Source organism: Marinovum sp. 2_MG-2023 (assembly GCF_030548265.1).
In the GTDB taxonomy this organism is placed as follows: domain Bacteria; phylum Pseudomonadota; class Alphaproteobacteria; order Rhodobacterales; family Rhodobacteraceae; genus Marinovum.
Genome location: NZ_JAUOSD010000022.1, coordinates 1 through 56497 on the forward strand (window position 1 = coordinate 1; position 56497 = coordinate 56497).

Consider the following 56497-nt stretch of genomic DNA (forward strand, 5'->3'; position numbering starts at 1 on the left):
CATTCAATCCCCCGCTGCCATAGAGAAATTGAATCAGCCATGAGCCGTCAAATCAACAAGAGTTTTTCAACAAAATAGGACCAAAGCCGACCTTGGCCCTCCTTGCGGCGAATGACGGCTTCGAATTCAAACCCCCGGATGCTTCGGAATTCACGAACTGGAGCGATGAACTGGAAACAGATACCGCAAACGTGCGTACCATAGTCGTCAGTCGTCCTTCGGTCACGCCACCCGCGGGCGCGGGCGCAAGTACCAGTACCAGACGCGGTAGCCCTCCAGCAGGCCGAGCGGGACAAAATGCACCAGCGCAGGGCCGATACCACCCCAGTCGTGCAGCGCAGCCCAGTGCAGCAGGGTTAGGACGGCGGCGGCGTAGGTCGTGCGCTGCAGCGTTTTCCACGTGCGGCCCATCTTTCGAACACAGTAGTCAGAAGAGGTCACGGTCAGCGGTACGAAGATCAGGAAAGCGATCCAGCCGGTCCAGATATAGAGTTTCGGCAGATCGGCGATCACCTTCTGCGCGTTGCCAAGGTCGATGAGATACAGCACCGTATGCGCCAGCGCGTAGACAAAGGCCGCAACGCCAAAGTAGCGGCGGTTTTTCTTCAGCCAGCGCGGGCCGCGCCAGCCCTTGAACACCAGCGCCAGCGGCGAGGCAAGCATGGCGATGATCATGAAGCGCGCGCCGAACTCGCCGGTCGGGTGCAGCGCCGCGTGGATGGCGGCCCCGGTGGCCTCGGCATCCGCAGCGCCCAGGATGCTTGCAAGGATGCCGAGGCCCGGCAGCGCCATCAGCGCCCAGAGCCAGTAGGGAGAAAATCGTGACAGCATGTCTGTTGCCTTTCTTGGATTGGTCGCGGCGGCGACCACATAGATGGGTTGGTGGTGGTACGCTGCAGCGCAGGAGTTCCGTCGCGCTCAGGCGCGGAGCGAGAGAAAATAATCTTCCCAAGATTGGTGCGGGCGACCGGTGACCTTTGCAAAGTCACCCGGCCGGTCGTAGGCCCCTTGGCGGATGCCCTCGTAGATGCCGCCGATGATCGGGCCGATGAAATCGCCCAGCTCGGTGCTGCGGTCGGCGACGAAATCTTCGGAGGTCATCTCGCGGTAGGTCAGGTCGGTGCCGAAAGTGCGGTTCAGGTAGCCTGCCAGTCTTCCTTGCGTGATCGGCGTGCCGTTCAAGTCATAGGTCCCGCCGTTCAGATCGTCGCGCGTCAGCAGAGCGGCATAGGCATGGGCAAGTTCCGACCGCGTGGTGTAGCCGCATTTGCCGGTTCCTGCGCTGTTGGCGATCTCACCGCGGGCCTTGTAACTGTCGATGTATTCGACATCGGGCTCAATATAGATGCCGTTGCGCCCAATGGCCCAGTCCAGACCACTGGTGCGAATGTCCGCCTCGGTCTGCCGATTGCTTTGCACCACCGGTGAAAAGCGCGTGCCTTCTTCGGGGCCGATGATGCTGGTATAGACCAGCTTCTGCACACCGGCCGCGCGGGCGGCGTCGATCACGTTGCGGTGCTGCTGGATGCGGTCCTCGGGTGGGGCCATGCCCGAGACGATCACCAGCGCGTTGACCCCCTCCAGCGAGGCTTTCAATTGATCCGGTTGATCGTAGTCGCCCGGGCGTACCTCGACACCAAGATCGGTGACCTTGGCGGGCGTGCGGGCCAGCCCGATGACGGGCGCGCCGCCCGGCAGGTCGATCAGTTTGCGGGCGATCTCATGGCCAAGCTGGCCCGAAACGGCAGTAACGGCATAAGTTGTCATGGTCTGTCCTCTCTCTAATGCGATGGGCAAAGCCGCCGGAACGGACGGCTTTGCCATAGTCTCACAAATCAGCCGTGATAAGCTTGGCTGACGGCAAAGCTGTCTTCGAACCAGTGCCACAGCACTACTTGGCCATCGCGGACCTTAGCCCGCAGGGCAAAGGTGAATTCGCCGATTTCCTTGCCTGAATGGGGCGTGATGCCGTTCATCTTGCCAAAGACGGCAACCGTGTCACCCGAGGCGAAGGCGTCGGTGTTTTCCCACTTGGTCGTCTGAAGGTTCTCGGAAAACACGCCGAGGAATTCAAAGATATTCTCTTTCCCTTCCGCGCCACCGATCCACGGCAGGCTTTCGTCGCCTTCGTTGTGCCACACCATGTCGTCGGCCATCAGCGCGCTCATCTTTTCCATGTCGCCCGATCCCATCGCGCCCATAAAGGCCATGACGGTGTCAAAGCTGGCTTGTGTCTGGTCGTCCATTGTCTGTGCTCCTGCGTGTTGTGCGAGAATTGTGGCGAGCGCTGCGCCAATCGAGGTTTTCAAAAGTGTTCTGCGGTTCATGTCGTGCTCCTTGAGGGGCGGGGTGATCAAAATTTGCCAGCTTCGTTGTGCGGGGCGTCCGGGCCGGGCATGGGCGCGATGACGTCCCAGTGCTCCACGATCAGCCCGTCCTCGACGCGAAAGAGGTCGTAGAAGGCGGTCGGTTCACCGCCGAGGGCGCCCTCGGACAGGGTCAGCACGAAGTTGCCTTCGCCGATCACCTGATTGACCTGGGTGTAATCCATGCTGATGCCCTGTTCGGCCATCTGCGCCATGAAGGCACCAAAGCCTTCCAGCCCGTCAGCGACCATCGGGTTGTGCTGAATGTAAGTAACCGGGCTGATGTAGTCGGTGATATTCACCTCGGCATGTTCGATCAGCGATTTGGTGATGAATTCCTCGACCAGCGCCTTGTTGGCCTCGGTCTTATCCAAGTCAGTGATTTCAGTCGCGCCGTCGATCTGGGTGCGGCCCGAGGGGTTCGGTGCGGCCTCGGGAATCAGGTTGTCCCAATGCTCGGCGATCTTGCCGTCCTCGACGCGGAAGACGTCAAAAGCGATCATCGCTGTTTCGCCAAAGCCCTCATAGCGGGCATGAACGGCCACGATGTCATCATCCGCGATTACGCGGACGTAGTCCGCCTTGAAGGTGCCGCTGCCTGCGAGAAAGCCGACGACGCCTTTTTGCGCTTCGATGCCGCTGGCGAACATCTCGTTGTGCTGGATGATGTCTTCGGAAAAATACTGGTCAACGGCTTCGACATCGCCCGCCAGCAGCGTGTTTTCCAGCGCTTCGAGAACAAAGGCCTTGTTCTCCGCACTGTCGGCTTGCGCCGCAAACGGCAGAGTGGCGACGATCGACGCTGAGGCAAGAAGTTGGGTCAGTTTCATTGTGGTCTCCTCGGGGTGTTTGGACATGCCCTCTCGGTTCGCGCTCCGGGGTGGGGCGTGTTCGGGCGTGTCCTGGAATGGAAAGAGTTTGGGCCGACGTCAGGCCCCGGTGGATTCGGCCCGGCTCCAGGTCAGGTCCGGGTTTTCGCGGAATGCGAAGCGTTCAAGGTGGTTGGTGATCACCTCAATCGTCTTGTCGAGTTCGGGCGTGTCCGCGGCGATGGCGGTCAGGCGCAGGCCATCGGTGTCGGCGCGCAGATCGCACTGTCCAAAGGGCAGTTCGATGTGGCCCGCTCCGGGCTCGAAAGAGACCGGAACCTTGTGGCCGAAATGCTTGCACAGCGTGCCCAGATAGCGTTCGGCGTTTTCCGTCTTGAAGAATGTGCTCGCGTTCATGTCGATGCTCCGTCGTGTTGCAAAGAACATCTATCCCTACCGCATTGATCCGGGTATTGCTTGTTATCGGAAGTCATAATTCGGTTCAGCGGAACAATGATCGAGCATCTGCGCCATATGGCGATCTTTGCAAGAGTCGTCGACGAGGGGTCGTTCCGTGCCGCGGCCAAGGCGATCGGCCTTGCGCCGTCCCGCATCAGTGAGACTGTGTCGGACCTGGAGGATTTCCTTGGCGTGACATTGCTGTATCGCACCACACGCAAAATCGCCCTGACCAACGAGGGGCGCATGTTCTATGCCCGCGCGGCCGAGATGCTGCGCAGCGCGGAGACCGGGTTGAACGAATTGAACGCCCTGTCGCTGGAACCGGTGGGCGCGCTGCGGGTGTCCATGCCGGCTTTCATGTCCTCGTCCACGCTGGCCACCGCCATCGCGGAATTCGTGCGCCGTCACCCGCAGGTCGCGCTGTCGGTCAGTTTCACCGATGGCCGCACCGATCTGCTGGAGGATGGGTATGACGTGAACATCCGGGCCGGATGGCTGGATGACAGTTCGATGATGTCGCGCAAGCTGGGCGAGAGCGCGCGGGCCTTGGTGGCGGGGGCGGGCTATGCCGCCACCCGACCGCGCCCGTCCCATCCGGCAGAGATGGAGGATTGGGACTGGTTGCGTTACAAGCACCGATCTGAATATACCACGCTGACCGGACCGGGGGGCGATCCGGTCAAGGTACTGGGCCAGGCCCGGCTGGAGGTCGACAGCATCGACGCGCTGTATCATTTCACCTGTCAGAACCTTGGCGCGACTGTCCTGCCGGAACATCTTGCCGCCCGGGGTGAAGCCGAGGGCCGACTGGTGCGCCTCCTGCCAGATTGGCGGTTGATGCCGCTGGGCATCTTCGCGGTCTGGCCGGACACATCAAGACGCGAGAGCCTAACACGGATATTCGTGCGCTTCGTCGTCGATTGGCAGGCAGGCGTGTCGCCCCAATCAACAGGCATTTGACTCCCAAAGCGATCAAACCCGCATCAGCATTGCGCAACCGATACAAGGAGTTTGGATGAAACGGCATCAGCGTTCACCTCGTTCCTAACCAGATCTTGCGTTTTTTGGAAGCTTTTGAACATGTCCGGACATTCACGCAAGATGCAGCGAAATTCCGCTCCCCGCCCCGACCGACATAAACTCCTCGCTATCCTATCGGGCAACCAGCTTTTGACCACCATCCTCTCGCAACATTACTTCCATGTCGTCCAAGCCATCGACGGCAGAACGCATCTGCGCCTCATCATCCAAGCCCACTGTCTCGGAATCCGCAACCTGGCTCCCAAAATCCATCTCCATCTGATGCTTTTCCTCGGCGATGACGGCTTGAACGACGGGCGCGGTTTTCTTTGCGGCGACATCGGTTTGCCCTGACGATTGGCCATCAGGAGCCTGGTGTACCCTCTCTGAATCGGCTCCCGATCCGCGGGACTCGTCCGGCGGCGGTTTCATCGTCATGGCGCGCACACTCAGCGGCAGGTTCCCCTGCGGCCCCCCTCCCCCCGGCTCCGGAAAGGGCAACTCGCCCGTCTGTGCCGCGTGGATCGCCTTGAACAGCCGATCATCAAAATACTGGATCCGCTTTGCCCGGACCGGCATCTGGGCATCGATGACCATGACGATCTCGTCGAGCGGCAGGCGGCGCGCCTCATCTTCGGGCAACAACGAGCTCTCTTCAGTCCGTGTGGATTGGCTACGGCCCTCAAAGGGATTCTTGCCGATGGACTGGGATCGCGTGATGACGGTCTTCGTGGTCTTGCCGACCGCCTTGCTCAGCTCCTCGACGGTCTTCTCATCAGAGGGCGTCAGGTAGAGCTTCACGCCCGCGTTGCCTTGCAGCGCACGGCGGGTGTTCTCACCATAGATTTCATCGAGGGCGGGGATGGTTTGGGTGACCACGGCCAAATGGCCGCGATAGGTGCGCAGGGTCTCGATGCTCTCGACCACGATGGGCATCTTGCCGAGACGGTTGAACTCGTCGAGCATGATCATCACTGGCCATGGCTCGTCTGGCCCGGGATCCTTTTCCTGCATGGCGGAGAGGAGATCGGAGAAGAAGAGGCGGATCAGCGGCGCTAGGGGTTTGACCATCAGCGGCTGGACCACGAGATAAACCGAAAAGGGTTTCTTGCGGATCGTGCGGAAATCAAAGTCCGACACGGACGTCGCCTCATCGATGGCCGGGTTCTGCCATTGATCGAGCCCCGAGGTCATCAGGAGCGAGACATAAGAGGTCAGTGTGTCGTTGTTGGTCGAGGCCAGCCGCGTGAAGATCAGCTTGGCCGCCCTGTTGTCGACCTCATGGCCCCGCGCGAAATACTCCTTCTGCTTGTTTCCACCGGAGGCCGCGATGCGGTAGATTTCTCCCAAGGTGGGGCGCTTGCGCTGGAACGCCAGCAGGCCTGCTGCCACGAAGAGATCGATCCCGCCCTTGAGCAGCCCCTGCACCCGGTCATTGTCGCTCTGCAGGAAGAGCGTCGCAAGAAGCTGCAATTCCATCTGCTGGCGCGCGGGATCTTTCAGTTGATAGATGCGCAGGAGCGGGTTGTAGCGATGCGTGCGCCTGCCCTCCCAATCGGTGGGGGCAAAGCGATAGACCTTGTCGCCTTGGGCTGCGCGGTGCCGGGCCGTCGCCTCGAAGCATTCGCCCTTCACATCGAGCGTCACGGCAGAGCCCTGCCAGGTCAGCAGGTTCGGAATGACAAAGCCCGTGGTTTTGCCACGGCCCGTGGGGGCCACGATCAGCGCATGGGGGAAGACCTTGGAGCAAATGTAATTGGCGCGGGAGCCCGGCGGCCCCAGCTTGCCGAGGATGAACCCGGTCCCGGGCGCCCCGAAAAAGCCATTGGCCTTCATCTCGCGCGCGCTCTGCCAATGGGTCTGGCCAAAGCGTGTGAGGGCGGACCCCGAGAGGGCGAGGCTCAGCATCAGGCCGGCGGCGGCGAAGCTGCCGATGATCAGGTGAATAAGTTGGGCGTCCTCCGGGCGGCGGTCCAAGATCGCCATGTAGTTCTGCGCGATATAGGCAAAGTCGATCTCGGCCCCAAAGCCGAGATCCTGGTAGGTCAGCACCGCCGAGGCGATCGTATAGCCCATGGCCCCGGTCACCAGCGTCACCATCAAGACCCCTGTTGCGATCCGCGCTTTTCCCATGGAGGCGCTCAATGGACCTGACCCCGCTCGGTCTCTCCATCCACGTCTGTCGCGCGGTGTTTTTCATATTCGGTATCGGCAAGATCATCGACCACCTGGCGCAAGGCCTCCGTATTGGCCGTCGCGGCATTGGATTGCAGATAGACCTTGGCGACATAGAGCCGGTCGAGACGGTCCTCGAGAACCTTTTCCAGCGCATCGGCATCGCCGGATGTGAGCCGCTCAAGTTGACGGTTATCAAGCACCTGCGCAATTTCATCTCGAAATGCGTCCCGCTCCGCCTCGGTCTCGAAGGGCGCGGACAACTCCCCCGCCCGCTCATGGTCCAGAACACGCGCAATCTCGTCTGCAAGGCGGTCGGCACGGTCAAACCGCGTCGTGGTTTCGTCGCGGGCCGCGAGGATGTCGTCGCGCGTGCCAACCCCAAGCCCCTCGCGCATCTCGTTTTCGCGGCGGACCTGATTGATGACCTCCGTGTCGCGTATCTCGACGACGGCCGCATAGGTCGCACCGAGCCCGCGGGCAAGGTGGGACGGCATGTCCGGATAGCGCGCGCGCAAGTCATCCGTGACTGCATCTGCAACGGGCGTGCGGACGTCGCGTCCCGCTATGATCCGGTCGACTTCGCGGGTGATCTCACTGGCGCGGGCCGCATCGGTGATGGTCTCCCTGTAGGGCTCAGACCGGTCAATCACATCGCCAGGGCGTGAGAGCAGATCCGGGTGTGCCTCGAGATATGCACGCTGCTCCGTCTCGATCCGGCGCTCCGCTCGCGATACGACCTCCCAATCCCTGTCCTCGATCTGCTGCGCGGTCAGGCCGTCTGCGCGCATCTCCTGACGGATTGTCCCTTCCATCGCCCGGACCGCGCCCTCATGATAATGGAACCGCTCGCTGTCCGGTTCCGCTTCCATGACACCATCCCGGCGCAGCACCTGTTCGCGTTCCAGCAGCGTGCCGAGCGCGACATGCACATCGTTGAGAATGTCGCGCGCCTGTTCCAGATCAGCGCGGCGTTCGAGGTTCAGATCGCGCGCCTCAGCTACTTTGGAGAGATCATTGGCGATCCATTGATGCTCGAGCGCTGCATTTGAGGCGCCCGTCTCGATCCGGGCCACCACTTCCGATGTGCTGATCCCGGTGCCCCGTAGTGCTACGTCAATGCGCGATCTCAGGTCGGGCTCGGCCAGTCGCTCGCGCTGGCTGGCGTCAATATTGGCTTCGGAATAGATCCCGCCCTCCGAGGGGGTCTCTGACAGCGAGCCTGAGCGCAGCCCCAAGGGCTGCATGTGCTGGACCTGCGTCTGGATCTCGATGAGGCGTTTTTCCAGCACGGGACGTTCCGCGTCAGACTTCTCGGCGATCATGCCCTGCACCCGCGCGAGCTTTTCCGCATAGAGGCTTCTCAGATCCTCGAAGCTTTGTTCCTCGGCCATATACACATCTCCTGTTCGGTCCATCTGTCCGCCATGCGCCAGCACCTCGCCCGCGCGGAAGAGTGCTGCGGCGATGTCTTCCCGGGCCTCCCGGGAAGCCTCCGCGGCAAGCGAATGGTAGACAGTTCTGGTGTTGGCGATCTCCGCCAGCGTCCGCGTCAAGTCGGTCCCCACACGTTCCCGCTCGCGGGGCGCGCGGCCGTCGTCCTTCGCGGCATACACCTCGCTGGTTCGGGCCGGGTAATGCACAACACCGCGATCCACCCGGCGCGTGGCCTCGAGGCGCACGCCATACTTTTCTGCCTCCTCGACCATGGCGAGGCGGAAATCGTCATAGTTGAAGCGGTGGTTGCGCCCCAGAAAGAAGAACTCGCCTTCTTGTGAGCGGCGGTTCAGCACCAGATGCGCATGCGGGTGATCGCGGTCCTCATGCACCGCGATGATGTAGTCGAAATGCCCCTCATCAGTCTGGAAGAACCGCTCGGCCACATCCGTTGCGATGTCGCGCACATCCTCGCCCCGCGTGCCGATGGGGAAGGACATGAGCATGTGGGTGGTCTGCCCAAGCTTGGGTTTGAAGCCCGCATCCCAGCGCTTCGCAAAGCGCTCGGTCAGATCCTTGATGTCACCCGCCTCGAGCTTCGTCTTGCCATCCAGGAACCCGCTACTGTCCACGATATGGGTGGACTTGGTGGTGAGGTAATCGAGCTGGTTTGCGAGCTGTGATTTGGTATGCGTACCCCCGCCCCGGATCGCCTTGAAGACCGCCGGACGGTGCCCGGCTGCCGCGCGCATGAGCTGTTTCTGCTTGGCGACATGTAGCCCCTGCATTGAGCCCCGGATCCGGCTCCAGCCGTCCCGGAAGACATCGCCTGTGACGGCATGGACGGCATCATTCAGCCGCATGCGCAAACTCCCTCAGCGCGGCCGTGGCCTGCAGCTGCATTGCGTCCCGACGGCGGCGCAGGAGCAGATCGATCTCGTCAGCAGAATCCAGAATGAACCGCGCCAGACCGCGCATCTGCGCGAGGCGCAATTCGGTGAACTCGGCACTCGTGCCACCATCAGCTCCCTGCCCCTGCCGGTTGGCCCGCGTCATCTGCTTGGCGATCTGCGCGACTCCATTGCCGACCTCATGCAGCGTCGCCCTGTAGCGTGCCATCTCGGCCGCCATCTGCGCGTCCGGAACGAACACCCCGCCCGCCGCCTGAATGAGCCGCCGCAGCCCCTCGGCCCGGCTTTCGATCCCCGCCTTCGCCAGCACCTCGTCGAGCGCCGCAAGCTCCGCAGTCGTAACCTTCACACTGACCGCTGAGACGGGGATCGCGGCATCCGTCTGGCGCTCTGCATCAGCTTTGAGCGTGTACTGAATCGCCCGCACCGACACCCCAAACCGTTCCGCCAGCACTGAAGTGGAAATGCCTTCCGCAGCTTCGCGAACGATCTCCATGCGGTCCGCAACTGTGAGACGTTTTGAGCGCGACATGCGAAGAAAGACCCCCTATTTCCTGCCACCTTCCACCAAGGCTGCCCCCACCTTACGATAATATACCAAGCAGTCAATTATATACTTACGCCGCATTCAGTCTCAGGCAGCCTTGGTGTCCGCTTCACGCCGCGCCCGGCAGGGACGCGGCTCTGCCGCCCTCACCACCAGCACAGCCTCCAGCTTCAAAGGCCCCTTCCACAGCACCGCCCGAGGGTCTGGACGAACACGCATGTGTTCGGACGGAACCGCGGGCGGGCGCAAACCCCACCGACAGGGCAGACAGGCAGGGTCAAGGAGGGCCAGATTTGGCTCGGCCCAAATCTCTGCCGCAAAAACCGGGAGGCCCTGGCCGATAGGTTTTTGTGGATGCCCCCTTGAGGCTGACTGGCCGGTCTGTCGCGGCCTGATCATTCCGGGGGGAGTGCGTCCGTTGAACGCGCAGCGGCCGGCGGCTTCGTGAAGTCGCCTCGGGCGATCTGACCGCCGGACGCGGCATCCCTGGAACAGGGATCGGGCCGCCCCAAGATCATCCTGGGGCGGCCCATCCTCGTCAGAGGATTTAGTCCTGGGGATCTTTCGCGCTCGGTGGGAACATCACCAACTCCGAGACCGCGACCGGGAAGTCGAGCTTGAGGCTGAAGAACTCCGAACCATCCCCGTTGCGGGTATTGCGGAACATGGCGCCGACGCGTTGGAAGCGGGTGCGCTCCTGGCCATCGGTGTCGGTGAACTTGACGGGGACGGTGGCGACGTAGTGGTTGGTCATTTGGGTTACTCCTTGTTGCGATGGGGATCACCCGGCACGGGGGCAAGAGGCCCGTTCGCAAGCGCAAATGCGGAGGGTCCGCGGCCCCGCCGTGGAAGCCGTATTTGTGCTTGCCGAAGCGTGAGCTGAGGGCACGGACGGGCCGACCCCGTGCGATCCACATCTTTGAGCAAAAAGGAGTGATCCGGATGATCCTTGCCATCACGCAGCCGCCATTATCCGCGTCCGCGTCCCGCCAAGCCTGGCCGGGGAGCTGACGGAACCCGCCCGCGTGGATGAGATGTTCCGAAACACGCCCCGAGGGACGTGCAGGTCTTCAGCCTCATGTGCGACGTCTCGACCCCTCGCGTCTTGCGCTGCTGACGATGTGCGTGATGGGCTCACCATCCCCATCCTGTACCGATGCGGATGGGCCGCACACTCTGACGGACTGGGTAGAGGGATAACGGTGCTGGACGCCGCAGACTGCCGATCGCGCATGACCGATCGCACGCGCCATGAGACATGACGAAAGGGCCGCCCGAAGGCGACCCCCTCTCTTCAATCCTGCGCAGTCTTCTTAGCCGGGTCAGCAACCCGCATGACCGTCAGGCCTTTCGCTTCCGCCTTCTGCCCGAGGTTCAGCGCGACCCCGTTGCCGCCGAAGAGTACAACCCCCGTCGCCGCGAACTTGTCGTCCAGCATTTCGTCGTTGCACTTGAACGGTGCCGCCCGTCCATGCGCGGACCAGCGTGGATCGAAGCGCGCCTGTGCTATCCCGCGTGCCCGGGCCCACCGAGCCGCAATCATCTCTGCCCCGTGCTTGCCACCCTTGTGGCAGAGGAAGATCTCCTGGTTGCGGTTCTGCTTGATCCGTTCGCGAACCTTGTCGAGCGTGTTGAAGATCACATCGACATCTGCCCAGTCGGTGGCTCCTGAGACGATCAGGGGCACCCCCTCGACTTTCGACTTCTCGGCGGTTTCTCGGTCGTGCTGCTCGAGGAGCTGCCGCGCCTCGAAGACCGCCCCGGTCTCTTGCGCCCGGACGCTTGCGCGCGACCCGGCTGCCGGGATGAAGGCGTGGCCCGTCTCGACCTCGTAGCATTCCGCCGCTACTTCGCTCATCACCTCGATGGCGCCGACAATCTCGCGCAACTGCACAAAGCGCGCCTGCGCCTCTTCGAGCGCGGTCTCGGCGATCTCCGATCCGTCGTGAGATTTTGCCAGCGCGCCGATCTTGTCGGCGGTGCGGTCGACCTCCTTGCCAAGCGCCACCTTGCGGCGCTGCAGGATCGTGGCGAGCCCATGGGCCAGCGGTTCGATTTCCGCTTCAAGCCCGGTCCCGCGCAACTGCCCGAGCAAAGCCTCGAAGCTCTCGCGGATGATGTGGTCGGTCAGGATGTGATCTTCCGGGATCGGCAGCTGCGCGTCCTTCTCGGTCAGCCCGAAAAGTTCGATCGTCTCGTAGGTGTTTGCGGTGTCGTAAGCCATGTCTGGTCTCCAGTGTTCGGTTCCTAGGCCACCACGTGAGTGTGGGGGCATGGCCGAATGCCTGGTTTCCGAATCTGCCCGGGTCAGGGACGGCGCAGCCGCCGGCTTGCCGGGCGCAAAAGTTTTCTGCGCGCCGCACCGGACACATGCGCGCGCTCACGCACGGGACCGCCCCAAGCCGCCGGCTCCGCCCTCGCCGAAAAGTTTTGCGATCCTTGACGCGGGCTGATTTGGGGGCCATCCGGAGGATATGCTTCCGCGCTCATGTGTGTGTGTTTTGACGGTAGGTTTGCCCGACCCGAGCAGGCAAACGGCCCGACCGGACGCGGGAGACGGATGGAGCGGCGGGATCGTTTTGCGCTCAAGCAAAACAGACCAGAGCGCAATCCGGCGGAGCGGCCGGGGAGGGACGTGCTCGCGAGGCGGGCAAACCGGGATGCCGTGTGCTGCGCCGCGGTGAGGCCGCATGGCCGAATGCGCGACGGACCGAAGGGCCGTTCTCCCCTGCGACACGCGCAGCCGAGCTGGGGAGGCCGCAAGGCTATGTCTTTAGTTTTCGTCGAGCACAATAATCGCTTCGGAACGACGCATCCAAATAGCGCTGGAAATCAGTGGGACTCAGCCGCCGAGGTCAAAAGCGGAAATTCGCTGCACCGTGCGTGAACTGGTAAGATGCGGGACTTTCCTGCCGTTCGCCTTCCCAAACCGAAGGTCGGCTTCACTCGAACTCTGACGCGATCCAATCAACGATCCGCTTGATGCGCGTCTGGCCCAAATGGTCCTTTGCCCATGAGATATAGAGCCCATCATCAGAAAGGTCGGGGTCGACCCAAATCTCCACGAGTTTCTTTGAACGGAGATCAATCTCCACCATGCAGGATGGCGCGATGGCGACGCCGTGACCGCCAATAGCTGCGTCCAGAGCCAGCGCAGAGCTACCAAAGTTGAGCAGTTTATGTGCGTCTCCACAGCCTGTTGTCTTCATCAGTTTTTCCCAACGTCGGTGCCCGTCCTGCAGCAGCGGCAGTGTCAGCAATGTTTCCAACCCCATTGGCCAATCTGGTCGTAGGAACTCAGGACTGCATACGGCGATTAAGCGGATGTCGGCGAGGCGGCGCGATCCGTGAGCCGGATTGGTGTCATGCGCTCTGCCGGGCCAGATCGCGATCTCGTTCCGGCCCAGACTGCGCGCTAAAACCTGTGTGTGCACCTGCGTGGTCAGGGATGCGGTCGGAAACTTGACCGCGAAAGCGTCCATCCGGGGCATAAGCCACTTCGTTGCGGTGGATGACCCAAGGTGCAGCGTGACGCGATCACCGCCCTCGCCGAGGCTCACCAGCGCAGTGTCGATGATCCCGAGGGCTTCTTTCATGGCCGCATGACAGCGCTCCCCCTCCGGCGTGAGAGACACGCCGCGTGCGCCACGCACGAGAAGAACCACCCCCAGATCGATTTCGATCTGCTTGATCCGCTGAGAGACTGCGCCACGCGAGAGATTCAGCTCCTGAGCCGCGCGTTGCAGGTTCCCGCGCGATGCGACGACATAGAACACTCGGAGCGCGTTCAGGTTTACATTCTTCATTCGATGCCTCAAAGGCGATAGTTTTTCTAAACGCTGATCGAAACATCCTGCTTTGTCAATTTGGTGCAGGCGGCCGATACAGGCGGGGAAGCAGCACTCAGCAATAGCTACAAGAGACCGAGCGATGACCCAGATGATTCGACCAGCGACACCCGACGACATGCCGCGCCTCGTCGAGCTACTCATGCTGGATGCGCAGGAACGCCATGCAGAGGATGCGATCCTCTGGAAGATGGCAGACGACGCGCCCACGCAGATCGAAAAGGCGCTGACGTTTGCGCTGACGGCCGAGCAACAACCCTTTCAACAGTTTTGGCATGTCGCGGACGATGGGGGTCAGATCACGGGTGTCATTCATGCGATGATATTGCCGGTCCCCCCAATCTATGCAGGCTCGTTCGGCGAGCCGGGACTGATCCTGCCCGACTCCTTCGTTGCAGCCGATGCACCAAGCGGCACTTTGGAGGGTTTGTTGGCCGCAGCCGAGGGCGCACTTCACGAAGCCGGTGCCAGGATCAAACTGGCATCCTTCGTCACAGGCGAAATCTGGAGAACCGCGTTCGAGAAAGGCGGTTATGAACCTCTCACGCTTTATCTGTCACGCAGTGACCTTGGCGATCAGGGAATGCCCGCCGGTGTTCGACAAGCGACGGAAAACGATGTTTCAGGCATCGTTGCACGCAGCGCCGAGAACCGTCAGGTTCTTTTCGACATCGATCCTTTCTGGGAAATCCATCCCGAAGCTGATCCACGCTTTTCAGCTTGGATGACGCGGAGCCTAACGCTCCGTGATCGGGACATGATGGTTCTGGGCGCGTCCGAGGACTTACAGGGCTACATCATCGCACAGCCCGCCTCACGGTTACATTTTCCTCCGGCCCACGACATCACAGGGACGGGTGTGATTGACGACTACTATCACCTCGATCTGGCCAACCCGGCGGCACTTGACCGAGGCGCTCAAGCTGCGAGCGTGCTCTTGCGCGCCGCCGAGACAGCGTTTGTCAACCGTGGCATGGGAGCCGCATTTGTCGTCTGTCCGGCTGGATGGAAGTCCAAGATCGAGTTGTTGGAATCTGCTGGCTACGAGATCGCAATGGTCTGGTCCATCAAGCGGTAGCACCAGCCATACCGCTCCAGTTTCTGCGCGCCGCTGAGGCTGTTTCACGTCGCTGAAGTGCGAACGCCTGTGTCAAATGAGAGGAAGAGTTTATGCAGTCAGAACACGTCATTGAGGCAATTAGCAACGCACTATGCGATCATTCCGCGGTTCGCGGCCTTTTCCTGAGCGGCAGCTTCGGCAACGGGCGGGCAGACGCATATAGCGATATCGACTTCGTTTTGGTGTCGGAACACGGGCCCACCGACGAGGTTGCGGGAGCGTGGAAGACCGCCGTCGAGCGCACCGGCGACATCGTGATGTGCTGGGATCGAAGTCCCCGCCCCGCGCTGATCAACGCCATCACCGCAGACTGGACGCGCACCGACGTGATCATCCTGAAGCCCGAGCAGTTCGCGGCCCACAGCCAGGCGAGCCTGAGACCTCTTTTTGATCACGATGGTCTCTATGGCCAGTTACCGAAAGAGCAGCTGCGGCGGCAGACTTCTCCTGCGCATCTGTTCCGTCAGATCGAAGAATTCATCCGCATCCTGGGGCTTTTGCATCTTGCAGCGGGCCGCGAAGAATACATCAACGGTGTCGCGGGCATCTTCCACCTGCGCACCAAACTCATCGAGCTGCTGGTCGAAGAAACGGCTGCACCGGATCGAGGCGGAGCGCTTCACTTGAACCGCCTGCTCACAGATGAGCAGAAGGCTTTGCTCACCGCCTTGCCCGCGCCGGTCGCCGAACGGGAAGCGATGATCGCAACACACCTCGCCTATGCAAAGGCCTATCTGCCTCGCGCCCGCACACTCGCGAAACAGCGCGGCGTAGACTGGCCGGAACGGTTCGAAGCCGCAACTTGGGAAAAGTTGAACCAGGCTTTGGATGTCGAGCGGCCCTACGAATTGTAGAGTTGGGTTCATCAGAAGATAGCTTCTTAAGGTACATCGCACTTAGCACGCCCAAACAGCTGACAATCGCGGCGATGCAGAAACCGAGAAGTATGGTGCAGGTTTCGCCGCAAATGTCACGAACGGCCACTTTGGACAAAAACCCCTGGTCACAATGTGCGGGACAAATACGGTGGATTGCGCCGGTGACAGAAACGTACGAGTTTTGACCACCTGAGGCGCATAGCAGACCTTCATCGGCGATCTGATGACGGTCGGGAGTGCGGACGGACCTGCCGTTCGCTGCGACTGCGGCATCGCTGCCGCAATCGCAAAGGTACTACAAGTTTCTTCAGGTCAGCCGACCTTCGCTGCGGTCGCGAACCGGTAGGACAGGTGCAGAGAAGCAGACATTCAGTCTCCGTCGAACACTCGCTACGTTTTGCACGGCCGCCAGCCGACGGAGAGCCATTTTTTTCGATTTCTGCGGTTGGAGTGATCCGCATCTCAATTCCTGGTCAGTAGGAGATTTACAGTGCACTTGTGAGGGTCTGGATCGCCAAAAACCAAGTAAGCGCACTTTGGCGGTAACCTACCCTCGATCCGCGGCACCGAATAAATTACCTCCAACTGGAATGACGGTAACAGTGTCATCCAGCCTTATGCAGCCTGGCTTCGGATGAAACATTCTTGTCTCGGCAGGAATCACCATTCCGCACTGCAGCTTTTCATCTGCGTCAGCAGTTTGCCAAAAAAACTTTGTAGCAGGTGACGCTCTGACGGGTGTGGAAGCAGTTTTCGAACCATATTCAGGTGGGTTTTGTCGCCGATCAGTAGTTCGATGAGCAGCTTTTGGTTCCGACGTTTAGCTATGTTTTTCAAACGATTGACCGTCAAATTTGGTTCGACCCAAACCCAACGCGAGACTTTGGAAACGAAGCTCCTAATATAACTGTTTTTCATATCCCCATGAAAATTTCGACCTTCTTAGAATAGCAAAGGCTGTAATATAGATGTGATGTAATCGGCGATTCGCAGGTTGGGGAGCCCACCGCTGTAACCGGTCTGCTTGCCGACAGGGGTTAGACCGTTAAACTCGGAGGAGACACGCGAAAGGAACAAGACGCAACCTGTCTTAGGGCTCGGTGTAATTCAGCCAGCACCATCGTTGCGGGGTTGAATAACCCCGAGCGCGATTGTTGCCGTGATTTATTACCATCCGGCCACGCAACGATCTCACTCAGTGTCGAGCATTTCGGCCAAACCGGCTCCTTCGGCGATCATACTTGTCGTTTTGGTTTGGACCGACATGCGTCACGGATTCGGCGAGCGGGTTAACAGGCGGTCGGAGGCCCCGCGGGATAGGCCAAAACGAATTGGTTGCTCCGAAAAATCGGTTGCCTCAACAAAACCGGTTCCTTTGGGAGCCCTGCGGATACATATCAAATTGAAGGACATTAAATGACATCTTTGGGAATCGACGTTGGCACATCCGGCTTGCGCGGCTTGCTCATTGGCGAAGATGGCGGGGTCGTAGGATCCGCCGAACGCAGCTACAGTGCAACCTCCAGGCAGCCGGGTTGGTCTGAACAGGACCCCGCCGATTGGATCGCCGCACTGAACGAAACTGTCGATGAACTGCGTCAGAAATTTCCGAGTTTCAGCCAATTGCGCGGGATTGGTGTGGCGGGCCACATGCACGGCGCGACGCTGCTTGATGCAGCCGGGGAAGTCCTGCGGCCTTGTATTTTGTGGAACGACACGCGGTCACATGTCGAGGCCGCCAGATTGGATAGCACAGACGGTGTTCGCGCGACGTCGGGCAATATTGTCTTTCCCGGTTTTACCGCGCCAAAGCTCGAATGGGTGCGCAAACATGAACCGGAAACCTACGCCAAAGTGCACAAGGTCCTGCTGCCTGCGGCCTATCTGAACTATTATCTGACCGGTGATTTTGTGGCGGATATGTCTGACAGCGCCGGAACATCTTGGTTGGATGCCGGGGAACGGGCTTGGTCGGGTCACCTGCTCAATGCGAGCAACATGCGCCTTGATCAGATGCCAAGGCTTGTTGAAGGCAGCGAAGCCGCAGGCACACTGCGTGCAAAACTTCAAAGCGATTGGGGGCTGGACGGAGCTGTCACCGTCGCGGGTGGCGCGGGCGATAATGCCGCCTCTGCCTGTGGTATCGGCGCGCTCAACGAAGGACAGGGGTTTGTGTCGCTTGGCACCTCTGGCGTGTTGCTTGCGGCGCGCGATGGCTATCGGCCCGCACCGGAAACCGCCTTGCACACGTTTTGCCATGCTGTTCCGGATCGTTGGTACCAGATGGGGGTCATGCTTTCTGCAACCGATAGCCTGAACTGGCTGTCCCGCATGGTTGGCAAGAAGCCCTCGGAATTGACCGCAGCCTTGGGTGAGACCATTCAGCCGCCTCAGGACGTTCGGTTCCTGCCATATCTGTCGGGCGAACGAACACCGCACAACGACCCGGAGATCCGGGGAAGCTTTACAGGGTTGTCCATTGCAACGACGCAAGAAGACCTGACGCGCGCGGTTCTGGAAGGCGTGGCCTTTGGGTTAAGAGACAGCTTTGAGGCCCTGAAGGCGACAGATGCCAAGTTGACGGATGTGTTTGCAATCGGCGGCGGAAGCGCGTCACGCTATTGGCTGCAAGTGATCGCGACCTTGATGGATATGCCGTTGAAATTACCTGGGTCCAGCGAATTTGGCGGTGCCATGGGGGCCGCAAAGCTGGGCCAAATCGCGGCGACGGGCGCGCCGGTTGAAGGGGTAATTTCGGTCCCTGAGGTGCAGGCCGAGATCGAACCAGTGCGCGCATTGAGCGATGCTTTTGAGGAGAAATATCAGGCATATCGCCGGGCGTACGGGGGCATTAAAGCCATACAGTAAACACAGGGCAATCCAAGGGTTGCTAAAATTTGGAGACAGCGAATGAACTCTATTCCCAATCTGACGATGGCTGATGGGCATACGCTGCCGCAAATCGGTTTTGGCCTGTGGCAAGTCGAGTCAGGCGGTGCGGCTGATGTCGTTCGCGGGGCGCTGCAGGCTGGGTACCGCCTGTTGGATGGTGCCTATAAATACATGAACGAAGAAGCGATGGGCGAAGGGCTGCGCGCGTCCGGCATTCCGCGCGACGATGTATTTGTGACAACCAAGGTATGGAACAACGAGCACGGCAAAACCGCTGCCCGGGCGTCTGTTGAACGTAGCCTGCGCCAGATCGGGGTTGAGCAACTTAACTTGTGCCTCATTCACTGGCCTGTCCCGACACAGGACCTGTATGTCGAAACCTGGGAAGCATTGGTTGCGATGCGCGACGAAGGGCTGATCGCATCCATTGGGGTTTCAAACTTCAATGAGGACCATCTGGACCGCTTGATCGCCGAGACCGGCGAAAATCCAGCCGTCAACCAGATCGAAGTGCATCCGCAGCTGCAACAACCTCAGATGCGGGCAGCAAATGCACAACGGGGGATTGTGACCCAAGCCTGGACGCCGCTTGGCAATGGGGCGTCCTTCGAGGCTCCACCGGTGGCGGATGTGGCCAATCGAACCGGCAAAAGCCCGGCGCAGGTGATCCTGCGCTGGCATTTCCAATTGGGCCACGCGTTTTTGCCACGGTCGTCAAACCCTGAACGGCAGATTCAAAATCTGGATATTTTCGACTTCGAACTGACAGACGCTGAAATGCAGAAAATGAAGACGCTCGATCTTGGGATGCGCACCGGGCCGGACCCCTCTGTGTTCAAGATGATGTAGCTTGGCAATCACGCGTTAGGGCTAAGGATTCGACATCAGATCAACAAGGTGACCAATGGGCCCGTTGTTGTATTCTTCCGGCTTATAGACGACGGCCGAGTCTAGGTCCCACATCTCCAACGAGTTTGACGGAATGCGGAACAAGCCGAACTTTTCGGCTGTCGGACCAAAGTCGTCTGGCAGCACGACAACATTGTCGCTCATGCTGGCGAGGCTGAGGATCGTCGCCATCGAGCCGCTTCTCATTGGGATTCTGGGAAGTGCAACGCCCTCTGCCGCACAGGCTTCCGCAACGCTGGCAGCAAACACTTTGTTGTTAAAGAATCCCATCCACGGAAAGTCAACGAGGTCGGCGAGCGAAACGCTTGGCTTTAGCGTCAAAGGGTGATCCGATCTGACATAGGGCCATTGCCGGACCGGGGCAAATCGGCGATCCTTGAACCCGTTCGGAAGCTGCGTATCCGCGATCTCACCTACCGCAAGGTCGATGCGCCCAGCATCCAGTTCGTCGAGAAGTAGTTTCATCGGCGCGGTCATCAAATCGACGGTGACATTCGGGAAATCGGCAAGCATTTGATGCAGCACGCGGGGCATGCGCAGCCAGCTCCACATGGGGCCGGCCCCTATCCGGATATTCCCGCTGAGACCTTGATCGAAACTGGACATGCGCAACAGGGATTGGCGGGTTTGCGCCTCTATCTTGATGGCACACTCATAGAGCTCGCGGGCCGCAAGAGTTGGCTCCAACCCGCGGTTCTTTCGCTCAAACAGGCGGATACCAATGTCGTCTTCGAGCCGCGACAGGCTTTTAGACATTGCGGGCTGCGTCATGCCCACGGCGTCCGCTGCGTGTTTCAGGTTCTTTGTCTCATAGGTCGCAACAAAATTGGAAAGGCATCGGTCGTCGAGATAGCGTATTGGCATTTCAGCACCTGAACTAAATTTCAGTTATTACTGTATGAAATTTTAGACGTTTTAGGAAGGCCTTAACGCATGTAGGTTTGGAGAAACCGCCTCGGTCGCGGAAATTTTTTCAGGGGGAAAACATGACCAAAACCAGCCAACCCAATATTCTGCTCGTCATGGTTGATCAGATGTCGCATTTTGTGCTGCCGATCGCGCAGCCGGAATACAGAACGCCCCATCACCAAGCCATTGCACCCAATATTGCCGCATTGGCCAAAGGTGGCATGACGTTCACGGATTGCTACACCGACTCGCCGCTCTGCGCCCCTGCACGGGCGTCGATTGCCACCGGAATGCACGTTCGCGAACATGGCGTTTGCACCAACGGTGACGAATTTCATGCATCAACGCCCACCTTCATGCACAGCTTGCAGGAACTGGGATATCGCACGACGGTCTCGGGCAAAACACATTCCATCGGCCCCGACCAATTGCACGGTTTCGATGATCGCCAGACAACCGACATCTATCCGTCTGATTTCATCTGGCAGCGCGACTGGTCGCAACCGGTTCAGCATGACCCCGGCACATCGGTCAAAAAGCTCTCTCAATCCGGGATCATCCGCACATCCATGCAGATGAACTATGACACCGAAGCCAAGAACCGCGCGGTTGAATTCATGCAGGAGCACGTGCTGAACACCGACAATCAGCCGTTCATGATGATGGTGTCCTTTACCCAACCTCATGAGCCGTTTCAGGCGCTGAAAAAGCACTGGGATCTTTACGACGGTCAGGAGTTCGACGCACCAGGCCCCGAGTCGCGCGGCGAAGGCGCGGATCATCCCTACAACAAGGGGCTGGAGATCTATCACGGCATCAACCTTGATCCCCCAAGCGATGACCGCATCAAGACTTCGGTGCGGGCGCATCTGGCCATGATCAGCCAAATCGATGATTTCCTTGGCGAAATGATGGACGCATTGGATCGGTTGCAACTGACCGAAGACACGATTGTTGTGTTCACCAGCGACCACGGCGAGATGCTGGGCGCCCACCAGATGTGGTTCAAGCGTTCCTTCATGGAAGAAAGCGCACATGTGCCGCTTGTGATGTCATGGCCGGGCAAGATCAAACCGGGTGTGTGCTCAGAGCCTGTCAGCCACGTCGATATTGGCCCGACACTTGTAGATATGGCGGGTGGCACACCGGCGACCGTCAGCGTGAAATGGAGCGGTGACAGCCTGAAGACCATGTTGCTTGACGGTCAAGACCCCGACTGGCGTGGCACGGCCATGGTGGACTATTGGGGCGACGGGACGAACACGCCGATGATGGTTCTGCGCGAAGGCGATTTGAAACTCGCCTATTTCATCGATTATGAGCCGGTTTTGTTCAATCTGCGCGAAGACCCATACGAGATGACAAATGTCGCGTCGGACCCGAAATATGCGGATCAGATGGCATCAATGATCGCCAGGATGACGGACGGTTTCGATCCGGCTACCTTCAAGGAAGAACAGATCAGATTGCAAAAGAACCGCATGATGATCCAGCGCGCACGCCTGAAATCTGACAGCGACAGGCTCGGCTGGGACTATCAGCCCAAGCGTGACCCAGGCAAGCAATACGTGCGTGCGGCTGTCAATGTCACTCCTGCTAAATGAGGCATCCGAAATGACTCTGACAGGTAAAATCGCGATCGTAACCGGTGCCGGAAAAGGCATCGGTCGGGCAACAGCAGTACTTCTGGCAGAACGCGGCGCCGAGGTTGTCGCGATCAGCCGAACCCAGGCTGATCTGGACGGGCTGAAGGCCGATATTGGCGGGCGCTCGATTGCCGCAGATCTGGGCAGTGCCAAAGGTGCCCACGCAGCAATGATCGAGGCAGGACGCGCGGACTTTCTGGTCAATTGTGCCGGTTTGAATGTTCCGGAAAGCCTGCTGGACCTGACGGATGACGGCTATGATCGGGTGATGGATATCAACCTGCGGGCTGCACTTATCTGCATGCATCACTTTGCCAAACAGGCGGTTGCGGCGAAAACCGGTGGTGCGATAGTGAATGTCACCAGCATTTCTGGGCACCGCGGATATCCCAATCATTTGGCATATGCGGCATCCAAGGCCGGGCTTGAGGGCGCAACACGGGTGGCTGCAAGTGAGCTTGGCGAGCATGGGATTCGCGTGAATGCGGTCGCGCCCACGGTGACAACTACCCGCCTGGCCAAGGCATGGCTGATCCCCGAAAACCGTGATCGGATGATGGAGCGCCATGCAAGCGGGCGCTATGCCGAACCAGAAGAAGTCGCCAGCGTGGTGGCCATGCTACTGACCCCGGATACAGCGATGATCACCGGGGCTGTAGTGCCGGTTGATGGCGGGTTCCTGGCGCTTTGACACTCTCAAATTAAAAGGCAGTACGACGAAATGAAATCTCTGGTCCTTGAAAAAGTAAACGAATTGTCTCTGCGTGATTTCCCGATCGAGAAATCCGAAGAGGCGCTTGGCGCGCATGATGTGCGGATCAAGATGCATACGGTCGGAATTTGCGGCTCGGACGTGCATTATTATACCCACGGCAGCATCGGCCCCTTTGTCGTCAAAGACCCGATGATCCTTGGGCATGAGGCATCCGGTACGGTGATTGAAACCGGTTCGGCTGTTTCGACCCTGTCCGTTGGCGACCGCGTATGCATGGAGCCGGGTATTCCGGACCCAAATTCAAAGGCCACGCGCCTTGGCATGTACAATATTGACCCGGCCGTCAGATTCTGGGCGACACCGCCGGTTCATGGCATCCTGCGTCCGACCTGTGTTCACCCCGAGGCGTTCACATTCAAGTTGCCCGATGCTGTCAGTTATGGCGAAGCAGCGATGGTCGAACCTTTGGCTGTCGGTGTGCATGCCGCCACAAAAGCGCAAGTGAAACCCGGCGATATTGCTGTGGTTTTGGGAGCGGGGCCGATTGGCCTTGTAACTGCTCTCGCCGCAATCGCGGCAGGCTGTGCGCGGGTCTATGTGACGGATATCGTTGATCGCAAACTTGAAATCGCCGCCAGCTTGCATCCGGCCATCACCAGCGTGAACGTGGCGTCGGAAAGCATCGCAGATCGGGTGTCTAGGGATACCGGCGGCTGGGGTGCCAACGTCGTGTTCGAGGCCACGGGTTCGCCCCGCGCGGCCCAGGGCATTTTTGAACCGCTCTGCCCCGGTGGGTGTGTGGTTTTGATCGGCGGACAATCCGAGCCCATCGCATATGACGCCGGCGCCGCCATGGTGCGCGAAGCGCGGGTCGAGAACATTTTTCGCTATGCGCATGTGTTCCCGCGCTGCGTTGACATGCTGGCATCCGGCACCATCGACGTGAAGCCACTGATCACTCGGACGTTTGAATTCGATCAATCGGTTGAAGCGTTCGAAATTGCGGCATCCGCTCCGCCATCTGATGTGAAAATGCAAATCCTGTTGCCGCAATAGGGTTTGGGTCAACCGACTCGAGCCAAAGACGATAGCCGGCCCGTTACAAGAGCGGGTTGGTTGAAACTGGAATAGAAAGTCAGGGAGGAAACCAATGACGTTTTTCAAAACACTTATGGCGGCCGCAGTCGGTTCGCTTGTCACTTTTACCACCGCAGCGGTGGCGCAGGATGACTATCCGAACAAACCGATCACACTTGTGGTCTCGTTCCCGGCTGGCGGCAATGCCGACATCATCGCGCGGCTGAATGCCGAAGGTCTGAGCCGGGAACTCGGTGTGCCGGTCAATGTGATCAACGTGCCCGGGGGCGGCATGATCCCGGCTGTGATGAACGTCCTCGAAAAACCGGCAGATGGCTACACGCTCTTTCGCTGGACCACGCCGTCGGTTGTAATCGGTCCGCTTGTCCGCAAAGCGCCCTATGATCCGATGGCCGACATGACCCCGCTTTTTGCGGATGAAACGGTCGCAAACGCGCTTTATGTCAGCGCCGATTCTGAGATCGAAACGTTTGAACAATTCATCGAGGTTGCCAAAACCAAAAAGATGAAGATGGGCGTCAACAACATCGGTGCGCCGCCCCATTTGTCGGCAGTGCAATTGGGCCAGGAATTCGATCTGGAATTCAACAATCTGGTCATGAAAACTGTACCGGCAAGCCTTCTGGGTCTGGTCGGTGGTCAGGTTGAGGTGGCCGTAGGACAGGTCGGCTCCTTCAAGACAATGGGCGATGAAATCCGTCCGTTGGTGATCCTTGATAACGACCGCAAGGATTTCTACGAACGCGATCTGCCGGGTGTCCCGACAGTGGGTGAAGTGTTTCCGGGCAAGAACGCAGCGACATGGATCAAGGGCGGAATTGCGGTCAAGGCAGGCACCCCACAAGCCGTCATCGACAAGCTGGTTGCAGCCAGTGAAGCGGCCTTTACCACCGATGAATTCATTGCGCAGGTCAACAACCTGACAGCTTACAGCTGGGTTATCGGTGTCGAGGACACGACCGCGACAATTCAGGAAGGCATCGATCTGTACAAGCCGTTTCTGGACCAGCTTGGTCTTCTTGCCAAATGATCGGCAAGCCGGTCTGACACAGCCGCGGGCAGCGATCTGCCTGCGGTTCTCAAAAAATCGGGAGGGGTTATCATGCTATCGCAACGCGTTGCAAATATTGTATTTTCTGTTCTTTTGTTGGCGGCTTGCGGCTACTTTATCGACGCCGCGATTGGGTTTGATGACCTTAGTCTTCCGGGGTCGACCCAGCTTTCATCCAAGTTCTTCCCGATCACCATTCTGCTGTTCATCGCGGGCTGCTCGGGGATCGTTCTGGTGCAGTACATCCTCGACAAGGGCGATGGTTTGCGGTCCGACGAAACAGTTTTCCTAAGCAAGATGAGCGCTTTGCATGGTCTGTTGACCTTCGCCGTGATCGTTGGCTGCTACCTGATCTGGCGCAATTACGGCTTTGTTCCTGCGGCACTGGTCCTTGGACCGGCGGCGGCGCTGGCCATGGGCGTGCGCAAGCCCGCCATTTACGTCGCCTTGGTGGTGATCAGCATGATCATCTATTTCGCATTCACCCGGCTCCTGGCCGTTCAACTGTAGGAGACAGTCATGTTTGGTGGTTCTGAAGCAATCCTTGCAGCCCTCGCATCGCTGGGCGATCCTACCACGATCATGTTGATGGTCGGCGGCATCACGCTGGGTATCATCATCGGCATCCTGCCCGGACTGGGCCCGCCCATCGCCATCACCATCGCCCTGCCATTCACGTTCTACATGGACGCGGTGCCGTCGATCATTCTGCTGCTTTCGATCTATTCCGCGGCTGTCTACGGAGGCTCGATTTCGGCCATCGCCGTGGGGATACCCGGCACTGGGGCAGCGATCGCAACCGTAATCGACGGTCACGCGATGTTCAAAAAGGGCCGCGGCGGCGAGGCGTTGGGCCTGTCCCTGACGGGGTCGATCATCGGCGGCATCTTCAGCGTCATATGCCTTGCCTTCATTGCTCCGCTTCTCGCACAGATTGCGATCAAGTTCGGGCCGCGCGAGTTTCTGGCAATCAGCATCTTCGGGCTTGTCGTAGTTGTGCGGGTCGCTGGCGAGAACCTTTGGAAGGGGCTGGCAATCGGGGGTGTGGGCATTTTTCTGACGACATGGGGGTTGGACGAGGTCAACGGGACCGAGCGCTATACCTTCGGCTCCTACCACCTTTACGAAGGCATTCCCTTTGTCGCCTTCCTGGTTGGTGTGTTCGCCCTGTCCGAAGTCATGATAAACGCTGAAACCGCGCTCAGGAAAGTTGATTTCGACAAGTCGAGCCTGTCGGTCAAGCTGCCCGGGATGAAGACGCTGGCAAAGCTCAAGGGCACGATCATGCGGTCTTCTCTTCTTGGCACGGTCATCGGCATCATTCCGGGAGAAGGGGCCGCTGTCGGCGCGTTCTTTGCCTATTCCGAAGCCAAGCGCAGGTCCAAGAACCCGGAGGCATTTGGTACGGGTGAGCCCGAAGGCGTGATCGCACCGGAAACCGCGAACAATGCCACCGTCGGCGGCGCTTTGGTGCCGACACTGACGCTTGGCGTGCCCGGCAGCCCCGCTGCAGCGGTTCTGCTTGGGGCATTCCTGATCCAGGGCCTTGCGCCCGGACCGCGGCTTTTTGCCGAACGCCCGGATCTGATGTACTCGATCTTCATTGGCTTGCTGATCATCAACGTTCTGATGATTTTCATTGGCCTGATTGCCATTCGATTTGCCGCGCAGCTGATCAAGGTGCCGACGTCGGTGATCGTGCCGAGCGTCGTGCTCCTGTGCTTTGTCGGGGTCTTCAGCGTCAGCAACAGCCTGTTCAGCGTCGGCGTCATGATCGCATCGGGCTTTCTTGGCTACACGATCCGAAAGCTGGGGTATTCCATCGCGCCGCTCAGTATCGGCTTTGTGCTTGGCCCCATTCTGGAGCTGTCGTTGCGCCAGTCGGTGCAGATCAGCGATGGCAGTCTGCTCGAGTTCTTCGCAAGCCCGATAGCGCTTGGCATCTACGGCGTCCTTGCCTTGACGATCCTTTGGGGACCGATCCGCGCCCGGGTGAAAAAGCCGATGGAGGGTGTCGACGACGCCTGAGGCGTCCCGAAAACCACCCGTATGCCTTGGATAAATTCAGGAATGCACAATGACCGATACCGCTAAGAAACACCCCAATATTCTGATCATTTACCCGGATCAGATGCGTTATGACACCATGGCCTGCAGTGGGAATCCGGTGATCAAAACGCCAAACATCGACCGTCTGTCGATGGAAGGCGTGCACTTTTCCGAGGCGTACACCTCTTATCCAATCTGTTGCCCGTTCCGTGCATCCATGCAGACAGGCAAATATGCCCAAGGCCATGGCATGGTTCAAAACCATTTCCCGTTGCGCGGTGATCAGACGTTCTTGGCGGATTGCCTGAAAGGTGCAGGCTACCGCACAGGCTACATCGGGAAATGGCATCTGGAAGGCGGACCAAAGCCGGGTTTTGTGCCGCCCGAACGCCGGTTCGGCTTTGAGCACTTTGTCGGCTTTAACCGTGGCCATGATTATCAGGGCTCGATTTATTTTGACGATGCCGGACAGGCCTATCATTCAAAGCGTTACGAGCCAGACTACCAGACCGATCAGTTGATGGAATTCATCGACACCGCCACCAAAGCGGATGATGGCAAACCGTGGTTTGGCTATGTCAGCTATGGCCCGCCGCATTTTCCGATGCAGATGCCCGACCACCTGCGCAAGATTTACAGCGCTGACGAGGTGCCCCTGCCGCCCGGTGTTCCCAACGCCGCATTGCAAGAAGAGTTCCAACGCATCCGTAGCGAGCAATATTGCAAAGGTGACCCGCGCAGCCCGCATAAAAGCCACGCCGCATATGATAAAAAACCCAAAGGCGAGCCCGAGACAGAGGCCGAAATTCGTCAGTTTATCGCCGAATATTACGGGATGATCCACAATGTGGACTGGAATGTGGGGCGCGTTCTGAACCAGTTGGATGCGCTTGGAATTGCCGATGATACGATGGTCATCTTCCTCAGCGATCATGGCGATATGTTGGGCCAGCACGGGTCATTCTGCGGGATAAAATGCGAAGGCTACAGGGCGGCGATGCATGTGCCGCTGATCATTCGCTATCCTGCGCGATTCAAACCGCACCGGTCCGAGGCAATGGTCGATGTTGGCGTCGATATGATGCCAACCCTATTGGATCTTTGCGGGATTCCAGGGCCGGATGACATGCACGGGATCAGCTATCTGCCGGTTCTGGATGGCACGTCGGATCAGCATCGCGACACGATCTGGTTTCAGGTCTTTACCCAGGACGACGGACAGATGGGGGAATTCACGCCCTATGCGCAACGTGGCGTGCGCACCCGCGACTGGCTTTACGTCCGTCACAAGGACCGTCGCGTGATGCTCTACGATCAACGCAATGACTATGACGAGCAGAACAATCTCGTCTACCGTCCCGAGCATAGCGCTTTGATGGATGATTTCGACGCTCGGATCGCTGCACATATGGCGGCGACCGGCGACGATTGGGACATGGCCGCAAATTTTCCGCCACCGAACTTTCTGAGCCACGCAGAGGCGAAGGACTATCTTGAGAACGTCCTGCTTCCAACTGCAATTGAAGTTCCCTGAAATCCAATCCCTGGAAGGGTTGATGTCTGATGACCGAGAGCGAGAAAAATGGTTCAAGTGCGTGCTGCGGTCCCGCTCGGGTAAGCGACGACCACGCGCTTGGGCATCAGACCTTTCCCACCAGCAATGACTCCGCCGAACACGATATCGTCGACATTCCGGGCGGGACCGGGTTTCTTGGCACAGACAGGCCGGAACTTGCGATTGATGGCGAGGCCCCTTTCCGCCAAAGCAAGGTCAAGCCATTTCGGATCGACGCGACGACGGTTACGGTTGCTCGCTTTGCCGCATTTGTTGCCGCGACAGGCTATGAAACCGAGGCTGAACGGCTGGGAGATTCATTTGTTTTCAGGGGGTTCCTTTCCGGAAACGCATTGAATGCGCCATCCGTTCCAGGTGCGCCTTGGTGGCTGATGATTAAAGGAGCCACTTGGCGCGCCATTTATGGCCCCGGTTCCGAAGCGGATACCAAGCCTGACCATCCCGTCGTTCATGTGAGCTGGAATGACGCAAATGCCTTTGCGTCCTGGGCTGGTGGCAGACTGCCGACAGAGGCCGAGTGGGAACATGCTGCACGCGGCGGACTTGGCGATATTCGTTACCCTTGGGGTAACAAAGAGCCCGACGATACCAACTACTTTCCGTGCAACATCTGGCAAGGGCGCTTTCCGGACAAAGACTTGGGCCGCGATGGATATATCGGCACTGCACCCGCGCAGTCATTCGAGCCGAACCCTTATGGTCTTTTCAACATGGTGGGTAACGTCTGGGAGTGGACATCCCAGCCTTTCACCGTTCGGTCGCTCAAGAAGTCAGTGAAACGCGCCCATAGCGGTAAAGCCGGGTTCAAGATCACCAAAGGCGGATCGTTTCTATGCCACCCAAGTTATTGCTATCGCTATAGAATAGCCGCGCGCAGCGGGACTTCTCCTGACAGCGCTATGTCACATCAAGGGTTCAGGTTGGTCTATGATGTCAACGCTTAACACCCAGCGAAGTGCATAAGATGGATACCCGTCAACTCACCGCCAATCTCAGCCTGAGACGCCCCTGGTATGGGGCAGTAAATCGCGCCACGTTGAAAGACGATGCGGTTGCAGGGCTGACCAATGCCGCAATCGTTTTGCCACAAGGCGTGGCCTTTGCCGTTATTGCCGGTCTGCCGCCGGAATACGGTTTGTTCACGGCGATGATCACCCCGGTTATCGCGGCCATTTGGGGCACCTCAATGATCATGGTGTCGGGGCCGACGACGGCGATTTCCGCGGTCATGTTTGCGACCCTGTCTCAGATGGCCCCTGCCGGAACACCGATCTACATTCACATGGCATTGACCCTTACCATCATGGTCGGGCTGTTTCAGTTGCTCGCGGGTGTCTTTCGGCTTGGCGGTCTGATTTCTTTCATTTCCCATTCCGTCATGGTCGGGTTTACCACGGCCGCAGCACTGTTGATCGGTGCCTCACAGATCGGTGGCGCGCTTGGTATCCAAACCGAAGGGGGCGGTGGTGTCGTCGAGCGCATATGGCAAGTGGCCGAGCACTTGGAGGGCTTCAATCCTGTCGCCTTGCTGATCGCGGGGGGAACGCTTGCGACGATTGTCATAGTCCAGAAAATCAACCGCAAACTCCCGGCCTACCTTTTTGCGCTGGCTGTCGGGGCGGGCTTGGGTGAAATCCTGAGCGCGCGCACCTTGGGCATTGCGATGTTTGAGAGCCTGCCTTCGGTGATCCCAAGCCTGAGCATACCCGAAACGTCTGTTTCTCAGGTTGTTTCGCTGCTTCCGAGTGCGGTTTCCATTGCGTTCATCGGTCTTCTGGAAGCCATCAGCATCGGACGTGCATTCGCAATGCGGCGACACGAGCGATATGATTCAAACCAGGAGATTATCGGCCAGGGGCTGTCCAATGCCGTGGCCGGCTTTTTTCAGGCCTATGCCGGGTCCGGATCGTTCACACGGTCTGCCTTGAACGCGGAAAGTGGTGCAAAAACTCCGATGTCTGCCATCTTTGCGGCGGGCTTTTTGTTGATCATGTTGCTAGTGTTGGCGCCTTTTGTGGACCGGATTCCCAAGCCTGCGATGGCCGGGATCATCATCTTTGTCGCGTGGCGTTTGATCAATTTCGCGGAAATCCGGCACCTGATCGCGAACAGTCGAAGCGAAACGCTAATCCTGCTGCTGACCTTTGTAACCGGGGTCGCTACCGAACTTGAAAATGCGATTTTTGTCGGCGTGGTTGCTTCGCTTGCTGTCTTCTTGCACCGCAGCGCCCGCCCGCATGTCGCGGTGCTTGCGCCGGTCATGTACCATGGTCGCCGTTTGATGCGCGGCGTACCATTTCATAATCTCGAGCAGTGTCCGCAAGTCCTTGTGCAGCGGCTGGAAGGACCTTTGTTCTTTGGCTCGGTCGAGCATATTGAACGTGAATTTCGCAGATATGAAACGGCCTATCCGGGGCGAGATTACAAGGTCCTCGCTTTGAAAGGGCTGGGCAAGATTGACTTGTCGGGTGTGGATTTGCTGATGGCAGAGGCTCTGCGCGCACGCAAGAACGGCGGGGATTTCCACCTTGTCGTCGCGTACATGGAGACAGTGCGCGCTTTGGACGAGATGGGTCTTTTTGACGTGTTGGGCCGTGACCATGTCCACCCAACCAAGGCCGAAGCCGTCGCCGCAGTCGTCGCACAAGTGCGCGACAGTATTTGCCGGGACTGTACAATCCGGGCCTTTTCCGAATGCGGTGACAAGCCAGCACCAGAGGGGGCCGACAAACAGAAACCGCCCCCCGAAATTGAACAGATTTATCGGTTTTAGCGATCGCAAAAGTCGCGTCAGCATTCTGCAATATCACAAGTCCAATGATCACCCCAATCAGGGAAGACCTAATATGAGCGAACCAGAAAAAGCCCAGTTGAGTTCCAGTCAGCTGAGAGTACAAGCAAATGTCATTCGTGGGTTGGCGATTGATGCCGTGGAAGAGGCCGGGCACGGCCATCCCGGTGCTGCCATGGGAATGGCCGACATCGCGGCCGTTCTTTATGCGAAACATCTGCGGTTTGACGGGGCCAACCCGGATTGGCACGATCGCGACCGGGTCATTCTGTCAAACGGACATGCTTCTATTTTTCTCTACTCACTGCTCTACCTGACAGGGGTGCCGGGAGTCGAACTGGATGATATCAAAGCCTTTCGCAAAGCCGGATCCAAGACGCCGGGGCACCCGGAAGTAGGACATACGCCCGGTGTGGAAGTCACAACCGGTCCGTTAGGACAGGGGCTTGGGATGTCGGTCGGAATGGCGCTGGCTGAACGTCGTTTGCGCGACGAGTTTGGCGCCGACGTCTGTTCGCACCGAACATGGGTTTTTGCCGGGGATGGTTGCCTTATGGAAGGCGTAGGCCAGGAAGCGGCATCTCTGGCCGGGCATCTAAGGCTGGGGCATTTGAACTTGCTCTATGACATGAACAGCATCACCATCGACGGCAGTACTGATTTGTCCTTTTCCGAGGATACAGCGGCAAAATTCAAAGCACTTGGATGGCATGTTGTGACGGCCTGTGGTCACACACATGATGAAATTGATGATGCTCTGGCTGCCGCTATCGCGGAAACGACGCGCCCCTCAATCATCCTGTTTCGGACAACCATTGGCTTTGGCGCGCCGACAAAATCCGGCACATCGGGCGTGCATGGATCAAAGCTTGGGTCAGATGAGGCGGCTGCCGCAAAAGCGGCTTTGAATCTTCCTGCTGCGAAATTTGAAATACCGGATGATCATTTGGCGACGTGGCGCGCCTTTGGCGCCAGAAATGATGCCGAACACAATGCGTGGCGCAACAGGTTGGCGCAATTGCCAAAGGATACAGCGGCGTCTTATGACCGACGGATGTCGGGGCAGTTGCCGGACGATCTGGGTCAGCTGGCCCAAGCCACAAAGGCAGATTGGGCGCAATCAAAACCCAAAGTCGCCACGCGAAAAGCGAGCCAAATGGCGCTGCAAGTCCTGACCACACATTTGCCCGAGATGATTGGCGGGTCAGCCGACCTTTCCGGATCGAACCTGACAAAAACGACCGCGATGTCGACCGTGTTCAGCGCAGAGGGATCAGGGCGTTACGTCAACTATGGCGTCAGAGAGTTTGCCATGGCCGCAGCAATGAATGGCATCGCCATGCACGGCGGATTTGTGCCCTATGGCGGCACGTTTCTGGTCTTTTCCGACTACATGCGCAACGCGATCCGTCTCTCTGCCTTGATGCAGGCGCGGGTCATTTACATCATGACGCATGACTCGATTGGATTGGGTGAAGATGGTCCAACGCACCAACCCGTTGAGCACCTTGCCAGTCTGCGTGCCATCCCCGGACTTCACGTGTTTCGCCCGGCAGACGCCATCGAAACGCTGGAGGCATATGAGACGGCGTTGACGCTGAATGCACCGTCGCTTTTTGCGTTGTCGCGTCAGGGCACGCCAGCATTGCGCACCGAAGCTACCGCAGAAAACATGGTTTCCAGGGGCGGTTATCTCATTCGCAAACCGAGCGGAAAACGCGACCTTACAATTCTGGCGACCGGCACAGAAGTCGCCATCGCGCTGGATGCGGCAGAACAACTCGCCAGGGAATCCTTCGAGGTTGCGGTCGTATCGCTCGCCTGTTGGTCCCTGTTTGATGCGCAACCCAAAGCCTATCGCGATGAAATCCTGGGCGACGCGCCAAGGATGGCTGTCGAGGCCGCGAGTTCATTCGGTTGGACACGTTATGTGGAAAGCGAAGATCACGTCATCAGCGTTGATCGCTTCGGTGCCTCGGCAAGCGCAGAAACCCTTTACGAAGAATTTGGCATCACGGCGCAGGCCATTTCGGATAAATGCCTGCGCCTTCTGAACAATCATCGCGCACAGAAATCTGTGCAGTGTCAAACGGGAGAGCTCGCATGAAAAGCGCATTGGAACAACTGCAAGAAATGACGGTCATCGTGGCGGATACGGGTGACGCTTCGCTCGTGAAACATCACAAGCCACAGGATTGTACGACAAACCCGTCATTGGTGCTGGCGGCGTTGAGCGCAGATGACGCACAGGACCTCATTGCATCCGAAGTCGCGACGGCCAGGAGCCGGGGAATGGATGTCGCGACCCTGTGCAGGACGTTGACCGTTGCCATTGGTGCAAAACTCACAACATTGGTTCCGGGCAGGGTTTCAACCGAGGTGGATGCTCGGCTATCATTTGATGTCGAAGGCTCCATTCGTCAAGCAAATGAGATTGTTGAAGACTATGCAAACCGCGGCGTCGGCAGCGACCGCATCCTGATAAAGCTGGCGTCGACGTGGGAAGGCATTCGCGCCGCAGAGCAGTTGCAGAAAGCCGGAATTGACTGCAATCTCACGCTTCTTTTTGCCTTAGAGCAGGCCAAGGCTTGCGCTGATGCTGGTGTTTTCCTGATCTCGCCCTTTGTCGGTCGGATCACCGATTGGTACAAAAAGGCAACCGGGGTTGAAGACTATCTGCCTGAGGAAGACCCGGGTGTTAAGTCTGTTCGGGGGATCCATGAGTATTACAAATCACACGGAATCAACACGATTGTCATGGGGGCATCTTTTCGCAACACTGATCAGATCAAGTCCCTAGCAGGCTGTGATCGTCTGACCATTGCACCCAAATTGCTTGCGGAGCTTGGAAAAGACACGAACCCGGTCCCGAGGATGTTGAACGAGCTGTCAGCTTCGACAGAAGAAAACAAGACGGTTTTGCGCGAATCTGACTTCCGCTGGGGCATGAACCAAAGCGCGATGGCGACCGAGAAACTGTCCGAGGGCATTCGCAATTTCAATGCTGATCATCAAAAGCTTCTTGGGTTGCTCGCACAAAAAATATAGGCGACCAAGCGGTTTTCTAACCCAAGCAACCGGCCTGATGGCCGGCAACAAGGCCCAGACGTAGTGATCAGATGTGCTGTCGTCAGGGGTTCCCGCCGGCACGGGAAAATCCCCTGGCTGACAGCGCGCAAAAACTCCGATGTCGATGTTCTGCGAGACAGCTCTGGCACCGCATGTCCGGTGCCAGAGGCAAACGCCCGGTCCGAAAATGATTGATCAGATGTCAAAATTCGTGGGCAAAACCACGATGTCGCGAATGGTGATGTTGCGTGGCCTCGACAGCATGAAGACTATTGCCTCCGCCACATCGGACGGGTCGATAAGACTACCGTTTTCGCGTGCCTTTTTCAGGTTTTCTTCAGGCCAGTCGGCCAGCAACGCCGACACCACCGGACCGGGGGAAACCTGACCGACCCTGATCCCCTTTTGGGACAATTGACGTCGCATGATCTGTACAAAACTGGTCATCGACCATTTGGACGCCGAATAGACTGGCTCCCACCCGTTGGCAGCGTGCCCGGCGATAGAGCAAGTGACAATGATATCGCCCGCACCACGTTCCGTCATATGCGGGATCACGTCATGCACATTCTTGATCACAGCATTGATATTGAGGTTCAACATCCGGTCGATCGCGGCTGATGTTGTTTCAATCAAATCCCCGCCGATATAGCTTCCTGCGTTGCAGTGAAGGATGTCAATCTGGCCGGTCTTTCCCAGAATTTCAGGCACCATGGCAGCGCAGCTGTCGGGATCAAGCAGATCCGTCACTTGCGCCAACGCCCGTCCGCCCAGTTGGTCGGTTTCCTTTTTCAATGCGGCCTGATCACGATCTACCAGCACAACCATCGCGCCTTCCGCAATCAGCGCCTCGGCGGTTGCCAGGCCAATTCCCGAAGCCCCACCAGTGATTACTGCGATCTTTTTAGAAAAATGCCCGGCCATCCGTTTCTCAATAAAATGGTCTCCGCGTCTTACCATTTCGCCAGGCATTCCATGAACTTCATAATAATCATGAAGGAATGAATCATTTTCATCCCAAGAAATTCTACACGCGGTCGCATGGGGGACGGGAAACAGGAGACAGTGTGACGTGCCAAACGGCAGAAAGGTCGGCGGCTACGATTCCCGTGCAATCATCGCGTTGCCAATTGCGGTTGCCAACGCCCGGACACGCCGCGGCTGGGCACGACCGGGCGGGAACATCATCTGGAGCGGATTGGCCGGCGGTGCATAGCCTTCCAGGAGGGCGACAAGTCTTCCGGCCTCCATATCGGGTGCCACATCGAGTTCCGATTTCAGAATGATGCCACACCCTTCCAAGGCCCATTGCCGTACCAAAGAGCCGTCGTTGACAGTCTTGTTGCCGCGCACGGTCACGGTTTGTGGCTTCTTGTCGGTTCCAAAGCGCCACACATTGTCCAGGGTCGTCCCGAACCGCATGATCAGGCAGTTGTGCTGGGCCAGATCGGCCGGCTTTTGCGGCGCGCCATGCGCATCAATGTAGCTAGGTGACGCGCAGACAATCCGTCGGAAATGGCCCAGATTTCGCAATCGCAACGTGCTGTCGGTGATCGTGCCAAACCGCAACGCCAGATCAAACCCTTGCCCGACGATATCCACATAGCCGTCCGACAAAAGCAACTCGATTGAAATCGCGGGGTTTTCGGTCGTAAAGCGTGAGATGACCTCCGACACGATACTGCGGCCAATGTCGATTGGTGCACTGACCTTGATTGGCCCCGAAAGGGTATCGGCCCCGTGGCGGATACGCGTTTCGAGATCTTCGATTTCTCCCAGCACCAGCTTCGCCCCGCTCAACAGTGTTCGCCCCTCATCGGTCAGGCTGAGTTTGCGCGTCGTTCGGTTGAACAGCACAACGCCGTAATGCGCCTCGAGGGCGGCCAGTCGCTCCGAGACCGTGGTGGTGGACAGCCCGGCCTCGCGCCCTGCGGCAACAAGGCTGCCCTTCTCGGTGATGGTCAGAAACAGGCGGATATTGTCGATCAGCATTAAACGGAATTCTCGGATTATCATTTCGAATGAAGTCTGTTTATCCGTATATTCCTGCGATGTATATGTTTGTCATCAGAACAGACATTCAAAGGAACACAACAATGTCCAAGCTTACAATCGTCGCCAACATTCACGCCAACGCCGACAAGATCGACCTGGTCAAAGCCGAGCTGCTGAAGCTGGTCCCGATCACCCGCGCCGAAGAGGGCTGCATCAACTACGATCTGCATCAGGATAACGAAAACCCTGCGCATTTCATGTTCTACGAAAACTGGGAAAGCCGTGAACTCTGGCAGAAGCATATGAACGCGCCGCATCTGGCCGCTTACATGGCCGCCACCGATGGGGCTGTTGCGGAATTCATTCTCAACGAGATGTCCCACATCGACTGAGCGACGCCACGACAACCGGAGACCGCATCATGAAAACGACCCACGCCACCACAGCAGAAATCCAACCAAAGGACGTAAAACGCCCGGACGCGCGGCTGTCGCCACATGACATAGCGGGTATCCGGAACCGTGGGTCGGCGGCATCCGCCGTCGATCTGGCGGGGTGGTTACGACGCGTCTTTCGCAAGTAACCATTTCACCGACTAACACAAAACCCTTTCCCGTGATTACCAAAAATCTGGCACCTGCGTGCCGGATCACGGGGAGGTGGGCCTCACATATCCCCACTCCGAAGTCCCAATCGCTCCTCTGAAAGGCGCCTCCCATGACACCAACAAAACTGCTCACATCCGCAATTGCTTTGTCCTTCGCATTCGCCGCGCAAACATCTGCCGATACCACCGCTGACCTGATAACCTTTGCGGAAATCAGCGACACGCGCCCCGGCAACATCACCGTGACACCGGACAACCGCGTGATCATCACACAGCAGCCGCTGGATGGCCCCACTTTGCGCGTTGTCGAAGTTCTTGAAGACGGCACCAAGGTTCCGTTCCCGACGCAGGACTGGGCAGATGGCCCCGAAGCGGGCGACGTCGGTATTGCTGGCACCATCGGGATCAAATCGGATGCAAACGGCATCGTGTGGATCCTCGACATGGGTAGCGCGGACAGCGCACCGAAACTGGTTGGTTGGGATACACAGGCCGACGCGCTCCATGAGATCATTGAAATCCCGTCCGACGTCGTCACACCGATCTCTTTCCTTCAGGATTTCGCCCTCGATGAAGAGCGCGGCAAAATTTACATCGCCGACATGACTTTCACGGCACCAGCGGCCGACCTGAAGCCTGCGTTTATTGTGATCGACCTTGAAACCGGCACTGCACGCCGCGTTCTGGAAGCATCCGGGACACTGATGCCATCTGACGAGGATGTAGTCATCGACGGCAATCTGGTTGGCTTCAAAGACGCCGACGGCAACGCGACCCCCTGGCACCTGTCGATGAACGCGATCACAATCGACCCGACGTTCGATAACGTTTACTTCGGTACGATGAATGGCCGCGACATCTGGCGCATCCCCGCCGCCGCTTTGGCAGATGCGGCGCTGGACGATGCCGCGCTGGCGGGCCAGATAAACCGCTACGCCGAAAAAGGCCCGAACGACGGCTTTATCATCGACGGACAGGGCCGAGTGTTCTCCGGCGACGTCACCCGCAATGCCGTGACGGTGTCTACACCGGACAGCTTCGAAATCTTTGCGCAGGACGACAAGCTGCTGCGGTGGGCCGATGGCTTTGCCTTCGCACCGGATGGCACGATGTACATCGTCGCCAACCAGCTGCACACGCACCCCGCGTTGAACATGGGCGACGATGGCAGCGACCACAGCTATGTCATCCTGACCGCGAAACCCTGATCCAACACCTTGCGGCACCGGACAAACGGTGCCGCTCCGATTATTCCAGTCTCGGAGAATGAAGATGAAAGCCATCGGCTATACCACCAACGGTGCCATTGATCGAGCCGACGCCCTGATCGACCTTGAGATCGAACAACCGACCGCAAAAGGCCACGACATCCTGGTCAAGGTTGCGGCGGTGTCGGTCAACCCCGTCGACACGAAGGTTCGCCAGAACCGCCCTGCAGAAGGCGACACGCCTGTGATCCTCGGCTGGGATGCCGTGGGTGAGGTTGTTGAAATTGGCGACAAGGTCAGCCAGTTCAAAACCGGCGACCAGGTCTGGTACGCGGGCGCGATCAACCGCCCCGGCACCAATGCCGAATATCACCTCGTCGATGCCCGTATCGTCGGGCGGGCGCCAAAGACAATCGAAACCTCTGCCGCCGCCGCGCTGCCGCTGACCACGCTCACCGCGCAGGAGATGATTCTTGACCGCCTGAAGGTTACCGATCCGGTGCCGGGTGCTGCGAATGCCATTGTGATCATTGGCGGCGCGGGAGGCGTTGGATCCATCGCGATCCAGCTTTTGCGCCAGCAGACGGACCTGACGATCATCGCGACAGCCTCGCGTGCCGAAACCCAGGACTGGGTCAAGGAACTGGGTGCGCACCACGTAGTAGACCATTCCAAACCGCTGCCCGAACAGATTGCCGCGCTGAACATAGGCGCACCTGCCTTCGTGTTCTCGACCAACTATTCTGAAACCTACGTACCGCAGATCGCCGAATTCATCGCGCCGCAGGGCCGCTTTGGCCTGATTGACGACCCCAAGGGCTTTGACATCATGCCGTTCAAGGGCAAAGCCGTGTCGATCCACTGGGAGTTGATGTTTACCCGCTCGCTGTTCACTACCGACGACATCGCGCGTCAGGGTGAAATCCTCGATACCGTGGCTGGCCTGATCGACGCAGGCAAAGTGCGCTCTACCGCGACCGAGAGCTTCGGCACAATCAATGCCGAAAACCTGAAGCGCGCCCATGCCCTGATCGAAAGTGGCAGGGCAAAGGGCAAGATCGTACTGGAAGGCTTCTGAGATGCAGGTGCGCAGGCTTGATCACGTCAACATCCAAACCACCCAGGTCGAAGCGTTGGTGGCCTGGTACGGCGACATATTGGGCTTGCGCACCGGCCCGCGCCCGAACTTTCCATTCCCGGGCGCCTGGCTTTATGCTGGCGACGCCGCTGTCATCCATCTGGTCGGGCATGGCGGTGATCCGGCGTCGGTTCCGAGGTGAAACTCGAACTCGAACATTTCGCCCTGACCGCGACAGGCAAAGCAGATTTTGAGGCAAAATTGAATCACAGAGCCGTTCCTCATCAGCGCTTCGAACTGGACGAGATCGGAGTTGTGCAGTTCCACCTCCGCGATCCCGATGGCAATCACGTCCACATCGATTTCATTTCGCAAGAATGACGAGCCAATGGCGGTCGGCAGTTTTATTAAGGTATCCTGCGCCGTGAAAGCGAAGCAATTATGGATGTCACAGATTTAGTCCCGACGAAAACAAAAATGGCCCGCCATCCTATTTATACGTTTTAAAGCAACAAGCTGAATGATTCCGCTTAGTATAGTTTAGTGCCTGTGAGTGATCGCGCTTCAGAAACCCGGTGCAGCACAAAACAGCCATCGCTACGGGGCGGAGGGCCTTCTGCATCGGCGATAGCCACTCCGGAGATATGTCGGATTTTTCCGCGCAACCGTTATCGAGCCTGTAAGAATACTGTGCGATGGATGAATGGCTGGAATGCGAAAGCTGCGGTGCGGCGCTCGACGTGGAGGTGAGTGACCGGTCTGAGTCGTCGTGGCCTAAGTGTTTTTCTGTGTTTGCAACATTCTGCAGCTGCGAGCGTGGTAGGTTTGGGCTCAGAGTTCGCATTCGCTGCGGACGAAACGAACGTCTCCAATGCACGCTGGGTTCCTTCAAGCTACCAGCACAGAAAAAGGGGAACCGTGATCCCACGGCTCCCCTTTCGGTTCAGGTCGTCTCCCCCCGCGCGCCGATTAGGCGACCAAGGAGAGCCCCGCGCCCGCGTCCTGCGGTTGCTGACCGCTGTCGATGAACGGGATGATCGAGAACGTCTGCCCGCCGCGCTGTTCTTCGTTCTGCACGGCGTTCACGCGCAGGTCACCATCGGGCGTGTTGATCAGCAGCGACAGGTAGTCATTGCCGGTGCGGCTGCTTCTCGCCATCCAGGCTGAGCCGACGCGGATTGGCGTGCCCCGGGGCGAGCTGACCTCGATCCGGTAGTCGGGGTGGGTCTCCTCGGTCTTGTAGCTGTTCTCGATCAGCATGAACTCCAGATCGAACATCATGTTGGCGATGTAGCCAGTGAAAGCGTTGTCGGCGTCCATGGCAGTAAGCTCGCCTGAGATCGAGCCGGATTTCATCAGGCCGTTCGAGACCAGAGGGATGATCTCGAACGCGCCACTCTGGGCCGTGCGCGCCTCTTTCGTCTGCACCGCGTTGACCCGGAAGGGGCCGAGGCCGACATCGATCTGCATCGAGATGTAGGGGTTGCCGCTGGTATTGCCGGTTTCGTTCCAGGCCGTGCCGATGCGCACCTTGCGACCGGACTTGTTGATCGCCGTCACGTCATAATCCGGGCTGCGCGCGGACATCTTGGCCCGTGCCTCAAGCTGGATGGCGATGTCAAATCGCGTCGAGTGAATCATGCCGGTGTATTCAGCGGCGGCGGTCTCGACATTGCGGGTGAGGGTTCCTGCGAACATGGGATAGTTCCTTCTTGGATTGGCCGGTGCCTGACGTTCTTGCCAGCGCATCCGGGATTGCTTTCTCGACCCCTCCTGGGATCACAAACCAGAAAGCTTGCTTTCCTTTCAGCCCCGCCCACGGGTCAGAGCTGCCGTCCGAGTGGGCATGCCCCCGCGCGTTCGGGTGCTACGCCCCTCCCCTGCCCCTCTGGTCTTGATTGGCGGCCCAGATTTTCTGCGGCGACCTTCGGTTGCGCGACGAAGAACTCCGCCTCTTTTCCGTTCAACCCGTGCCCGCCCCGGTCGGTCAGGCCGATGCAGCTGCCGTTCGGCAGATAAGTGATGAGGTACTGACCGAGCCGGTCCTTGTGGACAACGTAGCCGGTATTGGACCAATGCACGGTCTGGCCGACATCGACGGCCGCCTTGATGTCTTCGAGTGTCATGTGAACCTCCTTACGAAGAATGGTGGGGAAACCACGCAAGAAGCCCGGTCGTCCAACCGGGCTTCCGCGCAGCATTCGTTTGGCAAACCGCAGAGAGTTGTCAGGCGCTCTGCGTGACTTGCGTCGCGCGCGCCGCCATCCAATCTTTCAGGCCAAGAACCGTTCTGCCGGCGGCGACCTCGGAGGCCCAGGCAACCCTTGGATCGCCGCAGGGCTCCCCGCTGACGTGCTGCTCGATATGGCCATTGGCCATCCATGGCTCAGGCTGTATGCGTCGCAGCCAGTCCGCCATACTCGGGATACGGCCTTGGCAGTCTTCACGGATATGCTGCTCGCCGATCCAGCGCACGGGGATGTCCCGACCAGCGCTATTGGTCAGGGTCAGACCGAAGACACGTTCAGCATCGAACAGGCCTTGGGCATGGTGACGCAAGGCCCGGTGCGTGAAGAGCGCGAGGTGCTCTTTCGAGGCGTCAAACCAATCGTGCACGGCCTGATAGTCAGACGGCACCCCGCCGAATTTCCGGGCAGAGCTTTCGGCATGATGAAGCGGATGGGCCATCTCAAAGCCCCTCGTCATAGCTGTGCGAGCATTCGACATAGCGGTCGGCGTGATCGAGGATGATGCTGTCTAGTGCTATGTCCCAGGTCAGCGTGCCGTAGCCGCCCTCGTTGTTTTCAAACCCCGGGTGATGATGATAGGCGAGCGACCAGGCGAAATCGCCAACCTCTGTGGCAAGCACCTCCGGCAGTTGGACCTCTGCAGGCTGCACCGTCACATCCTCGACATTGCCGGAGTTGCCATAGCCTTCGTATTCGGCAGTGACCCCGCTGATGCCAAGCGCACGTAGTTGCGCGAGCAGCTCCGCTCGGGTCGCCTTCAAGGTGGTTTCGCGCTCCGCGCGCCACTGAGCCGCCATCGCGGCATAATCGATCTGGGGATTGGTCATGGGTCTGTCCTCTTGTCTGCAATTGGGGGGCCGGGCGTGGCATTGGTCAGCGCGCGCCCGGAAAGCGCAGACCGGCCAAATCCCGATCCGCGACGCCCGACCCAAAGCCCGCTTTGACTTTTCAGGCGGCTTGTTCTGACGTCATGGCGGCTTCCTGCCCAACGATCCGGGCCAGAATGCGGCCCGTGTCGATCCCGTCCCCATGCGGCAGGAACACCCGCAGCTGGAAGGCGATGATCTCGGTGAAGCAGCCGAGGGCCTTAAGGCCGTCGATCATGCCCTTGTCCACGCCGCCAAGCTCGAGGCGCATCTCGCCTGCGACACGGCGACGGGTCAGGGTGAGACCCCGGCCCAGATCGACAGGCGTGGTGGTGCCGAGGACAGCGGTCAGCATCTCCTGCGGCGTTTGCGGATTGGAGACGAGGAAGCGGGCGCGGAGCGCCGCCGCACCTTCTTCGCTCAATGTGGGCCCGATCATCGCCGCCGCCCCGTCCGGCGTGCCCCGGTAGATGCGCTCATTGGTGGTCGGGATGTCCTTCCAGATCGGCAAGAGCAGCCCGGTCAGCAGGTAGAGCTTGGTCATGGTGGTCTTGGGCAGGGACGCCGCCTCGGCATCCCAAAGCCCTGCAAACTCATGCCTCCCGATGTCCTCCCAGGCCGAGGACTCAAACCGTGTCTCCTCCAGATAGCTCGACCCGTTGGGCCGCACCACCTTGCGCATCAGCGTGACGATGTCTTCGTCATACATCTGCATCGGGCGTGCCGAGATGAGCGCCGCGCGACCCGAGGCGCGATTGACCATCGACCGCTTGTCGGGGTTGCGCGACAGGGCGTCATCCGCCGACAGCACGTGGACCGGGTCCGTCACCTCGAGCCCGATGATCCGCGTCACGGCTCCGGACTTTGGGCAGGTCCAGAGATCCTCTGTGGAGACCTGTCCGATCTTTTCGCCGCGCAGAGTTTCCACGCCGAGATCAAGCGTGCCTGCTGCGCGCGCCCGTTCCGTCTGATCGGCAATCCGCCTCATGAACTCGGCAAAGAGCGCGTTCTGCATGTGGATGGGAAGGGCAAGCACCCGATTCAGAAACCGCTGGATCGGGGGAAGTTCCTCGAGAAGCACCCCGTCCTTGTCGATCAGTCGCAGGGCTGTCCAGTCGGTGAAGCTCTCGTAGCTCATCGCCTCGGCGCGCCCGGCGGCAAGATCGGCGAAATACCCGCGCAGCGCCGCCCGTGCGATCGGGCTTTCGAGATTGTCCTCCTCGCGGAACATGCCCTGCGAGCCGGTCTCGCGCTGGCCCTTGGTCAAGGCCCCGAGCTGGTCGAGGCGTTTGCTGATCGTCGAGGTAAAGCGCTTCTCGCCATGCACATCCGAGGTGCAGACCCGGAAGAAGGGCGCGCTGACCTGGGCCGAGCGATGCGTGCGACCCAGCCCCTGGATGGCCGCATCGGCGCGCCAGCCGGGCTCCAGCAGGTAGTGCCGCCGCCGTTTCTGGTTCTTCGCCGTTTGTGCTGCGTGATAGGACCGGCCCGTACCGCCCGCATCGGAGAAGATCAGGACATCCTTCTCGCTGTCCATGAAGGCTTGGGTCTCAGACGAATTGCTGCTGGCGGCGCGCTTCTCGATGAAGAGATGGCCGTCCTCAGCCTTGAGGGGGCGGACGGAGCGCCCTGTGACTTCCGCGACGACCTCGTCCCCCAACGCCCATAGTATCTGGTCGAGCGCCGAAGGGATCGGGGCCAGCGTCATCAACTCCATCATCGCCGCATCGCGCAGGGCGAGTGCCTCGCGCGAGACAACGAGCGCGCCGGTCTCATCCCGCAAAGGTTCCGCCACCATGTTGCCGTCGATCTCGACCAGCTTTTGCGCATGGATCGGGAAGGCCTGTTCGAGGTAGCCCAAGACGTAGTCGCGCGGCGTCAGGGCACCCTCGACGAGCTCATCTTCCGGGTCCATCGTCTCAAGTCGGCGCTTCAGCAGGCTCTCGCCGGTTGAGACGACCTGAATGACGCAAGCGTTGCCCACCGCTAGATCTTCCTCGATGGCGCGGATGATGGTCGGGGCCTTCATGCCCATCAGGAGATGGTTGAAGAAGCGCTGTTTCGTGCTCTCGAAGCGGGACTTGGCCGAGGCGCGTGCAGCCGAGGCATTAGTCTCCCCCGAGGCATCGTTGACACCGGTCGCTGTCAGCGCCGCCTCGAGATTGTGGTGAATGGTGCGGAAGGCACCCGCATAGGCGTCGTAGATCTCGATTTGGGTCGGGGTGAGCGCGTGTTCCAGCACGTCGTACTCCACGCCGTCGAAGCTGAGGGCCCGGGCAGCGTAGAGCCCGAGCGTCTTGAGATCGCGCGCGACAACCTCCAAGGCGGCGACACCGCCTGCCTCCATCGCCGACACAAAGCTTTCGCGGCCTGGGAAGGGGTATTCGGGGCCTTGCCCCCAGAGACCGAGACGCGCGGCATAGGCCAGGTTGTGCACGCTCGTGGCGCCCGTGGCCGAGATGTAGAAGACGCGGGCGCGGGGTGCTGCGAGTTGCAGCCGCAGGCCCGCAAGGCCCTGCTGGGAGGGTTTGACCCCCCTGCCCTGCTCGGACCCTGCCGCGTTCTGCATGGCATGGGCCTCATCAAAGGCCAGTACGCCATCAAAGTCTTCACCCATCCAGGCCAGGATCTGGCTCAGTCGCGTGGTGCCGCATTTGCCCGCGGACCGCAGCGTGGCGTAGGTGACAAACAGGATGCCGTCGCCCATCGGGATGGGCTGGTCCGGTTTCCATTTGGAGAGCGGCTGGATATCCGCGGGCGAGCCGCCGAGATCGGTCCAGTCGCGGACCGCGTCCTCGATCAGCGTGGCGGATTTGGAGACCCAGATCGCCTTCCTGCGCCCGGCAAGCCAGTTGACGAGGATCAGCCCCGCGCATTCGCGGCCCTTGCCGCAACCGGTGCCGTCGCCGAGGAAATAGCCAAGGCGATAGGCACGTGCATCCGGGTCATCATCGGCGCGGGTCAGTTTGGTCTGGTCGTCATCGATCGTAAACCGCCCCGGCAGGTCACGCCCATGGGCATCATGGGCCATGATGATGGTCTCGAGCTGTGCCTCGGAGAGATTTCCCTCCTCAATCAGCTTAGCGGGCAAGCGTAACTCCGCACTACCGTCACCCGAAGACATGGGCGGCGCCACAGAGGCCATGGCGATGCTCTCGACGAGCGGCGTGGGATGTTCGCGCGCACCTGCGATCTCAATCCGCTGCGGGCGGTAACGCGCATAAATGTCCGAAACGGGCGTGTTGTCGCGCGGGGTCTCGAAGCTTGTGAAGCTGAGCGGGATGGCAGCATTGGCCTGGGGCTTGGAGGTGGCGGCAGGCGCAGCGGTGGTCTTGCGCACGGCAAATGCGGGACCGACCGGTCGAGCCTGAGGGAGTGCCGCCGCCCGTTGTGCGGGGCGCGCCTCGGGCCGGGTTGCGGCCACGGCGTCGACATAGAGAAGGGCTTCATCGAGATCCTGAACTGTAGCGCGGACGAATTCGCCACCGTCCTGCACCTTGTCGAAGACCATGAGCTGGGTTTCCACGGAGGTGCCGAGCTTGCGGTAGACCTGCCCCGGCATCGTCAGCGCCAGTCGCGGTGTCAGGATTCCACGTGTGCGGGACCAATGCGCGGAATCGCGCTCAGATGTGAACCCCGGCGGCATGATCGCCACCAGCCGCCCGCCGGGCGCGAGACGCTTTGCAGCCGCAATGAGATGTTTGGCAGCGATGTGCTTGTCTCGCGAGCGATCGACCGAGGAGGCAAAGGGCGGGTTTATCACCACAACGTCGGGTAGAGCCGACGTCTGCAACAGATCGTCGATATGTTCGCCGTCATGGCCCGTCACCTCCCCGCCGAAGAGGCCCCGCAGGAGGCTCTGGCGAAAGGGTTCGATCTCGTTGAGCAGAAGTGTGGCACCAGCCCGTGCCGCGAAAGCAGCCAGAGCACCGGTGCCCGCCGAGGGCTCCAGAACGGTCTCGCCCTTACGAATAGCTGCGGCCCGCAAGACCAGCGCCGCAAATGGCAGCGGCGTGGAAAACTGCTGCAGCCGGATCTGCTGCTCTGACCGGCGCGTTTCCGTCAGGAGCCGTGAGGCCAGCAGCTTTGCAGCGGCGATGTCACCTGCCGCGCCGTCCCCACGCAGCAGCACCTGAACAGCCGCGGCCTGCATCAGGTCGTAGGCCATGCGCCAGTCCCAGGCACCGCCGGCATCGCGGCCATGGAACGTCTCTCGCATGATACGCGCGAGCGCTGAACTGCGCAGGGGTTGGGTGTCGACCTCCGCGCCGATCTGCGCGAGGGCTGAGACGAGTCCAGCGGCGGAGATTGAGAGAGCCGGGTTTGCCGGTTTGGGTTTGGTCATGGGGGTTTCCTTTGGTTCAGGGTCTGAGTTCCAAAGGACAAAAAGCCCGCTTTCGCTTTTCAGGAGATCCGAGCCAAAAGCCATTAAGAAGGGTGGGCCGTCAACGTGGTCCACCCTCCTCAGCAACAAAGAGAAAGCCACGCAGCAAAACAGCTGGACTTATTGATCAAAAAGCCGACATTGAGGCAGCGCGCGGCGATCGACAGCTAGGAGCCCAAACTGCCAGATGCTGCAGTGTTTGCGAGGGAAAGCAACGTGCAGGAGACGGGCATTGAAAAATGCTCATTCACCGGACGTGAAGCAAGGGCGCGGGCGGCGAAGATACGATATTCAGTTGCCCAATACCGTGTTGCCAGATTTTCCGTATTTTGAAAGTTCTTTAGAAAGTTCCAGCCAATCATTTGCAATCTTTTGACCCATGTCCCCCACAGGAAATCGAGTTTTACCGCCATCTTCCTCGTAAGGATATCGCCCCCGGGTAATTTCATCTTTGGAGAGCGAAATCATCAATTCGTAAAGCTGTGCCGGCAAATACTTTTTCAGGTCAGAAGCGACTTCTTCAGGTAGCCTTTTAATATTGGCAACGTGGCCAACAAAGGCATGTTCGACGGTTTCATCGTCCGGGCCATCCGCACTTGTGACCGGGCCATGCGAAACTGTGACGTGCAATGATTTTAGAAACAGCTCAGTTGATATCACGCTGAGATGATGAACAACAAACCAGTTTTGTATTTCGAGAAATCCGCTTTTTTCAGACTCTCGTAAGAACTCCGCCTCGGCGGCTTCGCAAAAAGCACATGCAGTTTCGAAAACCGGATTTGGCGCCCATCCCGGCTTCAGGGTGTACTTGAAGGTTTCCATTCGGCTTCCTAGGCAGTCCTATTTTACGACTTTCGAAGTATCCAGGTTATCATCCCAATGCCAGACTGGCTGACGCCAGTATGGGAGTCCTTTTATTACTCCGTCTATTGCTTCGAGGATAGGCATACGACGCATTTCGGGGCCTCGACCAAAGCGGAGTGGCGGCGGCTTCTCTGGATAAGCATCTTTGTTAGCCAACTGAACGCCGAAAAGAAGAAGATCCTCGGCGTCTGCTTGAAATTCTCCGTGTGCGCGGTAGTATTCGATGTTATCAGCAGCGAGTGCTTTGGAGAGGCGGCTGCCAACGGGATATTCGGCAACGATCCAACAGCATTCGACTGATGACTGCCGATACTTTTCGGTCCTGAGGCGGAAGTCGCGAAGATGTTGGCTAGAAAGCTGAACCTCAAATGCTATCCGTTTGCCATTAGAATGCGTAATGAGAGTATCTGCTTTCCATTGGGTTCCATCCGGAGCGCTTCCTGCGACCTCGACGTTGGCCTGATAACCCAATGCACGCCCAGCTTTCACAGTATCAATTTTGAGGCGAGTGTGGGCGTAACTCTCGGGTTTTGGAAGCTTACCAGGATAGCCGGGGTGATGAGCGAAGAAGCGGAGACCACGGATTGAAGTTTTTGGTATCGCTGGCCAGTCGGAGCGCGGCATTCGTAACGTGCCTTTGGAGGAAGTGCTGAGCGCCTCCCATTCAACTTCAGTAAGCGAAAATGCTTCAACTAACTCGCCAGTATTTGCTTCATATGCGATTTGCCCCACAATCATCTCCTTGGTGCCCGCAGGGGACTATTGCATTAAATCTGAATGTCGGCAAAGGCTGGGATCGGTCATTGGCGCAATCGCAGCGAACGGCAAGTGTACGGATACGGTGGGACTTCTGAGAATTTCATCGTACCAGCCATATGACACACCAATGTCGCCTATTTCACTTGGCCCAAGGGTGACGGGAGATTGAAACGCATAATGCCCCCTTACTGGCAGCCTTAGCGTGGGATTACGCCCCTTCCGGCAACTGACCCCACTTACCGATCTGGCGCCGCTTCAAGGGAAGTTTCGAACCGCTTGTCCGCCGCCGCTGCTTCTTTCAAGAGCGCGTCGAAATTGTCAGGTGGATTTCCCTCTTCCAGCATCCCTTTGAACGTCGCATAGGCATCCGTCTTGCTGCCATAGGCGCGCAGGGTCTTGTCGTCGTTCACCCAAGCCACCACGATGACCTTCGCATCGCTGTTGAACCGATAGAACAGCCGATACTGCTGGAAGAATTTCGCCCGGAACCAGTGCTTGCGGTGATCGCCGAGTGTGCCGCCTTGCCGGAAGGCAGCGGCTCCCGGGTCCGCCGGTATGGCCTCGGTGACCAGCTTGAAGATGGCGGCCAGCCGTTTCGTGGAATTTTTCTTGCGCCAAGTCTTAGGATCGCGTGCCTTACGCGCTTCAACTTCCTCGATCCGCCCTTCGAGCTGGTCCAGAAAGAGCGGATGCGCATAAATCGACCATCCGTTTACGACAAGGGGCGCGTGGGCGGGCACGCTATCGCCGCTCATTCATCCTCGAGCGATAGCGGCGCATCGAGATCAACGTCAACGTCTCCGACCAGTGCTGCAAGACGGCCATGCAAAGCCCCATCGAACGCCCGAATGCGGTCCGGATGCGCCTTGATATCGGCCTCGACAAAATCGAGAAAGGCGCCGAGCGCAGGATCATCCTCGTCGCTGCGCACGGGCTCGATATAGACCCTGCCACTCGGCTCGGTGCAGTAGCGAATCTGGTCGCCCTTGCACAGCTTGAGCTGTTTGCGCACACCCGCCGGCACGGTCGTCTGATACCGATCCGTGAGTTTCGAGACATCTTGTGCAAGCGCTGTCATGGCAGTCTCCTGAAAGAAAGGGGGTCTTTGCTGCCTTCGACAGGTAATGCATTTGCATTGCCTTGTCAAGGCAAGCCGCAGGATCTGCTGTCGCCGGGCAGGTCGATGAACCATCCGGCGCAGCAACTAATCTCGCCTCGCGAGATACTCCGCCAGCACTGGGCTGGCCGCCCCCTTCGCGGAGCTAAGCAGCTCCGAGCCTGCAAGCGAGGCCTTCGAGAGCCGCACGAGCCCGCCGGTTTCCTCAATGCGGTAGCAGCGGCGGTTTTGCCGCCCCCGCCTGTAGTGGGTCGCAGTGACGATCTGGCAGGTGCTGCCATCGGTGAGCGTCACAGGGGTGGCGAGCCTGATCTTGTCGCCTTCCTCATAGTCCGGGATCGCAGCCCAATCCCGGCAGCGCTGACGCCAGGCATGAGCATAGCTGTCCGGGTCCTTCAATTCGGAGAGCAGCGCCAGAAGGCTGAGCGGCGCACGAGACTCGTTCGGGCCAGCGCTTTCCTCCATGTCCTTGTAGCCCCAGCAGCCGTCATCGTATCGGGTGAGGAAGACAGCCCCGAACGTGATGGAGCCATCAGCATCGGTCACATAGGTCGTGTCTTCGACAGCGGTGCCGTCGAGATTGGTGACCCTTGCCGCCGCATACCAGGTGGAGCCAACCTTGCAGGCTTTCACCAGTTCGGTTTTGCGCGTGTTGCCCTCGAAAGTGCAGAGCCGGGCGATTTCCGCTTTCTCATCCGCGTAGGTCAGGACGCGGCGGTCTGTGTAGAACAGCCAACCCATCACGCCACCCTCCGGTCGTCGATTTCCATCAGCGCATCGAGCGGCACGCGGTAGGGCTGCATGGCGTCGAAATCCTCGCAATTGCCGCAGTTCTGCACGATTGCGAAGGTGTCGCAGGCATCCTTGAGGATGACCCGGAAGGTGCCGCCAAGGCCCGAGGGCACCTCGTAGGTTCCGCCGATGAGATAGTCCGAGGCCCGGCGCACGAAGACGCGGATGCTGTGGCCATCGGTGGCGAGCCGGATCGCCACCTGCCCCCGGTCGATGAGCACCTGCACATCGTCGAGAATGTCCGTGTAGAACTGGCCCGTCAGATCACGGAACGCCATGCGGCGCTGCGCCATCCAGTCTGTGTCCCGAAACGGGTTCATGCCTTGGGCGAAGGCGAAGGACGGATCGGCTTGCTCGGTCGTGACGATGCGGGTGGTCGTGCCATCGATGCCGTTCGAGCGCAGATGCACACCATTGCCGACGATGAGGATCAGGGCGGGCCTGTCCACCGGTCCGTTCCAGTTGGGCAGGAAGGTTTTGCAGGCGCGCGCATGGGCGATCTGCGCCGCGACGGCAGACGCCGAGAACTTGAGAATAGCCATGGGGATGTCTTTCTGTTCGGTTTGGAAGAGGGTCGACCCGCGCGGGGAATGCCTCGCGCGGGTCGTATGATGGCTCAGGCCGCTTGCGCGACCGCGCTGTCAGGCTCGGGGGTTTCCGCAGCAGGTTCCGTCTCATCACAGGCGACACCGGCGGTCTGCATCATGGGCGGGCACCAGGCGGCTACGGCAGCGCGCTGTGCGTCGGTGAGCGTGGCGAAGGGCTCGGCGAAGAGCTTGTCGCAGAAAGCGACGATCTCCTTCTTGCTCGACGAGGCCAGCGTCACCGCCTCCTGAGCCAGACCCAGATCCTCACCGAGGATCTTCAAGAGCCAGGCCTTCTTGAAGCGGTTGAACAGCGCCGCGTTCGGCGTCCAATGCGCGCGGATATCGGGCATGATCTCGATCTCGAAGTCATGCATCAGGCTGTCGCGCCGAGGGTCCCGCGCGAAGCAGGACTGCGTGGTGCTGGCCGTGGCATAGGCCACGAGCTTGGCCTTTTCCCCTGCTTCCAGCGCGCGAAACCCAGCGAACTGATCGGCGGCCGCGCGGGTGTCATCGAGCCACGAGAGGTCCAGCACATCATGCGCCGCCGCCACCTGCTCGAGCGAGGTCTCGTCGATCTCGTCCATCTTGGCGTGGGTGCGGTATTCCTTGCGGGCATCGATCTTGATGGACTGCGTGACGCTCATGCCACTGGCCAGAACGTCACTGACCAGCTTGAAGAGCGTCAGATCGAGCGTGGCCTCGGGATGCAGCGCCATCGCAGCGCCAAGGGCCATGGCGCGCTCGGTTTTGAGGTCCTTGGCGAGCGAAGCAGGGTAGCTGATCTCGCCCGGGTCAGGGGCCTCTTCCCCCGTCGGGCTAGTCGAGACGCCGCGCTTGCCCTCCTCTTTTACCGTGTCCTCCGGGCGCACGAGGCCCACATGGAGCGTGACCTTACCGGCCGACCACGACGCAATCACACCAGCGCGGGCGAGGTCCTCGGTGCTGTAGGCCTCCTGCAGGTCGCGGGCTTCGTCTTCCAGAGCGTCCAAGCGCTCGTAAAGGGCATTGTAGGCATCGTCTTCGAGCCCCTCATCCTCCATCTCGAGTTGCAGTTTTTCAAGTTCAGCGGTGATTTCATCCACGCGCTTCTGGGCGGTCTCATCAGGCTCGATCGGGCCGGGATAGACGCGGCCATAGTCGGCCATGGTCGCGTAATCATAGCGCACCATCGCATCGGCCCAGGCAAAGCCAAGTTTTGCGCGGGCCTCTTCGGCGGCGGCACTGAGTTTTTCAAGCAGGATGGTCTCGACCAGCGCTGGATCCTCGAGCACGGAATGCTCTTCCAGAAGATCGGCCGCGATCGCTCCGCCGCGGGCTTCATAGTCCTCGCGCACGAAGGCCCCGATATCATCGCTAACCTGCACACCGCGGGATTTGAGCGCCTGACGGACGGTGTAGGCCTGCAGGTAGTTGTCCTCCTTGGTAAGTGCCTCATAGACCTCGCGCTGCACCTCCTGGCTCGGGTGCTCGGCAAAGGCTTTCATCGTGTCGAGCGTGATCGTCTTGGCCCGGGCTGCGGCGCGGATGTCAGGGTGGATCAGGCCATAGCGCAACCGGCCTTTCACGGCCGCCACCGTGGTGCCGAAGGTCTTGGCGATCGTCTCGGGCGTCTGGCCATCGATCTCCATCATCCGGGCGAAGGCCTCGAACTCGTCGATGGCGTTCATCGGGGCTTGCGTAATGTTCTCGGCGAGCGACAGGGCCGTGGTGACCTCGCAATCCTCGGGTACCAGGCGACACTCGACTTTGGTCTTCGCCGTGAACCCCTTGGCGGCCTTGTCCGCGACCAGCTCCTTCAGCGCCACATGGCGCCGTCCACCGGCCAGCACGGCGTATTTGCCGTCGAGTTTCTGGACTAGCAGCGGCTGGAGCAACCCCAGAACGGCGATGCTGGCTTTCAGATGCGCGATGTTCTCGAGGTCATAGGTTTCCGGCGAGTTGCTCCGCACATTGGCGGGATGTGCAGTCAGATCGCCGATGGCGACAGAAACGGGTTTGAAACTTGCAGTCATGGGATGTCCTTCTCGGTGGGCAAGATGCGGCCCGCGCGCTTGCGTGTGACCAATCCCCGGGTTCGGGGATCACATCGACAGAAGGCCCGCTTTGCCTTTTGGGGGCAGCGGGCCTTCATCGTCTGGGATGTCAGTGGGAGGGGTCCCCTGCCCTTCTACCAGTCGCGCGCCAGCATGATGGTCAGCACGCGCGTGGTGGTGGCGGGATTGTCCGGGGTCTCGGCGCCGTAGCGGAAATCCGAGTCTGCCTCATAGAGATCGATTTTCCAGAACACGGTCTCGCCCCGGATCTCGAGCGCCCCGAAATCATGCCAGCCTTCGGGATCATTCTCGGGCTCGAACGTGTCGAACGCCCCCGCGGCTTTCACCGCCTCGGCCATGAAGCCGTCACCGGCCTCTATGAGCGAGCGGGTGACATGCATGCGTCCCTGGATGGGCTGCGCGGGCGGCACCCCGAGGCATGCGAGCTTGCGAAACGCGTCGTTCTGCGCTGCGATCACAATTGGATCCGGACGGTATGGCTGGGCTTGTGCAGTGATGGTCATTGGGCTCTCCCTTGAGAAGTTGAAACACCCCTTCCGAAGCCTTCTTTCCCTTTTGCCGACGCACACCCCTCAAGCGGCCTCGGCGTTCTCCCCGGCCCTACCCACTTCTGACCGTGCGATCAGGTAATCACTGGCGCGCTGCGCATCGGCGGCGTGCTTGAAGATCGCGTTCTTGTCAGAACGCAGAACGCGCAGCCAGTTGTAGAGATACGCCGCGTTCATCTCGAGTGTATGGGCTGTAAAGCCGAGCGTCTGGCCCAGGAACACGGAGGTCAGCTCGGCGACGATCTCTTCACGGGCATAGGCCGTGTTGCCAAAGCGTGACAGGCCGTAATCGCGGTTCAGCCGATGGCGCGCCTTGGTGGCATGGGCGAGCTCATGCGCCCAGACCTCGTAGAAGTTCCGCGGGTTCTCGAACCTGGAAATGGATGGCATGAAGACCTTATCCACGGGCGGCAGGTAGTAGGCTTCCGTCCCTGTGAAGACGGTCGTGATGTCGATGGTGTCGAAAAACGCCTGCATATGCGGGATGGGCTCGGACGGCAGATGCTCAGGCGCTGGCTCGGGGTTCGGATAGAAACTGTCGGGCAGACCCTCGATCTGGCAGGCATTGAACACGCGGTAGGATTTCTGGAAGCGGAAGATGCGGGCTTCCTCGGAGCGATCATCGCCATCGCTGCGGTCGTCCTCATCGCCGGCGTCTTTCCGGCTTTGGCCGTAAAAGACAACGACAGAGGACTTCTCGCCTTTGCGCACCTTTGCGTCCAAGGCATTGGCCTGCGGCAGCGTCATCCAGAAGGGCGAGCTGTGGCCCGCCATCACGGTCCGCATAGTGAGCAGGAAGTTGTTCACTCCCTGGTAGGGTTCACCGCCCACGCGCAGGGGGCGCGAGCTGCCACCTGCGGTCCAGGGTTTGCGCCACGGCAGGACGCCGCGCTCGATGATGCGGATGATTTCGTTTGTGATGACCGCGGAGGCATCGAATTTGGGCGTGCGGGATCGGGCCATGGCTGGCCTCCTTTCGTGTGTTGGTAAGAAGATTGGCGTTCAGGTTGACCGACGGGACCGCGGATCGTTGGCGATCCTGGCACCGAGCTTGTCGACCATGTCGATGTAGGTGGTCAGTGAAACAGACCTGCCGGCACCCGAAGGGTCAGGGTCGGCCGTTCCGTTCCGCGTCACCCGCGGCAGGTGCACGAAGGCGATGACATCGGTGACGGGTCTGATATCGATGAACGGTGTCCCTCGTGCGACCGCAAGAGCGGCCAATGGAAAGCGCTCGATCGGCGCGAGGGTCGAAACGGAAGTCCAACCGAGATGGATGAATGTCCCGCCCGCTCCGCAGATTACGTGGGCATTCGGTAATCTCGCCGCTTGCCTGAGATAGCCCAGATCACGCAGGACAGTCTCGCGTTCGAGCTGCCGCGCCAGCGCCGTTTGGCCAGTTCTGCGCAGCTCTCTATGCCGCCACCAAGAGGCAGCAGTTGCGCGCAACACGCGCAAGACACTTGTTTGCATGGGGAAGCCCTTCATCCGGAACGGCAGACCGGAACCCGGCCCGGACCCGGCTGAGGCCCCCCAAAGGCCCTCATCCGTCAGTCACAAAACTCGAAGAACACTTTCTCTTTCTACGGGCCAATTGGACCGTGGTAACAGCTGAGGGTCCGATACAACTGCGGTTCCCGGTGATTTCATGCGGTAAGTTCCGGTTGGGGTCCAAGATCGGCAAGCCATATCGGCAACCCCGGCCTAACCGCCGCTGGTTTTCTCATATTATCAATACTTTATCTTGTGTCTTGGATCGGCAAAAAACCCGGCTCCAGCCACGTTGCAGGCCCAAAAATCAGGACTTCCAACGTTCAGAACAATGCAGGGTTACGGATAAAAAATGGAACCGGAGGCGCAGAACCTCCTGCCAACTTGAATTTCAGCAATATTGCCGCTATATACCGTCAGTATCACTGTAGGAGAATAGGTCATGCACATCACGAACTTTGCTGAAGCTGGGCAATTCGAACCGCGCAAGATCGCCGCGGTACTACGCACATCAGCAGAAGAGATCGCATTGACCGTCGGCTTGGGCAAAGACGCGTTGCAGAGGCGAGCCCGCATCGGTTCGGACAAGACGCAGCGCCGCCTGCGCGAATTGGTAGAGGTGCTGAACAAAGTCGAACCCCGCTTCGGCTCGGAACTGATGGCCTATGCGTGGTACCGGTCAGAGCCACTGCCCGGCTTTGATGGCCGGACTGCCATGCAACTTGTTCAGGAAGGCAAAGCACAGCAGGTTCTGGAATACATCGACGCAGTCGACGCAGGCGTCTTCGCCTGATGCCTCTGAAAGATCGCCGCTATACAGGACCGCTCTATCGGGCGCTAAACCCGGTCTATGCACGTGAACCTCTGTCCGGACGAGGCGCTGAACTCTATGGAGGGCGCTTTAACGCCAAGGGCACCCCTGCACTCTACACGGCGCTTGATCCCACGACGGCTCTCCGAGAAGCCAATCAGGTCGGTAGCCTGCAACCCACGATCCTCGTGTCCTACACCGCCGATCTCGGCCCAATTTTCGATACCCGCGATCAGGACGGACTTGCCCGGTATGGCATCACAGAGGCGCTGCTCGCCGACCCAGCATGGCGCATGAAGATGCTCGACGGCCTATCGGTGCCGACTCAGGATTTCGCCGGGAGCCTCATCGCTGATGGGTTCGCAGGACTTCTGATCCGGAGTTTTGCGAAGGGCGCGTCAGCATCGGACTTCAACATCGTGTTGTGGAACTGGACCAGCGAAAGTGGCGTCCTTACTGCCGTGGACGACGAAAACCGTCTGTCACGGATGTGATCCGCTAGGTCAGAGCTTCAAATGATGGATCGGTTTTGTAGTGCTCGCCGGGAAGATAATACCGGCGCATCAAACATTTTGTGGTCACTTTGCAAACGTTCAAAGAAAGGTTTTGTAAGGGTAGTGTCGCAAACTGCGAGAAGCCGGACTACGCTGATTGGTCAAACTGACACTTTCGGATCAACTGTGCGACCTCGACCCCGGCGAGCGTGGCCGCTGCTGAATTCAACGATTTAACAGTCTGCATCGGCCGGAAAATTTTTTTGATGAACCGAAGATCCTGCTCAATGAAATTGTTGAGGTATTTCGTACGCC

Annotated in this window: 54 protein-coding genes; 24 read left to right on the forward strand and 30 right to left on the reverse strand. The window is 59.3% G+C overall.

Annotated elements, in window-relative coordinates; translation table 11 throughout:
- Nucleotides 1-222: 222 nt before the first annotated feature.
- The 5 genes from Q4577_RS19070 to Q4577_RS19090 form a co-directional block, all read right to left on the reverse strand.
- Nucleotides 223-831: a sulfite oxidase heme-binding subunit YedZ gene (locus tag Q4577_RS19070; protein ID WP_303471889.1), complete on the reverse strand. Its 609-nt coding sequence runs from the start codon at nucleotides 829-831 to the stop codon at nucleotides 223-225.
- Between the two features lie 87 nt (nucleotides 832-918).
- Entirely contained in the window at nucleotides 919-1767 is an 849-nt protein-coding gene (locus tag Q4577_RS19075) for an NAD(P)H-binding protein (RefSeq protein ID WP_303471891.1), read from the reverse strand.
- Nucleotides 1768-1835: 68 nt separating this feature from the next.
- Nucleotides 1836-2327: a nuclear transport factor 2 family protein gene (locus tag Q4577_RS19080; RefSeq protein ID WP_244689371.1), complete on the reverse strand. Its 492-nt coding sequence runs from the start codon at nucleotides 2325-2327 to the stop codon at nucleotides 1836-1838.
- Between the two features lie 26 nt (nucleotides 2328-2353).
- Nucleotides 2354-3196: a nuclear transport factor 2 family protein gene (locus Q4577_RS19085; protein ID WP_244689368.1), complete on the reverse strand. Its 843-nt coding sequence runs from the start codon at nucleotides 3194-3196 to the stop codon at nucleotides 2354-2356.
- Between the two features lie 99 nt (nucleotides 3197-3295).
- Nucleotides 3296-3592 carry a DUF2218 domain-containing protein gene (locus Q4577_RS19090; RefSeq protein ID WP_303471894.1) on the reverse strand — a complete coding sequence of 99 codons (297 nt, stop codon included), beginning with the start codon at nucleotides 3590-3592 and terminating at the stop codon, nucleotides 3296-3298.
- Between the two features lie 96 nt (nucleotides 3593-3688).
- Here Q4577_RS19090 and Q4577_RS19095 point away from each other — a divergent pair, with 96 nt between their 5' ends.
- Nucleotides 3689-4597: a LysR family transcriptional regulator gene (locus Q4577_RS19095; protein ID WP_303471897.1), complete on the forward strand. Its 909-nt coding sequence runs from the start codon at nucleotides 3689-3691 to the stop codon at nucleotides 4595-4597.
- Between the two features lie 192 nt (nucleotides 4598-4789).
- Here Q4577_RS19095 and Q4577_RS19100 read toward each other — a convergent pair whose 3' ends face one another.
- The 6 genes from Q4577_RS19100 to Q4577_RS19125 all read right to left on the reverse strand — a co-directional run bounded on the left by Q4577_RS19100 (nucleotide 4790) and on the right by Q4577_RS19125 (nucleotide 13533).
- The gene (locus Q4577_RS19100; protein WP_303472023.1) at nucleotides 4790-6790 is read right to left on the reverse strand and encodes a type IV secretory system conjugative DNA transfer family protein; all 2001 of its coding nucleotides are present in this window, start codon (nucleotides 6788-6790) and stop codon (nucleotides 4790-4792) included.
- A gap of 8 nt (nucleotides 6791-6798) precedes the next feature.
- Nucleotides 6799-9132 carry a relaxase/mobilization nuclease domain-containing protein gene (locus tag Q4577_RS19105; protein ID WP_303471899.1) on the reverse strand — a complete coding sequence of 778 codons (2334 nt, stop codon included), beginning with the start codon at nucleotides 9130-9132 and terminating at the stop codon, nucleotides 6799-6801.
- Entirely contained in the window at nucleotides 9119-9712 is a 594-nt protein-coding gene (locus Q4577_RS19110) for a helix-turn-helix domain-containing protein (RefSeq protein WP_303471901.1), read from the reverse strand. The genes Q4577_RS19105 and Q4577_RS19110 overlap by 14 nt, the downstream gene beginning before the upstream one ends.
- Nucleotides 9713-10274: 562 nt before the next feature.
- Complete coding sequence (locus Q4577_RS19115; RefSeq protein ID WP_007120662.1) at nucleotides 10275-10481, reverse strand: hypothetical protein; 207 nt, start codon at nucleotides 10479-10481, stop codon at nucleotides 10275-10277.
- Between the two features lie 540 nt (nucleotides 10482-11021).
- Entirely contained in the window at nucleotides 11022-11951 is a 930-nt protein-coding gene (locus Q4577_RS19120) for a DUF2493 domain-containing protein (protein ID WP_303471903.1), read from the reverse strand.
- Nucleotides 11952-12669: 718 nt separating this feature from the next.
- Nucleotides 12670-13533, reverse strand: coding sequence for a LysR family transcriptional regulator (locus Q4577_RS19125; protein WP_303471904.1), 864 nt, complete (start codon nucleotides 13531-13533; stop codon nucleotides 12670-12672).
- 124 nt (nucleotides 13534-13657) lie between these two features.
- On the opposite strand from Q4577_RS19125, the gene Q4577_RS19130 reads away from it, so the two are divergent.
- From Q4577_RS19130 to Q4577_RS19145, 4 genes are all read left to right on the forward strand, one after another.
- Nucleotides 13658-14653, forward strand: a complete 996-nt coding sequence (locus Q4577_RS19130; RefSeq protein WP_303471906.1) for a hypothetical protein — start codon at nucleotides 13658-13660, stop codon at nucleotides 14651-14653.
- Between the two features lie 92 nt (nucleotides 14654-14745).
- A complete protein-coding gene (locus Q4577_RS19135) occupies nucleotides 14746-15549 on the forward strand; it encodes a nucleotidyltransferase domain-containing protein (protein WP_303471907.1) in 804 nt (267 codons plus the stop codon).
- Between the two features lie 1440 nt (nucleotides 15550-16989).
- Complete coding sequence (xylB, locus tag Q4577_RS19140; RefSeq protein ID WP_303471908.1) at nucleotides 16990-18441, forward strand: xylulokinase; 1452 nt, start codon at nucleotides 16990-16992, stop codon at nucleotides 18439-18441.
- A 42-nt stretch (nucleotides 18442-18483) separates the two neighbouring features.
- The gene (locus Q4577_RS19145) at nucleotides 18484-19314 is read left to right on the forward strand and encodes an aldo/keto reductase (protein WP_132248323.1); all 831 of its coding nucleotides are present in this window, start codon (nucleotides 18484-18486) and stop codon (nucleotides 19312-19314) included.
- Between the two features lie 21 nt (nucleotides 19315-19335).
- Here the strand turns inward: Q4577_RS19145 and Q4577_RS19150 are convergent, their stop codons facing one another.
- On the reverse strand, nucleotides 19336-20238 hold the full coding sequence (locus Q4577_RS19150; protein WP_132248321.1) for a LysR family transcriptional regulator: 903 nt from the start codon (nucleotides 20236-20238) through the stop codon (nucleotides 19336-19338).
- Nucleotides 20239-20360: 122 nt separating this feature from the next.
- On the opposite strand from Q4577_RS19150, the gene betC reads away from it, so the two are divergent.
- From betC to tal, 11 genes are all read left to right on the forward strand, one after another.
- Complete coding sequence (betC, locus tag Q4577_RS19155) at nucleotides 20361-21887, forward strand: choline-sulfatase (protein WP_303471922.1); 1527 nt, start codon at nucleotides 20361-20363, stop codon at nucleotides 21885-21887.
- Nucleotides 21888-21897: 10 nt separating this feature from the next.
- Nucleotides 21898-22620, forward strand: coding sequence for an SDR family oxidoreductase (locus Q4577_RS19160; RefSeq protein ID WP_303471923.1), 723 nt, complete (start codon nucleotides 21898-21900; stop codon nucleotides 22618-22620).
- A gap of 30 nt (nucleotides 22621-22650) precedes the next feature.
- Entirely contained in the window at nucleotides 22651-23700 is a 1050-nt protein-coding gene (locus tag Q4577_RS19165; RefSeq protein WP_132248315.1) for an NAD(P)-dependent alcohol dehydrogenase, read from the forward strand.
- A gap of 94 nt (nucleotides 23701-23794) precedes the next feature.
- Nucleotides 23795-24772, forward strand: coding sequence for a tripartite tricarboxylate transporter substrate binding protein (locus Q4577_RS19170; protein WP_303471927.1), 978 nt, complete (start codon nucleotides 23795-23797; stop codon nucleotides 24770-24772).
- A gap of 72 nt (nucleotides 24773-24844) precedes the next feature.
- Nucleotides 24845-25303, forward strand: coding sequence for a tripartite tricarboxylate transporter TctB family protein (locus Q4577_RS19175; protein ID WP_303471930.1), 459 nt, complete (start codon nucleotides 24845-24847; stop codon nucleotides 25301-25303).
- Between the two features lie 9 nt (nucleotides 25304-25312).
- Nucleotides 25313-26821 (forward strand): tripartite tricarboxylate transporter permease, encoded by a 1509-nt coding sequence (locus Q4577_RS19180; RefSeq protein WP_303471932.1) that lies wholly within the window; start codon nucleotides 25313-25315, stop codon nucleotides 26819-26821.
- Between the two features lie 49 nt (nucleotides 26822-26870).
- Entirely contained in the window at nucleotides 26871-28376 is a 1506-nt protein-coding gene (locus Q4577_RS19185) for a sulfatase (RefSeq protein ID WP_303471935.1), read from the forward strand.
- A 29-nt stretch (nucleotides 28377-28405) separates the two neighbouring features.
- Nucleotides 28406-29362: a formylglycine-generating enzyme family protein gene (locus tag Q4577_RS19190; RefSeq protein WP_303471938.1), complete on the forward strand. Its 957-nt coding sequence runs from the start codon at nucleotides 28406-28408 to the stop codon at nucleotides 29360-29362.
- A gap of 20 nt (nucleotides 29363-29382) precedes the next feature.
- Entirely contained in the window at nucleotides 29383-31191 is a 1809-nt protein-coding gene (locus tag Q4577_RS19195; protein WP_303471941.1) for a SulP family inorganic anion transporter, read from the forward strand.
- Between the two features lie 73 nt (nucleotides 31192-31264).
- Nucleotides 31265-33316: a transketolase gene (gene tkt / locus Q4577_RS19200; protein WP_303471944.1), complete on the forward strand. Its 2052-nt coding sequence runs from the start codon at nucleotides 31265-31267 to the stop codon at nucleotides 33314-33316.
- Nucleotides 33313-34257, forward strand: a complete 945-nt coding sequence (gene tal, locus Q4577_RS19205; protein ID WP_303471947.1) for a transaldolase — start codon at nucleotides 33313-33315, stop codon at nucleotides 34255-34257. The genes tkt and tal overlap by 4 nt, the downstream gene beginning before the upstream one ends.
- 216 nt (nucleotides 34258-34473) lie before the next feature.
- Here the strand turns inward: tal and Q4577_RS19210 are convergent, their stop codons facing one another.
- Nucleotides 34474-35202 carry an SDR family oxidoreductase gene (locus tag Q4577_RS19210; protein WP_303471950.1) on the reverse strand — a complete coding sequence of 243 codons (729 nt, stop codon included), beginning with the start codon at nucleotides 35200-35202 and terminating at the stop codon, nucleotides 34474-34476.
- A 174-nt stretch (nucleotides 35203-35376) separates the two neighbouring features.
- On the reverse strand, nucleotides 35377-36270 hold the full coding sequence (locus tag Q4577_RS19215) for a LysR family transcriptional regulator (RefSeq protein ID WP_303471953.1): 894 nt from the start codon (nucleotides 36268-36270) through the stop codon (nucleotides 35377-35379).
- Nucleotides 36271-36374: 104 nt separating this feature from the next.
- On the opposite strand from Q4577_RS19215, the gene Q4577_RS19220 reads away from it, so the two are divergent.
- The 6 genes from Q4577_RS19220 (at nucleotide 36375) to Q4577_RS19245 (ending at nucleotide 39547) form a co-directional block, all read left to right on the forward strand.
- Complete coding sequence (locus tag Q4577_RS19220; RefSeq protein ID WP_303471956.1) at nucleotides 36375-36665, forward strand: putative quinol monooxygenase; 291 nt, start codon at nucleotides 36375-36377, stop codon at nucleotides 36663-36665.
- A 29-nt stretch (nucleotides 36666-36694) separates the two neighbouring features.
- Nucleotides 36695-36856 (forward strand): hypothetical protein, encoded by a 162-nt coding sequence (locus Q4577_RS19225; RefSeq protein WP_165907599.1) that lies wholly within the window; start codon nucleotides 36695-36697, stop codon nucleotides 36854-36856.
- Nucleotides 36857-36990: 134 nt separating this feature from the next.
- On the forward strand, nucleotides 36991-38088 hold the full coding sequence (locus Q4577_RS19230; protein ID WP_303471966.1) for an L-dopachrome tautomerase-related protein: 1098 nt from the start codon (nucleotides 36991-36993) through the stop codon (nucleotides 38086-38088).
- 64 nt (nucleotides 38089-38152) lie between these two features.
- Entirely contained in the window at nucleotides 38153-39166 is a 1014-nt protein-coding gene (locus Q4577_RS19235) for a zinc-binding alcohol dehydrogenase family protein (protein ID WP_303567644.1), read from the forward strand.
- Between the two features lies 1 nt (nucleotide 39167).
- Nucleotides 39168-39368, forward strand: a complete 201-nt coding sequence (locus tag Q4577_RS19240) for a hypothetical protein (protein ID WP_303471972.1) — start codon at nucleotides 39168-39170, stop codon at nucleotides 39366-39368.
- Nucleotides 39365-39547 carry a hypothetical protein gene (locus Q4577_RS19245; protein WP_303471975.1) on the forward strand — a complete coding sequence of 61 codons (183 nt, stop codon included), beginning with the start codon at nucleotides 39365-39367 and terminating at the stop codon, nucleotides 39545-39547. The genes Q4577_RS19240 and Q4577_RS19245 overlap by 4 nt, the downstream gene beginning before the upstream one ends.
- Before the next feature lie 588 nt (nucleotides 39548-40135).
- Here Q4577_RS19245 and Q4577_RS19250 read toward each other — a convergent pair.
- The 15 genes from Q4577_RS19250 to Q4577_RS19320 all read right to left on the reverse strand — a co-directional run bounded on the left by Q4577_RS19250 (nucleotide 40136) and on the right by Q4577_RS19320 (nucleotide 54874).
- Nucleotides 40136-40864 (reverse strand): DUF736 family protein, encoded by a 729-nt coding sequence (locus Q4577_RS19250; protein ID WP_303471977.1) that lies wholly within the window; start codon nucleotides 40862-40864, stop codon nucleotides 40136-40138.
- 125 nt (nucleotides 40865-40989) lie between these two features.
- Complete coding sequence (locus Q4577_RS19255; RefSeq protein ID WP_303471979.1) at nucleotides 40990-41292, reverse strand: hypothetical protein; 303 nt, start codon at nucleotides 41290-41292, stop codon at nucleotides 40990-40992.
- A 100-nt stretch (nucleotides 41293-41392) separates the two neighbouring features.
- Nucleotides 41393-41854 carry a hypothetical protein gene (locus Q4577_RS19260; protein WP_303471981.1) on the reverse strand — a complete coding sequence of 154 codons (462 nt, stop codon included), beginning with the start codon at nucleotides 41852-41854 and terminating at the stop codon, nucleotides 41393-41395.
- Nucleotide 41855: 1 nt separating this feature from the next.
- On the reverse strand, nucleotides 41856-42242 hold the full coding sequence (locus Q4577_RS19265; protein ID WP_303471983.1) for a DUF6878 family protein: 387 nt from the start codon (nucleotides 42240-42242) through the stop codon (nucleotides 41856-41858).
- Nucleotides 42243-42363: 121 nt separating this feature from the next.
- The gene (locus Q4577_RS19270) at nucleotides 42364-46626 is read right to left on the reverse strand and encodes a strawberry notch-like NTP hydrolase domain-containing protein (protein ID WP_303471985.1); all 4263 of its coding nucleotides are present in this window, start codon (nucleotides 46624-46626) and stop codon (nucleotides 42364-42366) included.
- 330 nt (nucleotides 46627-46956) lie between these two features.
- Nucleotides 46957-47487 (reverse strand): hypothetical protein, encoded by a 531-nt coding sequence (locus Q4577_RS19275; RefSeq protein ID WP_303471987.1) that lies wholly within the window; start codon nucleotides 47485-47487, stop codon nucleotides 46957-46959.
- An 18-nt stretch (nucleotides 47488-47505) separates the two neighbouring features.
- Nucleotides 47506-48261, reverse strand: a complete 756-nt coding sequence (locus tag Q4577_RS19280; protein ID WP_303471989.1) for a hypothetical protein — start codon at nucleotides 48259-48261, stop codon at nucleotides 47506-47508.
- 263 nt (nucleotides 48262-48524) lie between these two features.
- Nucleotides 48525-49043: a type II toxin-antitoxin system YhaV family toxin gene (locus tag Q4577_RS19285; RefSeq protein WP_303471991.1), complete on the reverse strand. Its 519-nt coding sequence runs from the start codon at nucleotides 49041-49043 to the stop codon at nucleotides 48525-48527.
- Nucleotides 49040-49366 (reverse strand): type II toxin-antitoxin system PrlF family antitoxin, encoded by a 327-nt coding sequence (locus Q4577_RS19290; protein ID WP_303471994.1) that lies wholly within the window; start codon nucleotides 49364-49366, stop codon nucleotides 49040-49042. Before Q4577_RS19290 ends, Q4577_RS19285 begins: the two co-directional genes overlap by 4 nt.
- Before the next feature lie 126 nt (nucleotides 49367-49492).
- Complete coding sequence (locus Q4577_RS19295; RefSeq protein ID WP_303471996.1) at nucleotides 49493-50146, reverse strand: hypothetical protein; 654 nt, start codon at nucleotides 50144-50146, stop codon at nucleotides 49493-49495.
- Nucleotides 50146-50739 (reverse strand): regulator, encoded by a 594-nt coding sequence (locus Q4577_RS19300; RefSeq protein ID WP_303471998.1) that lies wholly within the window; start codon nucleotides 50737-50739, stop codon nucleotides 50146-50148. Before Q4577_RS19300 ends, Q4577_RS19295 begins: the two co-directional genes overlap by 1 nt.
- Before the next feature lie 74 nt (nucleotides 50740-50813).
- Nucleotides 50814-52796 (reverse strand): ParB/RepB/Spo0J family partition protein, encoded by a 1983-nt coding sequence (locus Q4577_RS19305; RefSeq protein ID WP_303472000.1) that lies wholly within the window; start codon nucleotides 52794-52796, stop codon nucleotides 50814-50816.
- A gap of 155 nt (nucleotides 52797-52951) precedes the next feature.
- Entirely contained in the window at nucleotides 52952-53341 is a 390-nt protein-coding gene (locus Q4577_RS19310) for a DUF3768 domain-containing protein (RefSeq protein WP_303472002.1), read from the reverse strand.
- Nucleotides 53342-53410: 69 nt separating this feature from the next.
- Nucleotides 53411-54349 carry an ArdC family protein gene (locus tag Q4577_RS19315; protein ID WP_303472004.1) on the reverse strand — a complete coding sequence of 313 codons (939 nt, stop codon included), beginning with the start codon at nucleotides 54347-54349 and terminating at the stop codon, nucleotides 53411-53413.
- Nucleotides 54350-54388: 39 nt separating this feature from the next.
- Entirely contained in the window at nucleotides 54389-54874 is a 486-nt protein-coding gene (locus tag Q4577_RS19320) for a hypothetical protein (RefSeq protein WP_303472007.1), read from the reverse strand.
- Between the two features lie 445 nt (nucleotides 54875-55319).
- Here Q4577_RS19320 and Q4577_RS19325 point away from each other — a divergent pair, with 445 nt between their 5' ends.
- Nucleotides 55320-55670, forward strand: a complete 351-nt coding sequence (locus Q4577_RS19325; protein ID WP_027264271.1) for an MbcA/ParS/Xre antitoxin family protein — start codon at nucleotides 55320-55322, stop codon at nucleotides 55668-55670.
- Nucleotides 55670-56182, forward strand: a complete 513-nt coding sequence (locus tag Q4577_RS19330) for an RES family NAD+ phosphorylase (protein WP_303472020.1) — start codon at nucleotides 55670-55672, stop codon at nucleotides 56180-56182. The genes Q4577_RS19325 and Q4577_RS19330 overlap by 1 nt, the downstream gene beginning before the upstream one ends.
- Nucleotides 56183-56330: 148 nt before the next feature.
- On the opposite strand, the gene Q4577_RS19335 is transcribed toward Q4577_RS19330, so the two are convergent.
- Nucleotides 56331-56497, reverse strand: a 167-nt coding sequence (locus Q4577_RS19335; protein ID WP_303472025.1) for a DDE-type integrase/transposase/recombinase, incomplete at its 5' end; no start/stop codon positions are given.

Coding starts and splice junctions, on each gene's coding strand:
- Q4577_RS19070 (WP_303471889.1), bottom strand. CDS start 831: ATGCTGTCACGATTTTCTCCCTACTGGCTCTGGGCGCTGATGGCGCTG.
- Q4577_RS19075 (WP_303471891.1), bottom strand. CDS start 1,767: ATGACAACTTATGCCGTTACTGCCGTTTCGGGCCAGCTTGGCCATGAG.
- Q4577_RS19080 (WP_244689371.1), bottom strand. CDS start 2,327: ATGAACCGCAGAACACTTTTGAAAACCTCGATTGGCGCAGCGCTCGCC.
- Q4577_RS19085 (WP_244689368.1), bottom strand. CDS start 3,196: ATGAAACTGACCCAACTTCTTGCCTCAGCGTCGATCGTCGCCACTCTG.
- Q4577_RS19090 (WP_303471894.1), bottom strand. CDS start 3,592: ATGAACGCGAGCACATTCTTCAAGACGGAAAACGCCGAACGCTATCTG.
- Q4577_RS19095 (WP_303471897.1), top strand. CDS start 3,689: ATGATCGAGCATCTGCGCCATATGGCGATCTTTGCAAGAGTCGTCGAC.
- Q4577_RS19100 (WP_303472023.1), bottom strand. CDS start 6,790: ATGGGAAAAGCGCGGATCGCAACAGGGGTCTTGATGGTGACGCTGGTG.
- Q4577_RS19105 (WP_303471899.1), bottom strand. CDS start 9,132: ATGCGGCTGAATGATGCCGTCCATGCCGTCACAGGCGATGTCTTCCGG.
- Q4577_RS19110 (WP_303471901.1), bottom strand. CDS start 9,712: ATGTCGCGCTCAAAACGTCTCACAGTTGCGGACCGCATGGAGATCGTT.
- Q4577_RS19115 (WP_007120662.1), bottom strand. CDS start 10,481: ATGACCAACCACTACGTCGCCACCGTCCCCGTCAAGTTCACCGACACC.
- Q4577_RS19120 (WP_303471903.1), bottom strand. CDS start 11,951: ATGGCTTACGACACCGCAAACACCTACGAGACGATCGAACTTTTCGGG.
- Q4577_RS19125 (WP_303471904.1), bottom strand. CDS start 13,533: ATGAAGAATGTAAACCTGAACGCGCTCCGAGTGTTCTATGTCGTCGCA.
- Q4577_RS19130 (WP_303471906.1), top strand. CDS start 13,658: ATGACCCAGATGATTCGACCAGCGACACCCGACGACATGCCGCGCCTC.
- Q4577_RS19135 (WP_303471907.1), top strand. CDS start 14,746: ATGCAGTCAGAACACGTCATTGAGGCAATTAGCAACGCACTATGCGAT.
- xylB (WP_303471908.1), top strand. CDS start 16,990: ATGACATCTTTGGGAATCGACGTTGGCACATCCGGCTTGCGCGGCTTG.
- Q4577_RS19145 (WP_132248323.1), top strand. CDS start 18,484: ATGAACTCTATTCCCAATCTGACGATGGCTGATGGGCATACGCTGCCG.
- Q4577_RS19150 (WP_132248321.1), bottom strand. CDS start 20,238: ATGCCAATACGCTATCTCGACGACCGATGCCTTTCCAATTTTGTTGCG.
- betC (WP_303471922.1), top strand. CDS start 20,361: ATGACCAAAACCAGCCAACCCAATATTCTGCTCGTCATGGTTGATCAG.
- Q4577_RS19160 (WP_303471923.1), top strand. CDS start 21,898: ATGACTCTGACAGGTAAAATCGCGATCGTAACCGGTGCCGGAAAAGGC.
- Q4577_RS19165 (WP_132248315.1), top strand. CDS start 22,651: ATGAAATCTCTGGTCCTTGAAAAAGTAAACGAATTGTCTCTGCGTGAT.
- Q4577_RS19170 (WP_303471927.1), top strand. CDS start 23,795: ATGACGTTTTTCAAAACACTTATGGCGGCCGCAGTCGGTTCGCTTGTC.
- Q4577_RS19175 (WP_303471930.1), top strand. CDS start 24,845: ATGCTATCGCAACGCGTTGCAAATATTGTATTTTCTGTTCTTTTGTTG.
- Q4577_RS19180 (WP_303471932.1), top strand. CDS start 25,313: ATGTTTGGTGGTTCTGAAGCAATCCTTGCAGCCCTCGCATCGCTGGGC.
- Q4577_RS19185 (WP_303471935.1), top strand. CDS start 26,871: ATGACCGATACCGCTAAGAAACACCCCAATATTCTGATCATTTACCCG.
- Q4577_RS19190 (WP_303471938.1), top strand. CDS start 28,406: ATGACCGAGAGCGAGAAAAATGGTTCAAGTGCGTGCTGCGGTCCCGCT.
- Q4577_RS19195 (WP_303471941.1), top strand. CDS start 29,383: ATGGATACCCGTCAACTCACCGCCAATCTCAGCCTGAGACGCCCCTGG.
- tkt (WP_303471944.1), top strand. CDS start 31,265: ATGAGCGAACCAGAAAAAGCCCAGTTGAGTTCCAGTCAGCTGAGAGTA.
- tal (WP_303471947.1), top strand. CDS start 33,313: ATGAAAAGCGCATTGGAACAACTGCAAGAAATGACGGTCATCGTGGCG.
- Q4577_RS19210 (WP_303471950.1), bottom strand. CDS start 35,202: ATGGCCGGGCATTTTTCTAAAAAGATCGCAGTAATCACTGGTGGGGCT.
- Q4577_RS19215 (WP_303471953.1), bottom strand. CDS start 36,270: ATGCTGATCGACAATATCCGCCTGTTTCTGACCATCACCGAGAAGGGC.
- Q4577_RS19220 (WP_303471956.1), top strand. CDS start 36,375: ATGTCCAAGCTTACAATCGTCGCCAACATTCACGCCAACGCCGACAAG.
- Q4577_RS19225 (WP_165907599.1), top strand. CDS start 36,695: ATGAAAACGACCCACGCCACCACAGCAGAAATCCAACCAAAGGACGTA.
- Q4577_RS19230 (WP_303471966.1), top strand. CDS start 36,991: ATGACACCAACAAAACTGCTCACATCCGCAATTGCTTTGTCCTTCGCA.
- Q4577_RS19235 (WP_303567644.1), top strand. CDS start 38,153: ATGAAAGCCATCGGCTATACCACCAACGGTGCCATTGATCGAGCCGAC.
- Q4577_RS19240 (WP_303471972.1), top strand. CDS start 39,168: ATGCAGGTGCGCAGGCTTGATCACGTCAACATCCAAACCACCCAGGTC.
- Q4577_RS19250 (WP_303471977.1), bottom strand. CDS start 40,864: ATGTTCGCAGGAACCCTCACCCGCAATGTCGAGACCGCCGCCGCTGAA.
- Q4577_RS19255 (WP_303471979.1), bottom strand. CDS start 41,292: ATGACACTCGAAGACATCAAGGCGGCCGTCGATGTCGGCCAGACCGTG.
- Q4577_RS19260 (WP_303471981.1), bottom strand. CDS start 41,854: ATGGCCCATCCGCTTCATCATGCCGAAAGCTCTGCCCGGAAATTCGGC.
- Q4577_RS19265 (WP_303471983.1), bottom strand. CDS start 42,242: ATGACCAATCCCCAGATCGATTATGCCGCGATGGCGGCTCAGTGGCGC.
- Q4577_RS19270 (WP_303471985.1), bottom strand. CDS start 46,626: ATGACCAAACCCAAACCGGCAAACCCGGCTCTCTCAATCTCCGCCGCT.
- Q4577_RS19275 (WP_303471987.1), bottom strand. CDS start 47,487: ATGGAAACCTTCAAGTACACCCTGAAGCCGGGATGGGCGCCAAATCCG.
- Q4577_RS19285 (WP_303471991.1), bottom strand. CDS start 49,043: ATGAGCGGCGATAGCGTGCCCGCCCACGCGCCCCTTGTCGTAAACGGA.
- Q4577_RS19290 (WP_303471994.1), bottom strand. CDS start 49,366: ATGACAGCGCTTGCACAAGATGTCTCGAAACTCACGGATCGGTATCAG.
- Q4577_RS19295 (WP_303471996.1), bottom strand. CDS start 50,146: ATGGGTTGGCTGTTCTACACAGACCGCCGCGTCCTGACCTACGCGGAT.
- Q4577_RS19300 (WP_303471998.1), bottom strand. CDS start 50,739: ATGGCTATTCTCAAGTTCTCGGCGTCTGCCGTCGCGGCGCAGATCGCC.
- Q4577_RS19305 (WP_303472000.1), bottom strand. CDS start 52,796: ATGACTGCAAGTTTCAAACCCGTTTCTGTCGCCATCGGCGATCTGACT.
- Q4577_RS19310 (WP_303472002.1), bottom strand. CDS start 53,341: ATGACCATCACTGCACAAGCCCAGCCATACCGTCCGGATCCAATTGTG.
- Q4577_RS19315 (WP_303472004.1), bottom strand. CDS start 54,349: ATGGCCCGATCCCGCACGCCCAAATTCGATGCCTCCGCGGTCATCACA.
- Q4577_RS19320 (WP_303472007.1), bottom strand. CDS start 54,874: ATGAAGGGCTTCCCCATGCAAACAAGTGTCTTGCGCGTGTTGCGCGCA.
- Q4577_RS19325 (WP_027264271.1), top strand. CDS start 55,320: ATGCACATCACGAACTTTGCTGAAGCTGGGCAATTCGAACCGCGCAAG.
- Q4577_RS19330 (WP_303472020.1), top strand. CDS start 55,670: ATGCCTCTGAAAGATCGCCGCTATACAGGACCGCTCTATCGGGCGCTA.